Origin of the sequence: Mycobacterium gordonae (genome assembly GCF_001417955.2) — a bacterium.
GTDB lineage: Bacteria > Actinomycetota > Actinomycetes > Mycobacteriales > Mycobacteriaceae > Mycobacterium > Mycobacterium gordonae_B.
Genome location: NZ_LKTM01000002.1, coordinates 1 through 57,671, shown reverse-complemented (window position 1 = coordinate 57,671; position 57,671 = coordinate 1). Strand labels below are relative to the sequence as shown.

The following is a 57,671-nucleotide window of genomic DNA, read 5'->3' as shown; positions in this document are numbered from 1 at the left end:
CCGCCGCGCAGGATCGGCGATGCCATCAGGAACCACCGCATGGCGTCGGACCCGTCGCGGTCGAACACCTCGGTCACATCCGGGTAATTGCGCAGTGACTTGCTCATCTTCTGCCCGTCCGAACCCAGCACGATCCCGTGGGCTACACAGGTTTTGAACGACGGCCGGTCGAACAACGCGGTGGCCAGCACATGCAACGTGTAGAACCAGCCGCGGGTCTGCCCGATGTACTCGACGATGAAGTCACCCGGGTAGTGGCCGTCGACCTGCTTGTCAGGGTCGTCGCTCTGCACCCCGTCGAACCACTCCTTGTTCTCGAACGGGTAGTGCACCTGCGCATACGGCATCGAGCCGGAATCGAACCACACGTCGAGCACGTCGGAGATCCGGCGCATGGTGCTGTTGCCGGTGGGGTCGTCGGGGTTGGGGCGGGTGAGTTCGTCGATGTAGGGCCGGTGCAGATTCTCCGGCCGCACCCCGAAGTCGCGTTCCAGCTCGTCGAGGCTGCCGTATACGTCGATGCGGGGGTAGGCCGGGTCGTCGGACTTCCACACCGGGATCGGGGTGCCCCAGTAGCGGTTTCGTGAGATGGACCAGTCGCGGGCACCCTGCAGCCACTTGCCGAACTGTCCGTCCTTGACGTGCTCGGGATACCAGGTGATCTGCTGGTTGAGTTCCACCATCCGGTCGCGGAACTGGGTCACCCGCACGAACCACGACGACACCGCGCGGTAGATCAACGGGTTGCGGCAGCGCCAGCAGTGCGGGTACGGGTGCTCGTAGGTCTCGTGTCGCAGCAACACCGCTCCGTTGGCCGCGGCGGGACCGGTTCCGTTCTTCAGGTCGCGGATGATCTGCGGGTTGGCCTCAAAGACGTGCTGGCCCTGATAGTCCGGGACCGTCGCGTCGAAGCGGCCCTTGGCGTCGACTGGGGTGACCGGCACGATGCCGACGGGGTCGGTGGTCGCCATGTCGTCCTCGCCGTAGGCCGGCGCCATGTGCACCAGGCCGGTGCCGTCCTCGGTGGTGACGAAATCGGCGGAGAGCACCTGAAAAGCCTTGGGCGAGTCCATGAAGTACGCAAACGGTGGCAGGTAGCGGGCGCCGAGCAGATCCGCGCCCCGGTAGGTGCCGAGCACTTCGGGCTCTTCCCCGAGTTCGCGGGCATATGCGGCCAGCCGGGCCTCGGCCAGCACGAATCGCCGTTCGCCCACCCGTACCTGGACGTAGGTGACGTCGGGATTGACCGCGACCGCGAGGTTCGACGGCAGGGTCCACGGCGTCGTCGTCCAGATGAGAAGGAAGGCACCAGCCAGTCCATTTTCCGACTCGCCGCCCACCACCGGGAAGCCGACGGTGAGGGCCGGGTCCTGGCGGCTCTGATAGACGTCGTCGTCCATCCGCAGTTCGTGATTGGACAACGGGGTCTCGTCGCGCCAGCAGTACGGCAACACCCGGTAGCCCTCGTAGGCCAGGCCTTTGTCCCACAGCTGTTTGAACGCCCAGATCACCGACTCCATATAGCTGGGATCGAGTGTCTTGTAGTCGTTGTCGAAGTCCACCCAGCGCGCCTGACGGGTGACGTACTGCTGCCATTCGTCGGTGTAGCGCAGCACCGAGGCACGGCAGGCGTCGTTGAAGGCGGCGATCCCCATCGAGTCGATCTGCGACTTGTCGGTGATGCCCAGCTGCCGCTCGACTTCCAGCTCGGCGGGCAAACCGTGTGTGTCCCAACCGAATCGGCGCTCCACCTTGTCGCCGCGCATGGTGCGGTAGCGCGGCACGATGTCCTTGACATAGCCGGTCAACAGGTGCCCGTAGTGCGGCAGGCCGTTGGCGAACGGGGGGCCGTCGTAGAAGACGTACTCGCGGGCGCCGTCCCGGCGCGCGATGCTGGCCCGGAAGGTGTCGTCGCGGAACCAGTAGTCGAGCACTTCGAGCTCGAGCGCCGGGAAGTCGGGCGCCCCGCTGGCCAGCTTCGGATAGGCGGTGCGGTCGGCTTCGAGTTCAGCTTCGTCGCTCACGTGGTTAGTCTCCGGTGCCTCGATGAGTTCAGGCACGGGGACGACGGTTGCGCTGGTGCGCGAGCGCCGCGGTACCACCCCGCTTGTCACGCTCCCGCGTGACCACTCGAAAGGCTGTGACGGGCCTGCCCGTTCGGTTCTACTAGGCCGGATGGCTGTTCTTCCGAAAGCTCCCCGGTGATGGCCGGATCGACGCTGGTGTGGTGATTCTAGATTGATGCTGCTGTGTTGATTCTAGAGGACTCCGAGGGGTTGGCCCGCCGCAGGACGCACCTGCGGTCGGCTAACCCCTCGGAGTCCCGGGTAGCGCAATGTCCATGGGTTACGCCTGAACCTCGAGAACACCGATGCGCCACAGCGCGGCGTACATGTGCCGCAGCGGGATGTTGAGCAGGCGTGCGGCGCCGGCCACCAGCGGGTCGCCTCCGGCTGCGAGCACCTCTTCGGCGCGGCGGGCCTTCTTCGGCGCCGGCGCGGCCGGGACGTCACGCACCACATGCAGCTTGGGCGCAGCGGTAACGGTAACGACTTCGTCAAACAGGGCAGCGGTCATGATCGCCTCCTAACAGGATCAAACGTTGACAGGTGGACCTTCAAAGATTCTTGGGAAGTCCCGTCCCGCAACGGTTCCGATAGGAGCGTGGTTGACGGCTCAGCCGAGAACGTCGCACCGGAGACCGGTCAGGGACGAAACATCGCCCGGATATCGACCCGGACTGCCACTGGAACTCATGCGTTCCTCACCTCCTCTCGGTTCACGACCCACGCGAATATCCGCGTGATCTATCGCGCGCACAAAGGAGAACAGATAGCCGACGCTCCGCCGGAAATCCGCACCCCTCTCGTCAGAGCTTTGGCACTACCCGACGTGTCCGGTAAACCGGAAGCCACCTGGGCTCAACCCTTAAGCCGGGAGGAGCTGTCCTGACCCGGGGCGTCTTTCGACGTTCGGGGTCAGTGGCCTGTGTTCGTGTAGCCGCCTCACCTAACGAGGTGCTTGCCTGACCGATAATGCACGACTCGCGAGCCTCGGTCAACGCGGCACCCCAGGGTTTCGCGATCTTTATGCTTTCACTACGGGCGCCCACAGCGTTCCCTCAGCAATAACGGTCCTGAACTGAGAAAACAGCACCTGCCCGGAGGCGATCTCCAGGTTACGTTTCGTTATGAGTTCGCTATGTCACATCGGTCAGGCGGGTGATGGTGTCGATGTATTCCTCGACCATGTCGAGCACCACCGCGCGCGTCGGCCGGACCCGGTCCAGCGAGCCGACCACCTGGCCGACGAAGTAGGTCGCCAGATCCCGGGCTTTCGCGCCTGGGTGGGCGGCGGCTTGGTTGATCCGCACCTGGGAGTCGGTGATCAGGGCCGTCTGCAGCGGCATCCCCAACGGGTCCGGGGTGTCGGGCCGTTCCCACTCCTCGGTCCAGGCGGTGCGCAGCATGCGGGCCGGCTTTCCGGTCATCGACCGGGATCGCACCGTGTCCGACGATTTCGCGGCCAGGAATTTGTCCTTCACCACCGGCGCGGTCTCGGCTTCCTCGGTGGTCAGCCACACCGAGCCGCACCACACTCCTTCGGCGCCCAGCGCCAGCGCGGCCGCGATCTGCCGGCCGCGGGCGATGCCGCCTGCCGCCAGCACGGGCGTCGGCGCCACGGCATCCACCACTTCGGGAACCAGCACCATGGTCGACACCTCGCCGGTGTGCCCGCCCGCCTCGGTGCCCTGCGCGACGATCAGGTCCACCCCCGCCGCCGCGTGCCGCCGCGCGTGCTCGGTGGTACCGGCCAGCGCGGCCACCAGTACGTCGTGGCTGTGCGCCCGCTCGACCAGGTCGTGCGGCGGCGGCCCGAGCGCGCTGGCGATCAACCGGATGTTGTGGTTGAAGGCGACTTCGAGCAGCGGTTCATAGCCCTTGGGAGAGATGTTGAGCCCTCCCCTGATGACCTCTTCCTGCTCGGCATGCGGCGCGACGCCGTAACGCGTCAGGATGTCGTCGACGAACGCCCGATGCTCGGCGGGCAACAGATCCTGGGCCTGTCGTGAGTTGACGCCGCCCGTGTCGGCCCCGACGTACTTCGGCGGCAGCAGCAGATCCACTCCATACGGCTTGCCGTGCGTCTGCTCCTCGATCCAGGTGAGCTCACTCTCCAGCCGCTTCGGACTGTGGGCGGTCGCGCCGAGTACCCCGAACCCGCCCGCGTTGGTCACCGCGGCCACCACGTCGCGGCAATGACTGAAGGCGCAGATCGGAAACTCGACGCCGAGCATCTCGGCAACTCTGGTTCGCATGCCGCCGACGCTACGCCCTACCGATCAGCCGACGAGGGCGCCCGGCCATCGGGCGGCCAGGCGGCCACCCCGTCCTCCAGCGGAACCTCCAGGCTCTGCAGAATCGACGCGACCATCCGCCACGCGCCGATGACGGTGACCAGCTCGATGAGAACCGTTTTGTCACCACCCAATTCGCGTTCGCAGGCCGCCCAGCTCGCGGCGCTTACCGCGCCGTCGCGCACGACGTCGTCGGTGGCCGCCAGCACGGCTCGCTCGGTGGGCCCGAACCCGTTGTGGCTCTGCCAATCCCGCACACCCAACAGATCCTCGGCAGACACGCCGAGGCGCGAGGCCACCCGCCAGTGCTGGGTCCACTCGTAGTTGCACTCGGTCAGCCACCCGATGCGCATGATCGCCAACTCACGCAGTCTGCGGTCGAGGGTGCCGTGCCAGAGCATGGTGGCGAGCAGGTCGTTGAACACCCGGGCCAACTGCGGATGGTTCAGCAGCGTCTGGAAAATGCTGAGCTCGGCCATGTAGTCCGGCACGCCGGCTTCATCAGCGGCGGCCTTGGCCTCATCGACAGGCAGCAGCGGTATCCGGGCGGGCTTGCTCATGGGGTCGGTCAGGCGTCCAGCCGCGCGAACGCCTTGTCCTCGTACATTTGCACCGACTGCTGCCGGCGGATCTTGCCGCTGGTGGTGATCGGGATCGACCCGGGCGACACCAGCACCAGGTCGGCGACGTTCAGCCCGTGCGAGTCGAAGATCGCGGCGGTGATGTCGCGCTTGAGCACCCCGAGGCGCTCCGCCAGGTCTTCCGCCGACTCCTCGCTCTTCTGTTTGATCTCGACGATGGCGGCCAGTTTCTCGACGCCGTCCTGCGGAACCGCGATCGCCGCGCACCGGCCGGCGCTGATCTCCTGGATGGTCGCTTCGATGTCGTCGGGAGAATGGTTGCGGCCGTAGACGATCAGCAGGTCCTTGATCCGGCCCATGATGAAAAGCTCACCGCCGGAAAGAAATCCGGAATCTCCGGTGCGCAGCCATGGACCCGCCGGCGTACCTTCCGACGGGTTGACGATTGTCGCCCCGAACGTGTTGGCCGTCGTCTCCGGTTTCTCCCAGTAACCGGAGGCGACGTTGCCGCCCAGCACCCAGATCTCGCCGACCGTACCCTCCGGGCACTCGGTACGGGTGTCGCCGTCGACGATCCGGACAAGTTGCGACGTCGGCACGCCGTAGCTGACAAGCGGTGTGCCGCTTCCCTTTTCAACCCGTACCGCCTGGCCGTCCGGCAGCTTCTCGGAATCGAAATCCACGATCTCGGGTGGGTCGCCGACCTTGCGGGTGGCGATGTACACCGTCGCTTCGGCCATGCCGTAGGCCGGCCGCAACGCTTTGGCGGCAAAGCCGAACCGGGCGAACCGGTCGGCGAATCGCTTGAGAGTCGCCGGCTGGACCCGCTCACTGCCGTTGAGGACGCTGTGCACGCCGCTCAGATCGAACCCGGCCAGATCCTCGTCGGAGGTCTTGCGGACGGCGATGTCGAACGCGAAATTCGGTCCGGCCGAGATGGTGGTCCCGTAGCGGGCCATCAGCTGCGGCCAGCGGGCCGGACGCTGCAGGAACGCCACCGGACTGGTCAGCACCGTGCGCCGGCCGGCCAGGATCGGCATGATCGCCCCGAGCAGCAGACCCATGTCGTGGTAGAGCGGCAGCCAGGACACCACGTCCAGGTCGGCGGGCGGCACACCGCCCTCGTTGACGAAGAAGTCGGCCATGACCTGTTCGAAATTGGCGAACACGTTGGCGTTGGAGACCGTGACGCCGGCGGGTGTGCGCGTCGAGCCGGACGTGTACTGCAGGTACGAAGTTCGCGACCCCTCGTCGGCGGCACTGCCCGGGCGGGAGGACTTCGGCCGGGAATCGAGGTCCAGCAGATCGACTTCGAGGATCGCCGGCGGATTTTTACCCGCCTGCGGCTCGACACACTCCTTGACGTTGCCGACGGCGGCCGAGGTGGTCAGGATCACCGACGGTGCGGTATCGGCCAGCACGGAAATGGTCCGCTCGTCGTGGGCGCCGCCGTAGGGCACCGACAGCGGGACACCGATGAAACCGGCCTGCAGCGCGCCCAGGAATCCGACGACGTATTCGAGCCCCTGGGGCGCGAGGATCAGCGCCCGGTCACCGGGCGCACCGTTCTGCTTGAGCTGCTCGGCGATGTTGAGCGTGCGGCGGTGCAACTGCGCCCAGGTCAGCGTCTCTTCGACGCCTTCCCACTCCTGGTCGTAGTTGATGTAGGTGAGCGCCGGGCCGTTGGGATTCAGGCTGGCGCGTTCGCGCAGCACAGCGGGGATAGAAGAGCCAACCACGGGATCGCACACTACCCGCCGGAACACGCCCCACGTGGTCCGTATCGCTGAAGTCGAATCACCCCTCGGGCCGATCTCGTTGCTGAATGAGCTCGTACCTCGACTTTCGCCGGTCATCTCCGGCCGTATCGAACCGGGCGCGGGTCTGCGTGCGGGTCAACACGTTCCACGAGGAAACGACGGCGCCCGGCTCATTCCCGGGCGACCCGATCGTCTGCGGGTCGGTCGCCGGTCACACGGCTCGCGGCGCCGCCCGCAACCGCAGCCGCCGGCCGCCCGGTCCGAGTGCCGAGCCGTCGGCACACCGATGGCTGTTCACCATCTCCGGGCAGGGAAGGCCACACCGAAGGCCGCCCGGCCCGGCTCCGGTTGCGCGAGCGTCCCATTCTCCGGTTCGAGCACCCTAAGCTGGCCTTTTGCCGCCGTTTGCCACGCCCGTCCGACAGCCACGACGCGGTGTGATTGACGTCACCTTGATCGAAAATTTTTGTACGTTCGCACGATTTTTCTACATGCGGCGAAGCGACCCGATACGCTTCTGATCGCGCCTGACTACGACGTAGGCGCCGGAGTGTGGGGGTCGGCGAGTGCGTCCGCTGCTGCGGGTTGGGGCGGCACGGAGCGGAGTTCGACACGAACTTGCCGAAGATGGCTTGAAGCGCGGGCTAAGGAGATGACGTACCACCGTGGAAAAAGCACGCGTTACGCCGGTTGCGGTCATTGGTCTGGCGTGCCGCCTGCCGGGTGGCATCAACTCACCTGAACAGCTCTGGCAGGCGTTGCTGCGCGGCGAGGACTTCGTCACCGAGGTACCGCTGGACCGCTGGGACATCGACGAGTACTACGACCCCGAACCCGGCGTGCCCGGGCGGTCCCACTGCAAGTGGGGCGCATTCATGGACAACCTCGGCGACTTCGACCCCGAATTCTTCGGCATCTCGGAACGGGAAGCCATCGCCATGGACCCCCAGCACCGACTGCTGCTGGAGACCTCCTGGGAGGCCATGGAACACGCCGGCCTGACCCCTACTCAGATGGCCGACTCGCTGACCGGTGTCTTCGTCGGTTTCACCCACGCCGACTACCAGTTCGTGCAGGCCGAGACCGGCGCCCTGGAAGGTCCGTACGGCAACACCGGCACCAACTCCTGCATGGCGTCGGGCCGGGTCTCCTACGCGCTGGGACTGCGCGGGCCTGCGGTCACCGTCGACACCGCCTGCTCGTCGGGATTGTTCGCCGCGCATCTGGCCGCCCGCAGCCTGAGCGAAGGTGAGAGTGACCTGGCTTTCGCCGGGGGCGTCTACGCGATGCTCGAACCCCGCCGCTTCGCCTCGGGTTCGGCCAACGGCATGCTCTCGCGCAGCGGCCGCTGCCACGCCTTCGACGTCGAGGCCGACGGGTTCGTCTCCGGTGAGGGCGCCGTCGTACTGCTGCTCAAGAGGCTGCCGGACGCGCAGCGCGACGGCGACCGGATCCTGGCCGTCATTCGCGGAACGGCAGCCAACCAGGACGGTCACACCGTCAATATCGTGACCCCCTCGGCCGACGCGCAGGAGGCCGTGTACCGGGCGGCGCTGGCGGCGGGCGGCGTCGACCCCGCCACCGTCGGCATGGTCGAGGCCCACGGCCCCGGCACCCCGGTGGGCGATCCGCTCGAATACGCCAGCCTGGCGGCGGTCTACGGCATCGACGGGCCCTGCGCGGTCGGGTCGGTGAAGACCAACTTCGGCCACACCCAGTCGACCGCCGGAGCACTGGGGCTGCTGAAAGCCATTCTGGCCGTGCAGCACGGCGTGGTGCCGCAGAACCTGCACTTCCAGACCATGCCCGACCAGATGGCCGAGATTGACACCAATCTCTTTATCCCGCAAGAAGTTACGCCGTGGCCGATCAGTGACACCGAAAAGCCCCGGCGGGCCGCGGTGTCCTCGTACGGCATGTCGGGCACGAACGTGCACGCCATCGTGGAACAGGCGCCGGCGCAGGCCCCTGTTGCCCAGACCGTGTCACCGGACGGCAGCACGGGACTTGAAGGCACGCTCGTCTTCCCGGTGTCGGCGAGTTCGGAGGAGGCGCTGCGCGAAACCGCGGGGCGGCTTGCCGACTGGATCGACTCGCAGCCGGATGTCGCGCTGGAAGACCTGGCCTACACCCTGGCGCGCCGCCGCGGTCACCGCACCGTGCGGACGGCTCTGCTGGCCGACACCGCCACGGAGCTGTCCGAGGCGCTGCGCGAGCTCGCCGGGGGCGAGCTGCCCCTTCCGCCTGCGGTCAGCCAGGATGACCGCAGGCCGGTGTGGGTGTTTTCCGGGCAGGGTTCGCAGTGGGCCGAGATGGGCAAGGACCTGTTGGCGACCGAGCCGGTGTTCGCCGACACGATCGCCGAGATCGAGCCGCTGATCGCCGCGGAGTCCGGCTTCTCGGTCACCGAGGCGATGACCGCCCCCGAGAAGGTCACCGGCATCGACCGCGTGCAGCCCACCCTGTTCGCCATGCAGGTCGCCCTGGCCGCCACCATGAAGCACTACGGCGTCACCCCCGGCGCGGTGATCGGGCACTCTCTCGGGGAGTCGGCGGCCTCCGTCGTCGCCGGCGCCCTGTCGCTGGAAGACGGCGTCAAGGTGATCTGCCGGCGCTCCAAGCTGATGACCCGCATCTCCGGCGCCGGCGCCATGGCATCGGTGGAACTTCCCGCCCAGCAAGTATTTTCGGAGTTGCTGGGCAGCGGCATCACGGATGTGACCGTCGCCGTCGTCGCCTCACCACAGTCCACCGTGATCGGCGGCGCCACCGACGCGGTGCGCGAGTTGATCGCGGCGTGGGAGGAGCGCGACGTGATGGCCCGCGAGGTGGCCGTCGACGTGGCCTCCCACTCCCCCCAGGTCGACCCGATCCTCGACGACCTGACCGAGGCCCTGGAAGAGATCAGCGCCCAGGAATTCGAGGTCCCCTACTACTCGTCGACCTCCTTCGACCCCCGCGAAGAGCCCTATTTCGACGCTTACTACTGGGCCGACAACCTGCGCCACACCGTGCGCTTCGCCGCCGCCGTCCAGGCCGCCCTCGAAGACGGCTTCCGGGTCTTCACCGAGCTGTCCCCGCACCCGCTGCTCACCCACGCCGTCGACCAGACCGCCCGCGGTATCGACATGACCGCCGCCGCCCTGGCATCCGTGCGCCGCGAGCAGCCCCTGCCGCACGGCCTGCGCGGCCTCATCGGCGACCTGTACGCCGCGGGCGCCGCGGTGGACTTCGCCGTGCTCTACCCGGGCGGCAACCTGGTGGAGACACCGCTGCCGGCGTGGACCCATCGCCGGCTGTTGCTCGAGGAGAGCACCGACCGGCTCGCGCACGCCAACACTGTGGCCGTGCATCCGCTGCTGGGCGCGCACGTGCGACTGCCCGAGGAGCCGGAGCGCCACGTCTGGCAGGGGGATGTCGGCACCGAAGCGCAGCCGTGGCTGGGCGACCACCAAATCCACCGTGCCGCAGCACTTCCCGGCGCGGCCTATTGCGAGATGGCGCTGGCCGCCGCCCGCACCGTCTTCGGTGACGACGCCGAAGTCCGCGACATCCGGTTCGAGAAGCTGCTGCTTCTCGACGAGGTGAGTCCCGTCGGGGCCACCGCGACGGTCGAGGCGCCCGGTGTCGTCCCGTTCCTGGTGGAGACCATGGAGAACGGAGCGAACGGCGAACGCTCCCGGCGCGCCTCGGCGATGCTGCATGCCGCAGACACCGACTCGGCACCGCCGGCCCCGCACGACATCGAGGCTCTGCTGGCATCGCACACCAACCCGGCCGACGGCGACGACCTTCGCCACGAGTTCGACAGTCGGGGGATCCAGTACGGTCCGGCATTCAGCGGCCTGACCGCGGCGCACGTCACCGAGGAAGCCGGTGACACCGTGCTGGCCGAGGTCGCCGTGCCCAGTTCGATCCGCGCGCAACAGGGCGCCTACGGGGTGCATCCCGCGCTGCTGGACGCCTGCTTCCAATCGGTGGCCGCGCACCCCGGCGTCGGCAACGCCGGAGTTGGTGGTCTGCTGCTGCCGCTGGGGGTCAGCCGGCTGCGCGCCTACGCTTCGGCCCGGCATGCCCGGTACTGCCTGACGACGGTGACCCCGGACGCGACCGGGGTGACCGCCGACATCGACATCCTCGACGAGCACGGCACTGTGCTGGTGGCGGTCCGCGGCCTGCAGATGGGCACCGGTGCATCGCCGGGCAGCGAACGCGACCGCGTACTGGCCGAGCGACTGCTGACCATCGAATGGCAACAGCGCGACTTGTCGGACAAGGCCGTGACCGAGCCCGGCAACTGGCTGCTCGTCAGCACGTCTGACGCCGCCGACATGATGGCGACTCAGCTGACCGACACGCTGAAGATGCACGATTCGGACAGCACGACGATCTCCTGGCTGCTGCATGACGATCACCAGGCCCAGGCCGCGGTGCTGCGCGAACAGCTCAGCGCCAACGCCTTCAGCGGCGTGGTCGTCCTCACCGCACCGAAGAGCGCGGACACGGAGGGCGGGAGCCCGGTCGATCGGGGCAGAGAGTACGTCGAGCACGTCGTGCGCATCGCGCGCGAACTGCCCGACATCGAGGGCCAGACCGCCCGCCTGTACGTCGTGACCCGCAACGCCCAGACGGTGCTGGCCGACGACTGCCCCAACCTGGAACAGGGCGGGCTGCGCGGCCTGCTGAGGGTGATCAGCGCCGAACACCCCCACCTCAAGGTCACCTACATCGACGTCGACGAACACACCGGCGCCGAGCAGGTGACCCGTCAACTGCTCCTCACCGAGTCCGAAGAAGACGAGACCGCCTGGCGCAACGACGAGTGGTACACCGCGCGCCTGAGCCCCACCCCACTCGGGCCCGACGAGCGTCAGACCACCGTGGTGGAACACGAGCACCAGGGCATGCGCCTGCAGATCCGTAATCCCGGCGATCTGCAGACGCTGGAGTTCGCCGCCTTCCAACGCGTCGCACCCGGTCCCGGCGAGGTCGAGGTCGCCGTCGGTGCGTCCAGCATCAACTTCGCCGATGTCCTCGTCACATTCGGCCGTTACCAGACCGCTGACGGACAGCAGCCTCAGCTGGGCACCGACTTCGCCGGGGTGGTGACGGCGGTGGGACCCGACGTCACCGACCTCAAAGTCGGCGACCGCGTCGGCGGCCTGTCGGCCAGCGGCTGCTGGGCAACCTTCGTCACCTGCGACGCACGCCTGGCCACCCCGATCCCCGACGCGCTGACCGACGCCCAGGCCGCCGCGATCACCACCGCCTCGGCCACGGCCTGGTACGGCCTGCAGGATCTGGCCCGCATCAGGGCCGGCGACAAGGTGCTGATCCATTCCGCGACCGGCGGAGTGGGCCAGGCCGCGATCGCGATCGCGCGTGCCGCCGGCGCCCAGATCTACGCCACCGCGGGCAGCGAGTCACGTCGGGAACTGCTGCGCGGCATGGGAATCGAGCACGTCTACGACTCCCGCAGCGTCGAGTTCGCCGAGCAGATCCGCAACGACACCGACGGCTACGGGGTGGACATCGTCCTCAACTCGGTGTTCGGCGCCGCCCAGTTGGCGGGGATCAAGCTCTTGGCTCGCGGCGGGCAGTTCGTCGAGATCGGCAAACGGGACATCTACGGTGACACCAAGCTCGGCCTCTACCCGTTCCGGCAGAACCTGTCGTTCCACGGTCTTGACCTGGGATTGCTGTCGGCCACCGACCCGGGAGCGGTTCGCGAGCTGTTGACCACGGTGTACAACGCGAGCGCCGAGGGCGTGCTGCCGATACCCGAGAGCACCAGTTACCCGCTGGCCGATGCGGCCACCGCGATCCGGGTGATGGGCGCGGCCGAGCACACCGGCAAGCTGATCCTCGAGGTGCCGCACGCCGGTCGCAGCAGCGTGGTGCTGCCACCTGAGCAATCACGGGCGTTCCGCAGCGACGGCGCCTACATCATCACCGGCGGTTTGGGTGGTCTCGGCCTGTTCCTCGCGGAGAAGATGGCTGCGGCCGGCGCCGGTCGCATCGTGCTCAGCTCACGCTCGGCCCCCAGCGAAAAGGCCTCGGAGACAATCGAATTGATCCGTTCGATCGGGTCCGACGTGGTCGTTGAGTGTGGCGACATCGCCGAGGCGGGCACCGCACCGCGACTGGTGTCCGCTGCGACCGCCACCGGTCTGCCGTTACGCGGGATCCTGCACGGGGCCGCGGTCGTCGAGGACGCCACCCTGCCGAATATCACCGACGAGCTCATCCAGCGCGACTGGGCACCGAAGGTGGACGGCGCCTGGCACCTGCACGAAGCGACCCAGGGACACGAACTCGACTGGTTCTGCTCCTTCTCCTCAGCGGCGGCGCTGGTGGGCTCGCCCGGTCAGGGCGCATACGCGGCCGCCAACAGCTGGCTGGACGCCTTCACCCACTGGCGGCGGGCGCAGGGTCTGCCAGCGACGTCGATCGCCTGGGGCGCATGGGAAGAGGTCGGTCGCGCCACGACGTTCGCCGAGCAGTCCGGTGAAGGCGAGGCCATCGGTGCCGACGAAGGCGCGTACGCGTTCGAGGCGTTGCTGCGTCACAACCGGGCATACACCGGTTATGCCCCGGTGATCGGCTCGCCCTGGCTCAGCGCCTTTGCTCAGCGCAGCCCGTTCGCCGAGTTGTTCAAATCCTCGAAGGGTCGCTCGGGCACCAACAAGCTCGTCGCGAAGCTCATGGAGCTTCCTGTCGAGGAGTGGCCCGGCCAGCTGCGGCGCGTGATATCCGAGGGTGTCAGCCTGATCCTGCGACGTGCCGTCGACCCGGACTGGGCGCTGTCGGAATACGGACTCGATTCGCTGGGCAACCTCGAGTTGCGCACCCACATCCAGACGGAGACCGGAGTACGGCTGACGTCCAACGAGATCACCACGGTTCGCGACCTGGCTGACCGGATTTCCGAAAGGCTCGCTGCCGCTCAGGATGTTCCGGCGTCCGCCTGACGGCCGACGGAAAACGGCTGATTGAGGAAATCACCCAGCTACCTAAATCGGCGCACCCGTCGAGGGTCCTTCACCATCACGGGGCAGGGAAAGGCGCAGCGGACCGCGCGGCGGCCGATCACCGCCCAACTAGCCCCCATGCGGCCATTGCAGGGCCATGGCCTGCTGTTTTACCGTTGCACTACGCCACAATGCGGTGCGGCGAGCTGATGTGATTGATGTCACCTCGGCTGATTATTTTTGTACGTTCGCACGATTTTTCTACATGCGACGAATCAATTGGTTACGCTTCTGAGCGCGCCCAACTATGTCGTTGGCGCCGAAATCTGGGGGTCGGTGTACGCGTCCATCGCTGCGGGCTGGGGCAGCGCGGACCGAAGTTCGACGAGAACATGCCGAAGAGGGTTCGAAGCGCGGGCTAAGGAGATGACGTACGACCGTGGAAAAGACACGCGTGCCCGTTGCGGTCATTGGTCTGGCGTGCCGGTTGCCGGGGGGCATCAATTCACCTGAACAGCTCTGGCAGGCGTTGCTGCGGGGCGAAGATTTCGTTACTGAGGTGCCGCTGGACCGCTGGGATGTCGACGAGTATTACGACCCCGAGCCTGGCGTGCCCGGTCGCTCCCACTGCAAGTGGGGCGCCTTCGTGGACAACATCGGCGACTTCGACCCCGAGTTCTTCGCGATCGCGGAGAAAGAAGCAGTGGCGATGGACCCCCAGCACCGCATGCTGCTGGAAACGTCCTGGGAAGCCATGGAACACGCCGGCCTCACCCCGGCGCAGCTGGCCGACACGCCCACTGGGGTGTTCATCGGCCTCAACCACGGCGACTACCAGTTCGTACAGGCCGAGACCGGCACCCTCGAAGGCCCGTACGGCAACACCGGCACCAACTCCTGCATGGCGTCGGGCCGGGTCTCCTACGCCCTGAGCCTGCGCGGGCCGTCGGTCACCGTCGACACCGCGTGCTCCTCGGGTTTGTTCGCCGCGCACCTTGCCTTCCGCAGCATCCAGGACGGCGAGAGCGACCTGGCTTTCACCGGCGGCGTGTACGCGATGCTCGAGCCGCGGCGCTTCGCCTCGGGTTCGGCCAACGGCATGCTCTCGCGCTCCGGCCGCTGCCACGCCTTCGACGTCGAGGCCGACGGGTTCGTCTCCGGCGAGGGCGCGGTCGTGCTGCTGCTCAAGCGGCTTGACCACGCGCAGCGCGATGGCGACCGGATCCTGGCCGTCATGCGCGGCACCGCGGCCAACCAGGACGGCCACACCGTCAACATCGTGACCCCGTCCGTCGACGCCCAAGAGGCCGTGTATCGCACCGCGCTGGACGCCGCCGACGTGGACCCCGACACCGTCGGCATGGTCGAAGCCCACGGCACCGGTACGCCGGTCGGCGACCCGGTCGAATTCGAGAGCCTGGCCGCGGTCTACGGCAATAACGGCCCGTGCGCCCTCGGGTCGGTGAAGACCAACTTCGGCCACACCCAGTCCACCGCCGGCGCGCTGGGGCTGATGAAGGCGGTGCTGGCCGTGCAGCACGGCGTGGTTCCGCAGAACCTGCACTTCAACACCATGCCGGACAAGATCGCCGCGATCGAGAGCAATCTTTTTGTGCCACAAGAGGTTACGCCGTGGCCGATCAGCGACGAGAACCAGCCGCGGCGCGCGGCGGTGTCGTCGTACGGCATGTCGGGCACCAACGTGCACGCCATTGTGGAACAAGCGCCCGCACCGGCCGGCCAAACCGTGTTGCCCGACGGCAGTACCGGGCTGGAAGGCGCCCTGCTCTTCCCGGTCTCGGCCAGTTCCGAGGAGGCGTTGCGTACGACCGCCGGCAGGCTCGCCGACTGGGTGGACGCCCAGGAAGATCTGGACATCTCCGACCTGGCCTACACGCTTGCCCGCCGTCGCAGTCACCGCCCGGTGCGCACCGCTGTGCTGGCCGCGACGGCCGACGAGCTGGGCGACGCGTTGCGCGCGGTGGCCGACGGTGAGACGCCGTACCCGCCCGCAGCCGGCCAGGACAAGCTGGGACCCGTCTGGGTGTTCTCGGGGCAGGGTTCGCAGTGGGCCGAGATGGGCAAGGACCTGTTGGCCACCGAGCCGGTGTTCGCCGACACGATCGCCGAGATCGAGCCGCTGATCGCCGCGGAGTCCGGCTTCTCGGTCACCGAGGCGATGACCGCCCCCGAGAAGGTCACCGGCATCGACCGCGTGCAGCCCACCCTGTTCGCCATGCAGGTCGCCCTGGCCGCCACCATGAAGCACTACGGCGTCACCCCCGGCGCGGTGATCGGGCACTCTCTCGGGGAGTCGGCGGCCTCCGTCGTCGCCGGCGCCCTGTCGCTGGAAGACGGCGTCAAGGTGATCTGCCGGCGCTCCAAGCTGATGACCCGCATCTCCGGCGCCGGCGCCATGGCATCGGTGGAACTTCCCGCCCAGCAAGTATTTTCGGAGTTGCTGGGCAGCGGCATCACGGATGTGACCGTCGCCGTCGTCGCCTCACCACAGTCCACCGTGATCGGCGGCGCCACCGACGCGGTGCGCGAGTTGATCGCGGCGTGGGAGGAGCGCGACGTGATGGCCCGCGAGGTGGCCGTCGACGTGGCCTCCCACTCCCCCCAGGTCGACCCGATCCTCGACGACCTGACCGAGGCCCTGGAAGAGATCAGCGCCCAGGAATTCGAGGTCCCCTACTACTCGTCGACCTCCTTCGACCCCCGCGAAGAGCCCTATTTCGACGCTTACTACTGGGCCGACAACCTGCGCCACACCGTGCGCTTCGCCGCCGCCGTCCAGGCCGCCCTCGAAGACGGCTTCCGGGTCTTCACCGAGCTGTCCCCGCACCCGCTGCTCACCCACGCCGTCGACCAGACCGCCCGCGGTATCGACATGACCGCCGCCGCCCTGGCATCCGTGCGCCGCGAGCAGCCCCTGCCGCACGGCCTGCGCGGCCTCATCGGCGACCTGTACGCCGCGGGCGCCGCGGTGGACTTCGCCGTGCTCTACCCGGGCGGGCGCCTGCTGGACGCGACGCTGCCGGCGTGGACCCATCGCCGGCTGATGCTGCTGGAAAGCACCGACCGCCTCGCGCACACCCACGCCCTCGCCGTGCATCCGCTGCTGGGCGCGCACGTGCGACTGCCCGAAGAGCCGGAGCGCCACGTCTGGCAGAGCGACATCGGCACCGAGGCTCTCCCCTGGCTCGCCGACCACCAGATTCACGGTGCCGCCGCGCTGCCCGGCGCCGCGTACTGCGAGATGGCGCTGACCGCGGCCCGCACTGTCCTGGGTGAGGCCGCCGAGGTCCGCGACGTGAAGTTCGAGCAGATGCTGCTGCTGGACGAGGAAACCTACGTCGGCGCCACCGCCACGGTCGAGGCGCCCGGGTTGGTCCCGTTCACGGTGGAGACCACCCAGGGCGGGGAGCGCTCGCGCCGGGCGTCGGCCGTGCTGCACGCCCTGAACGACGAAGAAGCCGCAGACCAGCCGGCACCGCGCGACATCGAGGCCCTGCTGGCCGCCCACCAGGTCGCGATCGCGGGTGACGATCTCCGGCTCGAGGCCGACCTGCGCGGCATCCAGTTCGGACCGGCTTTCGGTGGCCTGGCCGAGGCCTACACCGCCGAAACCGAAGAGACCGTGCTGGCCGAGGTTGGACTGCCCGGCTCGATCCGCTCACAGCAGGGCGGTTACGGGATTCACCCGGCGCTGTTGGACGCATGCTTCCAGTCCGTCGCCGCGCACCCGAGCGTCCGCACCGTCGGTAACGGCGGCCTGCTCCTGCCGTTGGGCGTCAGCCGGATCCGCTCGTACGGTCCAGCCCGCAACGCCCACTACTGCCTGACCACGGTGACCCCGGACGGCACCGGGGTGACCGCGGACATCGACGTCCTCGACGAACACGGCACCGTGCTGCTGGCGGTGCGCGGCCTGCAGATGGGCACCGGCGTCTCCCAGAACGGCGAACGCGACCGCGTCCTGGGCGAGCGACTGCTGACCATCGAATGGCAGCAGCACGAACTGCCCGAGAAGACGGTGACCGAGCCCGGCAACTGGCTGCTGATCAGCACCGCGGACACCACCGACATGGTGGCCACCCAGCTGACCGACGCCCTGAAGATGCACGACGCGCAGAGCACCACGATGTCCTGGCCGCTGCATGGTGACCACGACGCCGCGGCCGCGCGGCTGCGCGCTCAATTCGAATCCGGCGGCTTCTCAGGTTTAGTCGTGCTCACCGAACGGCAAAGCGGTACGGATGAGGATTCGATCGTCCGCGGCCAGGAGTACGTCAAGCTGGCGGTTCGCATCGCCCGCGAACTTCCCGAACTGGTAGGCCAATCGCCTCGGCTGTACGTGGTGACCCGCAACGCCCAGACGGTGCTGGCCGACGACTCCCCCAACCTCGAGCAGGGTGGGCTGCGCGGCCTGCTGCGGGTGATCGGTGCCGAGCACCCGAACCTGAAGGTCAGCTACATCGACCTACCGAACGAGCTTGGCGACCAGAGCGCCGAAAATGTGGCGCGCCAACTGTTGCTGGCCAGCGACGAAGACGAGACCGCCTGGCGCGACGACCAGTGGTACACCGCACGCCTGTACCCGACTCCGCTGCGGCCCGAAGAACGCCGCAACACCGTCATCGACCACCAGGAGGGGGGCATGCGGCTGCAGGTCCGTGTCCCCGGTGATCTGCAGACCATGGAGTTCACCGCCTTCGACCGGGTGCCTCCGGGCCCGAACGAGATCGAGGTCGCGGTCAGCGCGGCCAGCATCAACTTCGCCGACGTGCTGGCGGCCTACGGGCGTTGCCCGACCTTCGACGGCAAGCAGCCGCCACTCGGCCTCGATTTCGCGGGCGTGGTGACCGCGGTCGGTTCCGGCGTCACCGACCACAAGGTCGGCGACCACGTGGGCGGTCTGTCCCCGGACGGCTGCTGGTCAACTTTCGTCACGTGTGACGCTGGCCTGGCCGCCACATTGCCCGCCGGGCTGACCGACGCCCAGGCCGCGGCTGTCACCACCGCCTCGGCCACCGCCTGGTACGGCCTCGAGGAGCTGGCCCGGATCCGCTCCGGCGACAAGGTGCTCATCCACTCCGGCACCGGTGGGGTGGGCCAGGCCGCCATCGCGATCGCGCGCGCCGCCGGCGCCGAGATCTTCGCCACCGCCGGGAGCGAGCAGCGGCGGCAGATTCTGCGCGACATGGGTATCGAGCACGTCTATGACTCCCGCAGCACCGAGTTCGCCGACCAGATCCGCCGTGACACCGACGGCTACGGCGTCGACATCGTGCTGAACTCGGTGACCGGAGCGGCGCAACTGGCCGGGATCCGGCTGCTGGCCATGGGCGGACGGTTCGTCGAGATCGGCAAGCTGGACATCTACCAGGACACCAAAGTGGGCCTGTTCCCGTTCCGGCAGAATCTCGCCTTTTTCGGTGTCGACCTGGCATTGATGTCCCGGACGCACCCCGCGCAGGTCCGGGGACTGCTCGAGAAGGTTTACGAAAAGACCGCAAGCGGCGTGCTGCCGATGCCCGAGGCCACCCACTACCCGTTGGCCGAGGCGGCGACCGCGGTCCGGATCATGGGTGCGGCCGAGCACACCGGCAAGTTGATCCTCGACGTCCCGCACGCGGGCCGCAGCAGCGTCGTGCTTCCGCCCGAGCAGGCCCAGGTGTTCCGCGGCGACAGCTCATACATCATCACCGGTGGCCTCGGGGGTCTGGGACTATTCCTGGCCGAGAAGATCGCCGGCGCGGGGGCAGGCCGCATCGTGCTCACTTCGCGCTCGCAGCCCAGCCAGAAGGCGCTGGAGACCATCGAGATGATCCGCTCCATCGGCGCCGATGTCGTCGTGGAATGCGGCGACATCGCCGAACCCGGCACCGCACAGCGGCTGGTGTCCGCCGCCACCGCCACCGGCCTGCCGCTGCGCGGCGTGCTGCACGGAGCCGCGGTGGTCGAGGACGCGACGTTGCCCAATATCACCGAGGAACTCATCGAGCGCGACTGGGCACCCAAGGTGCGCGGCGCGTGGCATCTGCACGAAGCGACGCAGGGACACGAACTCGACTGGTTCTGCTCCTTCTCCTCTGCGGCAGCGCTGGCCGGTTCACCGGGGCAGGGAGCATATGCCGCGGCCAACAGCTGGCTGGACGCCTTCACCCTGTGGCGGCGCGCTCAGGGGCTACCGGCCACCTCGATCGCCTGGGGAGCCTGGGCCGAGATCGGCCGCGGCACTGACTTCGCCGAGACCTCGGGCGACGCGATCGAGCCGGAGGAAGGCGCCTACGCCTTCGAGGCACTGTTGCGGCACAACCGGCCGTACACCGGCTACGCCCCGGTCATCGGGTCGGCCTGGCTCACCGCCTTCGCCCAGCGCACTCCGTTCGCTGAGGCGTTCAAGTCCGCCGGCAAGGGCCGGTCGGGCGGCAGCAAGTTTTTGGCCGAACTCGCCGAGCTGGACCGCGAGGAATGGCCGGCCCGGCTGCGCCGGATGATCTCCGAGCAAGTGGGCCTGATTCTGCGCCGGTCTGTCGACGTCGACCGGCCGATTTCCGAGTTCGGCATGGACTCGCTGGGCAACCTGGAACTGCGCACCCATATCGAGTCAGAGGTGAAGATCCGCGTCACGACAACCGACATCACGACCGTTCGGGGCTTGGCAGATCACCTTTACGAGCAATTGACGTCAAAAGGCGACGCAGCAACACCTGTATGAGGTAGAAAAGACCAAGCGCCGCTGCTTGGCAGTCGGCAGAAATCGAGGAGGAAGCGTGATCATAGGCGGGGGATCAGCAGACGTCACTCTCGGCGTAGGAATCGTCTACGACTGGGAGCCCGGCCCAGGTTCGGTTGTCACCTGGCAGCCAACGCCGGCATCACGTGCGAAAGCCGCAAAAGCGCCGGTGGTAGATGTGCCGCCCAGTTCCATGCAGGCCGGCCATTTGCGCGGTTATGTGGAATTCGGTGAACGTGGCCTCGATTACTCCCGGCTCGTAATGGGCTCCTGGGAGATTCCGGGCAAGTGCGATATCCGGACCATGACGCACGTCATCAATGCGCACGCGCGGCGGCACGAAACGTACCGCAGCTGGTTCGAATACAATGGCCCCAAGGACATTGTTCGGCACAAGATTCAGAACCCGCGCGACATTCAACTGGCTCCGGTCCAGCATGGCGAAATGACCCAGGCGGAATGGCGCGAACTGGTTGTCTCCACGCCGCCGCCGCTGGAATGGGACTGCTTCCGCTTCGGTCTGATTCAGCACGAGAACCACTGCTCGCTGTTTGCGATCGTCGACCACCTGCATTGCGACCCGGCCGTGGTTTCCTCGCTCTACGTCGAAATCCTGACCAACTACCGCGCATTGCTCGAGGGCAAACCGCCGCTGGTCATGCCGGAGCCGGGCAGCCACGACAATTTCTGCCTTCGCGAGGCGAAGATCTCGGCCGAAGCGACTCTGGACACTCCCGAGGTCCGCAAATGGATCGACTTCGCCGAGAACAACGGAGGCGGCCTGCCGGAGTTCCCGTTGCCGCTGGGTGAGCAGTCGCACGCTTGCGGTGGCGACATCATGATCGAGAAGTTGATGACTCCGCAGCAAACGGCAAAGTTCGAGGCGACCTGCATGGCGGCGAACGCCCGCTTCAGCGGTGGCCTGTTCGGCTGCGTCGCATTGGCGCACTACGAATTGACCGGCCAGGAAACGTACAACGGCATGACTCCGGTCGACAAGCGGAATTCCCCCGAGGAGTACCTGTCGATGGGCTGGTTCACCGGTGCGGTGCCTTTCACCGTCGCCATCGACCCGAATTCCTTCGAAGAGACCGCTCGCTCCACTCAGGCCTCATTCGACGACAACATGGACATGGCGAACGTGCCGTACGAGCGTGTTCTGGAATTGGCGCCCTGGCTCAAGCGGAATTCATCGCAGTTCTTCATGACGAACTACATGGACGCCGGCCTGCCGCCCCTTTCCGCCGTGGTCGCCACCGCTTTGAAGGGTGCAAATGCGACGGCTTACAACGACGGCCGTAACCCCGCTTATCTGTACTTCTCGGTGATCCGGCTTTTCGACGAGGTTTCCATCATGGTGAACTTCCCGAACAACCCGGTCGCTCGCGAATCGGTGACTCGTTACCTCGAGGTTCTCAAGTCGGTGTTCGCGCGCGCCTGCGAGGGTCAGTACGCAAAGGCCGCTGTTCAGCTGGCGCAATAAGCCCTTTGTTTTGCGGCCCCGTCCTTCGGAGTGATCCGAATGGCGGGGCCGCAAAACGAAAAGGGTGTGGAACAAGAACCGCATTCGAGCGCCAGAAATAAGCCGAATTGCACGCACAAAAATAGAAATGCCGCGAGCTTCAAGAGAAACCTCAGCAACAATCCCGTAGTAGCGCCGCGCCTGCTGGCAGGCTGCGGTACTGAGAATCGAAGTGTATGCCGCCGCGGGGAGGCGCGTGGGCGGTTTCGCAAAATCCGCTCAACTCCGCCCGCCTCCACCAGCCTGATCGGCGTCTGTGTCACGCCCGCGCAACTACCCGGTAGCTACGTTTTCCGGACGGGTGCATACAGCGGTTCCTCCTTACGAACAGAGGTGTGGCGTCGGAGCCGACCTCCGTGAAGTCAAGGCCCGAGGACCCGCTTCGACCGTCGGCGCGGGCGCTCGCGCGCGAAGCGCCGAACCACACTCCGGGACGGCCCTGAGGCGCGCCAGATCGCGGATCTTACGCTGTTGAGCAGCGATTTTGAGCCGCCAGGCAGCGTTGCGGGACGCTGTCGGACACGCCCTCGCCACGCACCCGGCCCGCTGATTCGAGCGCCTTGCCCGACTCGGCCGCGGTGGCCGAGCGGCTCCCGGCGCCCGCGTGAAGATACGCACAATTCTTGTACGTCTGCACGATTTTTCCACATCGACCGAGCAAACCGGATACGCTGCGATCACCTCACGAATGTGAGGTTGGCTTCGGCGCGGGGGCAGGGCTTGGTCGACGGGTTCGCTCGCTCGCGCAGCGCAGCGGCGCCCCGCAAAGCGAATGAGATTCGAGCTGATCGCTGGGAAAAGCTGAACCGAAGCCCGGTGGTACGCGCGGGGTATGGAGAGGTGAAAGACGTGGACAGGACGGGTGTCACTCCGGTTGCCGTCATCGGTATGGCGTGCAGACTGCCGGGAGGCATCGACTCCCCGGAACGGTTGTGGGAAGCGTTGCTACGCGGCGACGACTTCGTCACCGAGGTTCCCTCCCACCGCTGGGACGTCGAGGAGTTCTACGACCCGGAGCCCGGCGTCCCGGGCCGGACGGTCTGTAAATGGGGCGCTTTCCTGGACGACGTCGCCGACTTCGACCCGGAGTTCTTCGGCATCACCGAGCGCGAAGCGACCGAGATGGACCCGCAGCACCGCCTGCTGCTGCAGACGTCCTGGGAGGCGATGGAACACGCCGGCCTCACCCGCGATGCGCTGACCGCCGTCCAGACCGGCGTTTTCGTCGGCCTGATGCACGACGACTACCTGTTCATGCATGCCGATGCCGACACCCTGAGCGGCCCTTACGGCTACATGGGCAACAGTTTCGCGATGGGGTCCGGCCGGGTCTCCTACGCAATGGGCCTCAGCGGTCCGGCGATGACCGTTGACACCGCGTGCTCGTCAGGCCTGTCGGCCATTCACCTGGCATGCCAGAGCCTGCACGACGGCGAGAGTGACATCGCGCTGGCCGGCGGCGCTTCGGTGACGCTGGAGCCCCGCAAGGCCGCGTCGGGTTCGGCCATCGGAATGTTGTCCGCCACCGGGCACTGCCACGCGTTCGACGTGAACGCCGACGGCTTCGTATCGGGCGAGGGCGCGGTCATGCTGCTGCTCAAGCGCCTCGAGGATGCCCAGCGCGACGGTGACCGGATCCTGGCGGTGATCCGCGGCACCGCGGCCAACCAGGACGGCCGCACCGTCAACATCGTGACGCCGTCGCTGCCCGCGCAGGTCGCGGCGTACCGCGCGGCGCTGGCCGCCGGCGACGTCGACCCGACCACCATCGGCATGGTCGAAGCACACGGCACCGGCACCCCGATCGGCGACCCCATCGAATACGCCAGCCTCGCCGAGGTCTACGGCACCACCCGACCGTGCGCCCTGGCGTCGGTGAAGACCAACTTCGGGCACACCCAGTCGGCGGCCGGCGCGCTGGGCATGATGAAAGCGGTGCTGGCGGTGCAGCACGGCGTGATCCCGCAGAACCTGCATTTCACCAAGCTGCCCGAGAAGTTCGCCGAGATCGAAACCAATCTTTTTGTCCCACAGGACAATACGCCTTGGCCCGGTGGCGATGACGCGGCACCGCGCCGGGCCGCTGTGTCGTCGTACGGATTCTCGGGCACCAACGTGCACGCCGTGATCGAACAGGCACCGGAGCCGCAGTCGCCCAAGACCGTCGAGCCGGACGGCGCCACCGCCCTGCAGGGCGCACTGATCTTCCCGATCTCGGCGAGCTCCGAAGACGGACTGCACCAGACGGCGACCCGGCTGGCCGACTGGGTGGACGCCCAGGAGGAGCTGGACATCCGGGACCTGGCCTACACGCTGGCCCGCCGGCGTACCCCGCGCGCGGTACGCGCCACCGTCCTGGCCGACAGCCGTGCGCAGCTGGTCGAAGGACTGCGTGAGGTCGCCAGGGGCGAGGTGCCCTACCCACCGGCCACCGGGCAGGACGACAAGGGCCCGGTCTGGGTGTTCTCCGGGCAGGGATCGCAGTGGGCCGAGATGGGCAAGGACCTGCTGGCCACCGAGCCGGTGTTCGCCGCCAAGGTCGCCGAGATCGAACCGCTGATCGCCGCGGAGTCCGGCTTCTCGGTCACCGAGGCGATGACCGCCCCCGAGAAGGTCACCGGAATCGACCGCGTGCAACCCACGATCTTCGCCATGCAGGTGGCGCTGGCCGCGGCGATGAAGTCCTACGGCGCCAACCCCGGTGCGGTCATCGGGCACTCGCTGGGCGAGTCCGCCGCCTCCGTCGTCGCCGGCGCGTTGTCGCTGGAAGACGGTGTCAAGGTGATCTGCCGGCGCTCCAAGTTGATGACCCGCATCTCCGGCGCGGGCGCCATGGCATCGGTGGAATTGCCCGCCGAGGAAGTAATCACCCAGCTGGTGGCGCGCGGTGTCAGCGACGTCGTAGTGGCGGTGGTGGCCTCGCCGCAGTCCACCGTGATCGGCGGCGACACCCAGTCCGTACGCGACCTGGTCGCCACCTGGGAAGAACGCGGCGTGATGGCCCGCGAAGTGGCCGTGGACGTCGCCTCGCATTCGCCGCAGGTCGACCCGATCCTCGACGAGCTCTATGAGGTGCTGGCCGACATCGAGCCGCTGGAGCCGGAGGTGGCCTACTACTCGGCCACCTCGTTCGACCCGCGCGAGGAACCGTACTGCGACGCCGGCTACTGGGCCGACAACCTGCGCCACACCGTGCGCTTCGCCGCCGCGGTCCAGGCCGCGCTGGAGGATGACTTCCGGGTGTTCACCGAGTTGTCCCCGCACCCGCTGCTGACGAACGCCGTGGACCAGACCGCACGCAGCCTGGACAAGGCGGCCGCCGCGCTGGCGAGCATGCGCCGCGAGCAGCCACTGCCGCATGGCCTGCGTGGGCTGCTGGGCGACCTGTATGCCGCGGGCGCCGCCCTCGATTGGGCCGTGCTCTACCCCGATGGACGCCTGCTGGACGCGCCGCTGCCCACCTGGAGTCAGCGGTCGCTGTTCCTGGCCACCAGCGGTCTGGACTCGGTGGCGCGCCGCAGCGCGCTGGTGCCCGCGCATCCCCTGATGGGCGTGCACGTGCGGCTTCCCGAGGAACCGGAGCGCCACGTGTGGCAGGGCGAGGTCGGCACCGACGCGCTGCCCTGGCTGGGTGACCACCAGATCCGTAACGCCGACGTGCTGCCCGGCGCCGCCTACTGCGAGATGGCGCTGGTCGCGGCCCGCACCGTCCTCGGCGAGGCGGCGGAGGTGCGCGACCTGCGCTTCGAGCAGTCGCTGCCGCTGGACAAGCAGACGCCGGTCGGCATCACCGCGACATTCCAGGGCCCCGACGTCGTCGACTTCACCGTGGAGAGCAACCGCGAAGGGCGCTACGAGCGGCAGGCCACCGCGGTGCTGCACGCGGCCGACCCGGCGGACCAGCCATCCGCCCTGAACCTGAGCGAGCTGCTGGCAAACCACCCGCGTCCGGTGGACGGCGACGACATCCGCAAGTGGATGGACAGGCGCGGCCACCGGCTGGGACCGGCATTCGCAGGCCTCGGCGGAGCGCACATCGCCGAGAACGCCGGCAACACGGTACTGGCGGAGGTTTCGCTGCCGGGTCCGCTGCGCCCGCAGCAAGGCACCTACGGCCTGGTTCACCCGGCGCTGCTGGATGCCTGCTTCCAGGCGGTCGCCGCCCATCCCAGTGTCGGCAGCGCACTCAACGGTGGCCTGCTGCTGCCGTTGAGCATCCGCAGGCTGCGCGCCTACGGCTCGGCACGGCACGCGCGTTACTGCTACGCGACGGTGACCGCGTGCGGCGCCGGCGGCGTGGAAGCCGACCTGGACATCGTCGACGAGAACGGCACCGTGCTGATGACGGTGCGCGGCCTGCAGCTGGGCACCGGGGCTTCCCCGGACAGCGAGCGCGACCGGGTCCTGGGCGAGCGGCTGCTGACCGTCGAGTGGCAACCGCGCGAGCTACCCGACGCCACGGTCACCGAACCCGGCAACTGGCTGCTGGTCACCACCTCCGATGCCGCGGACCTGACGGCGACGGCGCTGACCGACGCGCTGAAGGTGCACGACGCGCAGGCGACCACGCTGTTCTGGCCGTTCGGCGGCGACCACGCCGCGCACGCCGAGCAGCTGCGCACGCAACTGCAGGAGGGCGCGTTCCACGGGGTGGTGCTGGTCACCGCGCCGCAGCAGAACGCCGTCAACGAGTCCGGCGACCGGGGCGGGCAGTACGTCGAGCACGTGGTGCGCATCGCCCGGGAGCTGCCGGACCTGCTGGGCTCGCCGCCGCGGCTATATGCATTGACGCGCAATGCCCAGACGGTGCTGCCCGAGGATCAGGCCAACCTCGAGCAGGGCGGCCTGCGTGGCCTGCTGCGGGTGATCAGCTCGGAGAACCCGCAGTTGAAGGTCAGTTACATAGACCTGCCGAACGACCTTGGCGAACAGGGTGCCGACCAGGTGGCGCGGCAGTTGCTGCAGAACACCGCCGAGGACGAGACCGCGTGGCGCAACGACGAGTGGTACACCGCGCGGATGCTGCCCACTCCCCTGCAGCCCGAGGAGCGCCGGTCCACTGTCGTCGATCACGCCGACGCCGGCATGCGCCTGCAGATCCGCACTCCCGGGGACCTGGAGACGCTCGAGTTCGCCGCGTTCGACCGGGTGCCGCCGGGGCCGACCGAGATCGAGGTTGCGGTCAGCGCGTCCAGCATCAACTTCGCCGACGTGCTGGCCACCTTCGGCCGCTACCAGACCTTCGACGGTCGAATCCCCGACCTGGGTCTCGACTTCGGCGGCGTGGTGACTGCGGTCGGCTCTGAGGTCACCGACCTCAAGGTCGGCGACCATGTCGCCGGGTTGTCCACCAACGGGTGCTGGGCGACCTTCGTCACGTGCGACGCTCGCCTGGCGGCAGCCGTGCCGCACGGCGTGACCGACGCCGAGGCGGCCGCGGCGACCACCGCGTACGCCACCGCCTGGTACGGCCTGACGGACCTGGCCCGGATCCGGTCCGGGGACAAGGTGCTGATCCACTCGGCCACGGGTGGAGTCGGCCAGGCAGCCATCGCCATCGCACGCACGGCCGGGGCGCAGATCTTCGCCACGGCAGGCAGCCCGGAGCGCCGGGAGAAGTTGCGCGCCATGGGAATCGAGCATGTCTACGACTCCCGCGACACCGAGTTCGCCGAACAGATCCGCCACGACACCGACGGCTACGGCGTGGACATCGTGCTCAACTCGCTGACCGGCGCCGCTCAGCAGGCCGGGATCAAGCTGCTCGCCCTCGGCGGACGCTTCATCGAGATCGGCAAGCGTGACATCTACTCCAACACCCGGCTGGAGTTGTTCCCCTTCCGGCAGAACCTCGCGTTCCACGGTGTCGACCTGGCCCTGATGGCCGAGAGCCACCCGGCGCAGGTGCACGAGCTGCTGAGCACCGTCTATCAGCAGATCGCCGACGGCGTGCTGCCGACGCCGGAAGTCACCCACTACCCGATGGCCGACGCGGCCACCGCGATCCGGGTGATGAGCGCGGCCGAGCACACCGGCAAGCTGGTGCTCGACGTCCCGCACGTCGGGCGCAGCAGCGTGGTGATGCCGCCCGAGCAGGCGCCGGTCTTCCGGGGCGACGGTTCCTACATCATCACCGGCGGTCTCGGCGGTCTCGGCCTGTTCCTGGCAGAGAAGATGGCCAGCGCCGGCGCCGGCCGGATCGTCCTGACCTCACGCTCCCAGCCCAACCAAAAGGCTTTGGAGACAATCGAGTTGGTCCGGTCGATCGGATCCGACGTGGTAGTGGAGTGCGGCGACATCGCCGAAGCCGGTACGGCGGAGAAGCTGGTGGCCACCGCCACGGCAACGGGTCTGCCGCTGCGCGGGGTGTTGCACGCCGCCGCCGTGGTCGAAGACGCCACATTGCCGAACATCACCGAGGAACTCATCCGCCGGGACTGGGCGCCCAAGGTGCACGGTGCGTGGAACCTGCATGAAGCCCTGCAAGAGATGGAAGCGGATCAGCCGCTGGACTGGTTCTGCTCGTTCTCCTCGGCGGCAGCCTTGGTCGGGTCACCCGGTCAGGGCGCGTATGCGGCGGCCAACAGCTGGCTGGACGCCTTCACCCACTGGCGGCGGGCCCAGGGCCTGCCGGCCACCTCGATCGCCTGGGGACCGTGGGGTGAGATCGGCCGCGCCACCTCGTTCGCCGAGGCGGCCGGCGACGCCATCCAGCCGGAGGAGGGCGCCTATGCATTCGAGGCGCTGCTGCGGCACAACCGCGCCTACACCGGCTACGCCCCCATCATCGGATCGCCGTGGCTGAACGCGTTCGCGCAGCACAGTCCGTTCGCGGAGGCGTTCAAGGCAACGGTGAAGCACGGCGGGAACAGCAAGTTCCTCAGCGAGTTGGACAAGCTGCCGCAGGAGGAGTGGCCGGCTCGGTTGCGGCGCATGGTCTCCGAGCAGATCGGACTGATTCTGCGCCGGACCATCGACGTCGACAAGATGCTGACCGAGTACGGCCTGGATTCGCTGAGCAGCCAGGAGCTGCGCACCCGCATCGAGTCCGAGACGGGTGTGCGCATCACCGCCACCAACATCAACACCACGGTGCGCAGCCTGGCCGACCTGCTGTACGAGGAGCTGGCGGGGGAAGCAGTCGCATCGGCGTGAAGTTCGTACTGGCAGTCCACGGGACCCGGGGCGACGTCGAACCCTGCGCCGCCGTCGGCATGGAGTTACAGCGGCGCGGCCACGACGTGCGAATGGCGGTGCCACCCAACCTGATCGGGTTCGTCGAAGCGGCGGGCCTGAGCGGCGTGGCGTACGGGCCGGACTCCGGGATCCAGATCAACCAGGTCGCGGCATTCGTCCGTAACCTCACCAAGGCGCAGAACCCGCTCAACCTGGCGCAGGCCGGCAAGGAGCTGTTCGTCGAGGGCTGGGCGGAGATGGGTGCGACGCTGGCCGAGCTGGCCGAGGGTGCCGACCTACTGATGACGGGGCAGACCTATCACGGCGTCGTCGCGAATGTCGCTGAGTACCATGACATTCCGCTGGCGGCGCTGCATCACTTCCCGATGCACGTCAACGGGCAGGTCGGCATCCCGTCGCTACCGCTGCCCGGCCCGGTGGTGCGCACCGTCGCCAAGGCGTCCTGGCGGCTGTACTCGTACACCACCGGTGACGCCGATCGCACCCAGCGCCGCGAGCTGGGCCTGTCCCCCACCTCGGTCCCGGCGCTGCAGCGGATCGTGGGTCGCGGCGCACCCGAGATCCAGGCCTACGACCCCGCACTGTTCCCCGGGATCGCGCAGGAGTGGAAAGTGCGGCGGCCCTTCGTCGGTGCGCTGTCGATGCGGTTGCACACCGAGCCCAACGCGGAATTGGACGACTGGATCGCAGCGGGTAGTCCCCCGATCTATTTCGGATTCGGCAGCACCCCGGTGCAGTCGCCCGCCGAGACGGTCGAGATGATCGCCGACGTATGCGCCGAGTTGGGCGAACGCGCGCTGGTGTACGCCCCCGTCGGCGCGACGCTCGCCGTCCAGCCTGAGCACGTCAAACTTGTTGGGCTGGTCGACTATTCGACGGTGCTGCCGCGGTGCCGCGCGGTGGTGCACCACGGCGGGGCCGGCACCACCGCCGCCGGCCTGCGCGCCGGGATGCCCACGTTCATCCTGTGGGACGTCGCCGATCAACCGATCTGGGCGGCCGCGGTGCAACGCGTGAAGGTCGGTACCGCAAAGCGTTTCGCGCACGTCAACCGCAAGTCGCTGTTGCGCGGTGTGAAGACCATCCTGCAGCCGGATTACGCCGCCCGCGCCCGCGAGATATCAACGCGGATGAGCGATCCCGCCGATGCCGTCGCCACGGCCGCCGATCTGCTGGAAGAGGCGGTACGCGTCAGCGCTTAGCAGCTGGTGGTGCAGTTGAGCGGAAAAGACTTGTACCACTTACGCCGGTGCGCCGCGCCCATCTCCCGCAAGATGCCCATCGCGGCAGGCCAGCCGTGAGTCCGGCTCAAACCGCGGATCATCGATGCGCTCGCGCCGTACTGGTAGCGGCGGCCGCCGAAATGAGTGTTGGCCGTCTTGCGCCCGAAGTGGTTGATGTACGCCATTTCGGTTGTGTACAGACCGAATCCAGCCTTACGTGCCCGCAGTGCCAGGTCGAGATCGAGCCCCCACCCGTAACGGCCGAACGTGGTCAGATCCATGCCGCCCACGGCATCCCAACACTGACGAGACATCACCAGGGCGGTACCTTCGATCGCGGGAACCACACGATACAGCGGTCGCGGCGTGTAGCTCTCGGCGTCCGGCTTCTCATCGGTAACCGAGTACGGAAATCCCAGATCGAACATCGGCCCCACGATTCCCACATCGGCCGGGAGCCGCGGGTCGAGCAGAGCGTCAACGAATCCCTTGGAGATGCGGGTGTCGTTGTTGAGCGTCATAGCGTGGGAGTAGCCCTCGGAGAAGGCAATTCGAAATCCCAGTTCGCTGCCGCCGGCCCAGCCCAGGTTTTCACCGGGAACGTTGACACGTTCATTGCCGATCTTGGGATAGTCGCCGCGGTTGTCGACGATCAGGTAGTCGGCGCCCTCCCGTTCCAAGTCGGCTACGAGTGCATGCGTGTACTCGTGCTGACCGAATACCGGCACCGTAATCAGTAGGGACACAGGCGAAGCCTACACCGGCAGCCACATCCCCGAGGGGCGTTCCGAAGGCCTAATGACCGCGCCGGAAGCTGTTTTCCAGCAGGTCTGCGACCGCGGAAACACTGGCGGCGGGCTTGGTCATCCGGGCTGAAAGGTCACGCGCCCGGGCGGCGAAATCCGGAGCGAGAACCTTCTTCAGGTCGGACGCCAGCGAATCCACTGTGCTGCTCGAGAAGCGCCTGCCCCAGCCGACTTTCAACTGTTTGATCTGAGCCGACCAGATCGGTTGATCGGAGGTGACCCACAGAACCAGGGTCGGCACTCCGGCCCGCAGACCTGCAGCGGTGGTACCGGCGCCACCGTGATGGACGACCGCGCGGCAGGTGGGGAACACGGCGGCGTGACTGACCGCACTCACCACCTTGACGTGATCCGGCAACTGCAACCCCGCAGCCTGGTCGCGGGGTCCCGAACAGATCAAGGCCCGCTCCCCTAGGCGTGCGCAGGCCCCGCTGATCAGGACCAGGCGGTCGGTGAGCGATCCAACGGGCATGCTGCCGAATCCGAAGTAAATGGGCGGGGTGCCGGCCGCTATCCACGACGCGACCTCGTCGTCCACCGCGGTGGGCCGTTCCATGGTGAGAGCACCGACGAACGGTCGCCGCTCGTCCCACTCGGCCGCCAACCCCGGAAAGCAGAGTTCGTCGTAAGCCTGGATCTCCAGCACGCCACGTTCGGCCATCCGGTGCGGGGCCGGGCGGGATGCTTTCGGCAGGCCCAGGTCCAGACGCTGCGCGTTCTCGACACCTTTGGTCATCCGCCAGTACAGCTGGTCAAGCGTCTTCATGGTGTTGCGCACCACCGGGGCGGGAAAGCGCGCCGGGAATGCGACCTGACCGTTGGGCCGCATCGGAAAGAAATGCAGCGCGGTCAGCGGAATGTCATAGCGCTCAGCGACATTGGCGACGACCTCTTGGTAGATCTGGCCGGTCAACAGCACGTCGGCGCCGGCCGCCACGGGCGCCAGCGTCGCGGCCAGCTCCGCCCAGCCCCTGGTGACGGGCGCCATGGCCTCGCGCGCCAGTTTGACGGGGTTCTGGAACCGCCACCCGTTGTGCAGAAACTGCTCGTCCAACTCCTGCTGAGAGTCACGGAGCCCGTAGGCGACCGCCGCCAGCCCGGCCGACTCGACGAAGTCGATCAGGTTCGGCGGCACCGCCAGCAGCACGTCGTGGCCGCGTCGTTGCAGTTCCAGCCCCACCGCGGCACACGGCTCGATATCGCCGCGGGTGCCGTAGCTGGCGACGACGGCCTTCATCGTCGAAGCATCCCTCGAAGCATCCGTGCGGGACCGTCAATCCTTCACGAAGTGGTAGATGCGATAGGTGAAGCCGCCGTCCTTGCGCAGGTCCCGGTCCATCAGGCCGGCGGCATAGCGGGTCACCGCGCCCACGAATGCCGGCGCCCGGTTGCCGACCTGCTCCTGCGTCCGCCGGGTGATCGCGGCCAGCCCGCGCTTTGCCTCCGCTTCGATGTCGCGTTCGGAGACCTTGCGCAGCGGCGCCGCAGCCAGCACCGCCTCCCATCCCGCGATGTGGGGGATGCGGCGCGAATCGGTGTACAGGAAGTGCCCGCCCGGGCGAAGGACCCGCACGACTTCCTCGAGGAACTTCGGGAAATCGGGATACTGATGCGAGGCCTCGACATTGAGCAGCACGTCGAACGATTCATCGGGGAACGGCAGGTTCATCGCGTCGCCCTGGACGAAGTCCAGCCCCGGCAGCCTGTGCCTCTTCTGGCACAGCTCGATGCTGGCCGGGTTCAAGTCCAGGCCGGTGTAAGACGCCGGGCCCAGCGTGCGCACGATGTAGGACGCTCCGCCGCCCGCACCGCAGCTGACTTCGAGCACCTTCTTGCCGGTGAGATCGATCTGACTGGCGGTCTGGTGGTACAGCTGAATGCCGTACCGGTTCTGTTCGTCGGCGTCCGACAGGGGCAGACCCAGCGGCGGGTCCTCCTCGTAGCCGAAGTTGAAGAAGACCACATCATTGCCCACCTGGCGGGTGCCTAACGGCAGGAAGTACTTCGTGGTGAGTTTGGCAACGATGGGGTTGGATTGCAGGCGGTATCTGAGAGCCACCGGGAGAGTGTCGCATGACTCGCGCGCGCTGCGGGCCGAAAGCGCCAAGCTGGACACCCGTCAGATAAGCACATCCGTCCAACTTTCGGCCGGCGGAGCTATCCCGCAGGGTGGCTTGATTCCGCTCAGTGACGCGTTTCACAGCCACTCCCGATTGCTCAAATAATGGCGCTGGTCAGGTTCTTTCAGGCACAGCCAGGCAGTGGCGTGCGCCCGCGGACGCGAAGCCACGGAAATTTCGGAATATTTCGTTCCCCCACCTGACCAGCGCTCCTCCCTGTACGGTGATTACGTGGCGCGGCAGGTGAAATCGCACGACGAAGCCAAGGTCGGGGGGATCTTCGACCGCGTTGGCGACTTCGTCGTCAAGCAACCGTGGCTGGTGATCGGCTCCTGGATCGCGGTGGCCGTGGTTCTCGTGCTGACCTTCCCGCCCCTTCAGGTCCAGGCCGCCAAGCACGAGCCGAAGCAACTTCCGGACAACGCGCCGACCATGATCGCCCAGCACGAGATGGCCAAGGCCTTCAGCGGCGGCGCCAGCGTCGGCGGCAAGGGCGGCTCCCTGCTGCTGGTCATCCTGACCGACGAGAAGGGTTTGAGCGCCGCCGACGAAGAGACCTATCACAAGCTGATCGACAACCTGCAGGCCGATACGGCGGACAAGATGCAGGTGCAGGATTTCCTGGGCACGCCGAAGGCGCGGGAAGTCTTCGAGAGCAAAGACAAGAAGGCCTGGAACCTCCCGATCCAATTGCCCGGTGACGCAACGTCTCCCGAGAGCCAGCAGGCGCTGCGGAACATCACCGCGATCGCGAAGAAGACGGTTGCGGGAACATCGCTGAACGCCTACATGAGCGGACCGGTCGCCACCGTCGCCGACGTGCAGAAGATCGGCGAAGAGGACGTCCAGATCATCGAGACGGGAACGATCATCAGCGTTCTCGTCATCTTGATCATCGTGTACCGAAACCTGGTCACGATGATGATGCCACTGGCCACCATCGGGGTGTCCATCGTCGGTGCACAGGGTCTGTTGTCCGCGTTGGCCGAAATGGGCTTCGTGGTCAACATGCAGAGCATCGTGTTCATGAGCGCCGTCATGATCGGCGCCGGGACGGACTATGCCGTCTTCCTGATCAGCCGATATCACGACTTCGTGAGACAAGGTGAAGCCTCGGACGTCGCCGTGAAAAAGGCGCTGATGTCCATCGGCAAGGTGATCGCCGCCTCGGCGGCCACCGTCGCCGTCACCTTCCTCGCGATGATCTTCACCAAGCTGGAGGTGTTCTCGGCCGTCGGGCCGGCGATCTCCATCTCCATCGTCGTGACGCTGATCGCGGCGACTACCTTCCTGCCGGCGGTCCTGGTGATCGTCGGCCGGCGCGGCTGGATCAAGCCGCGCCGCGACCTGACCACTCGGTTCTGGCGCATTTCGGGATCCCGCATCGTCCGGCGTCCCGTGATTCACCTGGTCGGCAGCCTGGTCATCCTGCTCGCACTGGCCGGCAGCACGAGCCTGATCCGGTTCAACTACGACGACCTCAAGACGGTCCCGCAGGACATGGACAGCGTCCGGGGCTTCAACGCACTGAATCGTCACTTCCCGATGAACTCGATGAGCCCGATGGTTCTGTTCGTCCAGTCGAAGAGCGATCTGCGCACTCCGGCAGCCCTGGCCGACCTGGAAATGATGTCGCGCCGGATCGCCGACCTGCCCGACATCGTCATGGTGCGCGGCCTCACCCGGCCCAACGGGGAACCGCTGAAAGAGACCAAGGTGTCGTTCCAGGCCGGTGAGGTCGGCAGCAAGCTCAACGAGGCGTCCTCGGCCATCTCCGAACACGGAGGAGAGCTGGACCATCTGGTCGGCGGCTCCCGGCAACTGGCCGACGCCCTGGCCCAGATTCGGAGCCAGGTCAACGAAGCCGTCGCCAGCTCGGCCGGGCTGGTCAGCATGCTGCAGAACATGCTGCAGCTGATGGGTGGGGACAAGACCATCCAGCAGCTCGACCAGGCGTCCGGCGCTGTCAGCCGTATGCGGGCGCTCGGCAACAACTTGAGCGGGACCGTCAGCGATGCCCAAACCACGGCGGTGTGGGCCGCCCCCATGGTGACGGCCCTCAATGAAAGCCCGTCCTGCAACGCCGACCCCGCTTGTGTGCGATCGCGCGGACAACTGGCGGCCATCGTCGAGTCCGGCAACAACGGCCTGCTCCGCTCGATCCAAGCGTTCGCGGTCACGTTGCAACAGACCGATCAGTACCAGACGCTGGCGCAGACGGTAGGCAAACTCGACGACCAACTGAAGCAGATCGTCAACACCATGAAGATGGTGAAAGGTCTGCCCAATACGCTGTCGCAACTGCAGCAGGGGGCCGGGGCACTGGCCGACGGCAGCGGCGCCGTGGCGGACGGCGTCCAGGCACTGGTCGATCAGGTCAAGAAGATGGGTGGCGGCCTCAACGAGGCTTCCGACTTCCTGCTGGGAATGCGCCGCGACGCGGAACGACCGAACATGGCCGGGTTCAATATTCCACCGCAGATCCTGAGCCGTGACGACTTCAAACAAGGCGCCCAGGCGTTTCTGTCGCCGGACGGTCACGCGGCCCAGTACCTGGTGCAGAGCGGTCTCAACGGTTTCACCGTCGAGGGCATGAATCAGATCCGAAAGATCGTGCAGACCGCCAACTCCGCGTTACCGAACACCGAATTGTCGGACGCCAAGATCGCCCTGATCGGCATGCCGACTGTGATGGCCGATACCCGCGACTACTACAACAGCGACATCCGGTTCATCGTCATCGCGACGATCATCATCGTGTTCCTGATTCTGGTAGCACTGCTACGGGCCGTCATCGCGCCGCTGTATCTGATTGCATCCGTGTTGGTTTCGTACCTGTCGGCCCTCGGCCTGGGCGTCATCGTCTTCCAGTTGATCTTGGGTAAGGACCTGCACTGGAGCCTGCCAGGACTGTCGTTCATCCTGTTGGTCGCCGTCGGCGCCGACTACAACATGTTGCTGATCTCGCGAATCAGAGATGAGTCACCGCACGGCGTGCGGGTCGGCGTCATCCGCACCGTGGGCTCGACGGGTGGTGTGATCACCTCGGCGGGGTTGATTTTCGCAGCGTCCATGTTCGGCCTACTGGCCGCCAGTGTGACTACGATGGCTCAGGCCGGCTTCACCATCGGTATCGGCATCGTCATCGACACGTTCCTGGTGCGCACCATCACCGTTCCCGCGCTGGCGGCGATGATCGGCCAGAAGAACTGGTGGCCCTCACAGATGGGCCGGACCAACAAGAATCGCAAGAAGAGCAAGTTCGAACAGCAGGCCGACGTGTGGCTGGCCCGCACCAAGCGGTTCGTCACGGGCAAGGCGCCCGCTCCGCCGCCCCGACCCAAAGTGGTTCGCGTGCCGAAACCCAGGCCGGTGGGCAGCACCATCGACCTGCTGCCGGCCCACTCACTACCACTGTTCGGCCTCAGTACCGTGCCCGACTACGACCTGTCGAAGTGCGCATCGCAGACCAAACGCAAGCGCAGGGCGAAAGAGATGCGCCTGGGCAAGCAACAGGTCGATCAACTGCTGACCCATTCATTGCCGCTGTTCGGTCTCGCAGATATGCCGGGTTACGAAGAGCTGCAACAAGAGTCGAACGGTGACCGCCGGGTCGATGCGGTGCGGCCGAAGCCGGATACCCCGGTCATCACCTGAGCCCGCTCCTCGCCATCTAGCTACCTGACGCAGCCATCGAAGCTGGGTAGCTGGTCGCCGACCTCCGGCGGATTGCAGTAGCGCACTACGTAGTTCGTCTCACCGCGCGCGAGTGACGATTCTCTGGCGCAGCGCCGCGAGTTTCCGCGGCCGAACCGGGGAGACGGACGATGGTTACTCATCCGCCGAGCAAATCCGCCCAGTGGGCAACCTTGCCGGCTGTTCGAACCCCGGCGGCGCAGCAACGCAGGGTCTTCTCGGTGGTCATGGGTTGGACTACGGCATGGGCGTTGTTGCATCTGTACGTGGTGGCCGTTGGCTTTTCGAATGCCATCTTCTGGCTGACGTATTACGTCCCAAACTATGAGTTCGGCTTCGTACGCCGCGGGCTGGGCGGTGAAATCATTTCCTGGCTGCCTGACTCGTGTTACTTTCCGGCCGCCTATACGCTGCTTTGGGCGTCGACGGTCGTGTGGTTGACGGTCGTGGCTGTATTCATGCGGCGGGCGACGTCTGCGGGCGTCGGATGCGCGCGGCGCACGATGTTAGCTCTGGCGATACCGGTACTGCCCTTTGCGCTGTCCTACGCACTGTATTCTCCCCACCCGGAACTGTTCGGCATGTCCGCGCTGCTGGCTTACATCCTGGGCCTCACCAGGTGCCAAACTCTGCGTGCCACAGCGTATCTCAGCGCGACGTACGGAAGCGTCACGGCCGTTCTGGCACTGCTGCACGAAGCGATTCCCCTACAAATGGCGCTGGGCGCGGTGCTGGCGATAGTGGTGCTTCCGAAGGAAACAACACGTGCCGCCAAGCGCCTCTGCGCCGCTCTGGCGGTGGGACCCGGACTTCTCTCCACGCTCGCGGTAGCCGCCTTCGGGCACCGTGATGTCGCTGCCAAACTGTGCGGTCAACTCCCCCACGGAAACATTGACAACCCATGGGCGGTCACCAAAACGCCTGGCGCGGCGGTCGATTACCTGCTCGGCCGAATCGAAAGCCAGACGGACTTTCACGACTGGGTTTGCGAGAACGCGCTGCCGATTCTTGATGCCGACACGAACGCCGCGATGGGGTTGGTGGCCGGCTACGGCGTCGCGCGGTTACTCGGTTCGTTCCTGCTCGGACTGATCTTCTTCCTGGGCACGATGTGGATCGTCCGATACTTGTCGGCCGTTCCGATCCGAGTTCTCCTCAGCACCCTGAAGAGCAATCCCATACTGGTGGCGGTGGCGGCAGCTCTGTTCGTACCGATATTCGCCACGGGTGTGGATTGGACCCGTTGGTGGATCATCGTTTCCGCCGACGTCGAACTCGTATACATCGCCTACGCGATCACCCGTCCGGAAATCGAGCGGGCAACGTCACACCGGACCGTCACCGTGTTCATGTGGGTGGTCATGGCGTTGGCGGTACTTCCGCTCGGCGCCGCCAATAACGTTGGCGTGTAAGAGCTAAGCGTCCAACCGAACGAACTCGCCCCGGCGGTAGAGTTCCCCGCACTGCGCGCGGCGGGGTTTGCCACTGGTGGTGATCGGAATCGAACCCTGGGCAACCAGCACGATGTCGGACGCACTCAGGCCGTGAGCCTTCGAAATCGCCGACGTGACTTCACGTTTGATGAAGCTGAAACGCTCCGCCGCCTCCTCTGGCGATTCGTCCTTCTGCTTGAGTTCGATGATGGTGACGAGTTTCTCGACGCCGTCCTGCGGAACCGCGATCGCCACGCACCTACCCGGACTGACCGTCTGGATGGTCGCCTCGATGTCGTCGGGCGAGTGGTTGCGCCCGTACACGATCAGCAGGTCCTTGATGCGACCGAGAATGAAGAGCTCGCCCTCGGAGTAGAACCCGGAGTCCCCGGTGCGCAGCCACGGACCCTCCGGTGTGCCGGGGGTGGGGTTGACGATCGACGCGTCGAAGGTGGCCGCCGTCGTCTCGGGGTTCTGCCAGTACCCGGACGCGACGTTGCCGCCATGTACCCAGAGTTCGCCGACGGTCCCTTCCGGGCACTCGATTCCGGTGTCGGGATCGACGATGCGGACTTCCTGGGTGTCCACCACGCCGTAGCTGACAAGCGGTGTGCTGCTTTCGCTTTCGCCTTCGATGCGTTCGGCGTGGCCGTCCGGCAACTTCGTGGCGTCGAAGTTGACGATCTTCGGCGGCTGCCCCGCCTGCCGGGTGGCGACGTACACCGTGGTTTCGGCCATGCCGTAGGACGGACGGATGACCTTGGGGTCGAGTCCGAACGGAGCGAACCGGTCGACGAACCGCTTCAGCGTGACGGGCTGCACCCGCTCACTGCCGTTCAGAATGGCGTGGATGCCGCTGAGGTCCAGGCCTTCGAGGTCCTCGTCCTTGGTCTTGCGCGATGCCAGATCGAACGCGAAGTTCGGCGCGGCGGTGAAACCCAGCGTGTTGTTGCCGAGCATCTGCATCCACCGGGCCGGCCGCTGCAGGAATCCGATGGGGCTGGTCAGCTTCGCCGGCATGCCCGTCAGGATGGGCATGATCAGTCCCAGGATGAAGCCCATGTCGTGGTAGAACGGCAGCCACGACACCACGGTCGATCCCGGCGGCGCGAGTTTGCCGTAGACGCCGTAGTAGGCGGTCATGATCTGCTCGAAGTTCGCCATCAGGTTCTTGTTCGACACCATCACCCCGGCCGGGGTGCGGGTGGAGCCGGAGGTGTACTGCAGGTAGATCGTCTCCGGCTGGTCATACCGGGCGCGGCCGGCCGCGCCCGGCCGACCGTCCAGCTGCAGCTTGTCGAGTTCGATGATCTCGGTCTTGACGTCGCCCGGCTGCTCCCGGACGTACTCCGCCACGTTGTCGACGATCGACGACGCCGTGAACACCACGGCCGGCGAGGTGTCGGCCAGCACCGACGCCGTGCGTTCGTCGTGGGCGCCGCCCATTGGAACCGAAAGCGGTACGGCGATGACCCCGGCGTGTAGCGACGCCAGGAAACTCACGATGTAGTCCAGGCTCTGCGGCGCCAGAATCAGCGCGCGGTCCCCGGTCGTCGCGTGCTCGCGGATCAGCGCGGCGAGGTTGAGCATGCGCACATACAGCTGTGACCAGGTCAGGGTCAGCTCGACGCCGTCCCAGGAATGGTCGTAGTCGATATAGGTCAGCGCAATGTCGTTGGGCTGCAGACTCGCACGCTCGCGCACGACATTGGGAAGTGAGGATTCAACCACGGACATCAGACTACCTTTGCCGAGGACCCAGCTTTGGAAAACGGGATTCCAAACGGGGTGGATAATTGCCCCATCGTGGACAACCGACTCGCGCACATGGATCAGGTGTCGTTCCTGGGTGTGCGGGCGCTCGGGTACGGGACGCTTGCCCAGGTTGTCTGGTTGTACCAGCGCCAGATCGATATCGACGGGCTGCGCCGTTTTCACCACAACCTCGGCCATGGGTTGCTGGGCCGTCGAATTGAACGCTCCCCCTTGCCTTTCGCCCGCGACCGATGGGTGGTGTCGCTGGGCCCGGAACTGGAGATTGCCGGGACGCCACGTCCCCGGGCCGAGGTGAACGCGTGGGCATACGAGCGCGCCTGCCGGCCCATCGACCCCGAATTCGGGCCCGGCTGGCACCTGGGTGTGCTGCCATTGGAGAACGAGGGAGCGGCCATCAGCCTGGTTGCGTCACACACGCTGGTGGACGGACTGGGGTTGGTGGAGGTGATCGCCGACGCGGCCAAGGGCCGGATTCGGGACTTGGGCTATCCCCCGCCCGGCTCGCGCACCCGTCGGCAGGCGGTGCTCGAGGACGCGCGGCTCACGCTCGCATCTGCGCCGGAGCTGGCCAAGGCGCTGGCGGCCGGACTGCGACTGGCGCGGCAGGGCCGAAAAGAGTTCACATCGTCGATCGCGGGAGCTCCGCCCGCCCCACGGACGGCGCGCGCCGACCTCCCCGTCGTGGTGCCCACCCTGGTGGCCTACGTCGATCTCGCGCATTGGGATGCCTGCGCGGCGCGGCTCGGGGGCACCAGCAACTCGCTGTTCGCGGGATTCGCCGCCAAACTCGGCGCGCGCATGGGCCGGCACGCCGCCGACGGGACCGTGGCCCTGGCGTTCCCGGTGGGCCAGCGCGTGGCAGACGACACCCGCGGCAACGCCATGACCTTCGCCAATATCGCCGTCGACCCCGCTGACGCGGCGTCGGATCTGACGGAGATACGCGGGAAGCTCAAACAGGCGCTCACCGAACGGGCCGCGCACGCCTACGAGCTGCTGGCGCCGCTGCCGCTGGCCGCCCTGACGCCGCCGTGGGCGGCGCGGAAGCTGGTAGGGGTCGGCTTGGGTTCGGCTGCCCTGCCGGTCGGTTGTTCCAACCTGGGTCCACTGGATCCCGCGGTGATCCGACCGGACGGCTCCGACGCCGACTTCGCATACGGACGACTCATCGAGCCCGGCATCAGCAAGCGCGCGTTGGACGGCATGGGCGGCCAGCTTTTCGTCGCGTCCGGGCGGATCCCCGGCAGGGTGTTCGTCAGCGTGGTCGCTTATCGGCCCGGCGGCCGGAACTCTCCAGAAGCGTTGCGCGAGCTGGTATCCGAGACGTTCGCCGAGTTCGGGCTGACCGCCGAAATCGACGGCTGAGCCGGCCGGATCGTCGAATCCCGCAGCTCACGGGCGAGGCGGAACTCACGGAAGGGCGCCATGGCCAGCGTCTTCACGTGCTGGCGACGCTGCGGGCCCAGGATGGCGACCTCGATCAACAGAGCCAACCAGGCGGGGATCCACCACAGGGCCGCGGCGATCCGAATACGGTTGGGCGACATCGGATCCAAAATCATCCAGGTGAGTACGTGCTGGCGGTCCAGCAGGTTGCGCCGGGTCGCCATGACTCGCGTCGTCGCCGTCGCCGTGGTGTGGTTGCGCACCGAAAGCTCCTGCGGGACAAAACGCACTGCCGACCGCAGCATCAGGCGCATCCAGAAGTCGACATCGACCAGCTGAAAGATATCGGCACGGAACCCGCCGGCATCCAGCGCCAGCTGACGACGGAACATCACACAGGTCGGTTCGCCGATCCAGTTGTCCTTGGCACCGCGGGCCACCATCTGGGTGACCAACGACGATCCCTGGTTGTACTCATCGAGTTTGCGAAAGTGGGTGTGGATCCGGCCGTAACGCCGCGCCCAGTCGGCGTCGTCGGTCTCGATCTGCCGCGGCGCGAACGCCACGCCCACCGCGGGATCGTCGAAGCAGGCGGCAAGGGTCTTGAGGGCACCCGGCAGCAGCCAGTCGTCGCCGTGCACAAACTGGATCAGGTCACCGCGCGCGACTTCCAGGCACTTGTTGTGATTTCCGTTGAGTCCCAGCCGGGGCGAGTTGCGCACCAGCCGGTCCTGGGGCCGCAGCATGGCCGCAGCGATGGCGGCGCAATCGTCGGTGGAGTCGTCGTCGACCACGACGATCTCGAAGTCGACGCCGTCCTGGTCGAGAATGCTGCGTAATGCGCGGGTGATGGTGGCGCTGTTGTTGTACATCGGGATGCACACCGAAACACGAGGCACGGCAGCTGATTGGTCAGCGTGGTCGGGTTGCACCGTTTTTCAATCTCGATGCGGCGTAGCGCACCTGGCAGCAGCTCAGAGAGCCGCCACGCCCTGGAACAGAGTGAGGCAACCGACTCCGAAGAGGATCGTCACCGTCATCTGGCGGCGGTACGTGCGCACCCAGGTCTGAATCCGCATCATCACCTGCTCGGTACGTTGCGGCAGCGCCAGGTAGGCAACCAAGGGAATCTCGATGACCATGAGCACCAGCAGCACGAACACCAGGAACGCCCCAAACTGCGTCCCGATCTCGGCTCCCGAGGCCATGATGAAGGTCAACGCGATCACGCTCTCCATGGGCGGAACCGATGTCGCGATCCCGACCAGGAATGCGGGCCACACCACGTCGCAGTTCAGCATCCCCTGAACGCGGGCACCCGCCCGGGCGAAGAGTCCCGGCGGACGCTGCTCGAGCACCATCGTCGGCAGTCCGCCGCTACCCACCGCTACCGGGATCCCGGCCTGTGCACGGGACTGCGCCAGCATGCGGATGGCGAGCATCAGCATGATGACCCCGATGGTGACCTGAAGGCGCCCACCCGACAGCACCACTGTGGTTTCGCGGAAGTCGTTGGCCATGGCGACTGCGGTCTGTATGGCGACCACGGCAACTTCGCGGACGAAAACGAGCACCGCCACGGCGACGGCGACGGCGGCAACCATCCCGCCGGCCCAGAAGACGAAGAGGTTGAGCATGGGACGCTTGCGCGACATCATCACGACAGCAAAACCCAGCCGTGCAGGATCTATCGCCATCCCGAGGCCCATCAACAACACCATCGACCACATCACCGAGGACGTTACTAAAACACGACGCCGCTCGTGGCGTTACTGAGAAATTACTGAAATATGTCCTCTGAGCAGCAACGTTTGCCGCATCGGGCGTGTTGCGGCCGACAGCGCCTCGAACAGGCGGGCGAACCGGCGCACCCGCCGTCGGCTTTGAGGTTGTTTGCGCACGCACAGGTGTTCGGTTGCGGCCCCGGGCCACCCGACGCTGGCTATACTCCGCGAGCGTGTGCTGTACGTCCGGCGTCCCGAAGGCGGCGGTGCCGACCCAACGGATCCCTGCCGCAGCGCACGAAGGAGGCTCGCGGTGACCGAACCGGCGGTCGACGCGCCCAAAGTCAGCATCGTCACCACCACCCACAACCAGGAAACCTACGTTCGTCAGGCGTTCGACAGCTTCATCGCCCAGCAGACGGACTTCCCGGTGGAAATCGTCGTCGCCGACGACGCCTCCACCGACAGCACACCGTCGATCATCCGCGAGTACACAAGCCGGTACCCGAACATGTTCCGCCCGATCTACCGGCCGGAGAACTTGGGCCTCAACAAGAATCTGGTCGGCGCACTGTCGGAGTCTCGCGGCGAATACATCGCGTTGTGCGAGGGCGACGACTACTGGATCGACCCGCTGAAGCTGCGCAAGCAGGTGGCGTTTCTCGACCGGCATCCGGAGACCACCGTGTGTTTCCACCCCGTGCGGGTGGTCTGGGAGGACGGCTACGCCAAAGACTCGATATTTCCCCCGGTCCACGTGCGGGGCAACCTGAGCGTCGACGGGCTGATCCTGATGAACTTCATCCAGACCAATTCGGTGATGTACCGCCGCCTGCCGCGTTACGACGACATCCCCGCCGACGTGATGCCGCTGGACTGGCACCTGCACGTCCGGCACGCCGCCCGGGGCGAGATCGCCATGCTGCCCGACACCATGTCCGTCTATCGCCGGCATGCCGAAGGTATGTGGCACAACCAGGTCATGGACCCGGCCAAATTCTGGCTGACCCAGGGTCCGGGGCATGCTGCGACGTTCGACGCGATGCTCGATGTGTTCGCCGGCGACCCCGCGCGCGAGGAGCTGATCGCGTTCATGGCGGACTGGATCCTGCGCCATATCGCGGAGATCCCGGGCCCCGAGGGTGAGGCCGCGCTGCAAAACACCATCGCAGCGCACCCTAGATTTGCCATGCTGGCACTACAGCACCGCTGGGCGACCCCGGCGAGGCGGCTTAAGATCCAGTGGCGCAAGCTCGCCGCCGCTACGCCCAGCCGGAAGGGGCTCGTGGATATTTGGCCATCCCGCCTGCGGCACTCAGCCGGTCCCGCTGATAGCTGACAAGGCACGAGACGACGACGGAAGGATCTGGCAACAGATGGTGGCAGGAAAATCGGACGCAGCGGTGCAATTCACCGCTCACAACGTCCGCCTGGACGACGGCACCTACACGATTCCCGGGGCAGCGCAGTCGGTGGACGAGTATTCGTGGTTCAAGTCGTCGCGCGGCATCCTGGACACGGTGTTTCCCGGAGACAAGAGTGAGCGACGCCTGGCCGATATCGGGTGCCTTGAAGGCGGATACGCAACTGAGTTCGCGCGCTTGGGTTTTCAGGTACTGGGAATTGAGGTTCGTGAGCTGAACATCGCGGCTTGCAACCACATCAAGTCGAAGACCGATCTGCCGAATCTGCAGTTCGTTCAGGACAATGCGCTGAACATCGCGGATCACGGGGTTTTCGACGCGGTGTTCTGCTGCGGTCTGTACTACCACCTCGAGAATCCCAAGGCCTACCTGGAAACCCTGTCGGCGGTGACCAACAAGCTGCTGATTCTGCAGACGCACTTCTCGCTCATCAACCGCAGTGACAAGTTGCTTCGGCTGCCCACTACGGCGCGGCAGTTCACCGACCGGGTGCTGAGGAGGCCCGAGCCGGTGAAATTCATGCTCTCAGCCCCCACCGAGCACGAGGGCCTGCCCGGCAGGTGGTTCACCGAGTTTTCTGACGACCGCTCGTTCGGTAAGCGGGAAACGGCGAAGTGGGCGTCCTGGGACAACCGCCGATCGTTCTGGATCCAACGTGAATATCTGCTGCAGGCGATGAAGGACGTCGGATTCGACCTGGTGTTGGAGGAGTACGCGAACCTGGAGCCGAGCATCGCCGAGTCTCTGCTCGGAGGTTCCTACGCCGCGAATCTGCGGGGCACGTTCATTGGTATCAAGACCGGTTGATCCACGGATCACCGCACCAGCATCAGGAGAGAATTCGGTGACTTCGGCTCCGACCGTCTCGGTGATAACGATCTCCTTCAAGGACCTCGAAGGGTTGAAACGCACGGTGGAAAGCGTGCGGGCGCAGCGTTACGAAGGACTCATCGAGCACATCGTCATCGACGGCGGGTCCGGCGACGAGGTCCGCGACTATCTGTCCGGGGTCCGGCCCGCCTTCGAATACTGGCAGTCCGAGCCCGACGGCGGCCGGTACGACGCGATGAATCAGGGCATTGCGCACGCCTCCGGTGACCTGTTGTGGTTCCTGCACTCCGCGGATCGCTTTTCCGAACCTGACGTGATTTCCCGGGCGGTGCAGGCGCTTTCGGGCAAGGTGGCGGCACGCGATCAGTGGGGCTTCGGAATGGATCGCCTGATCGGCATGGACCGGGTGCGTGGTCCTATCCCGTTCAGCCTGCGGAAGTTTCTGGCCGGCAAGCAGGTCGTTCCGCACCAGGCGTCGTTCTTCGGGTCTGCGCTGGTGGACAAGATCGGAGGCTACGACCTCGATTTCGGGATCGCGGCCGACCAGGAATTCATACTGCGCGCAGCGCTGCAGCGAGAGCCGGTCACCATTGAGCGGGTGTTCTGCGAATTCGACACCACCGGAGTGGGATCGCACCGGGAACCGAGTGACGTTTTCGGGGACCTGCGGCGCATGGGTGACCTGCACGGCCGCTATCCCTATGGGGGCAGGCGGATATCGCGCGCCTACCTGCGTGGCCGGGAACTTTACGCTTACAACAGTCGATTCTGGGAAGGCGTGTTCGGACGGCTGTCAGCGAATAAGGAGCCGCCTGGTTAATCGCTGCCGCGGAAGAAGATTCCGTCGGCCTGCAGCATGCGCCCGTTACGGGGGTCGGTGAAACCAGGTAGCAACGCGGCAAGGGTGAAGCCCAGCGAATCTACGAGCTCCAGCGCTTCCCGAATCAGCATGCCGCCCTCATAGAGTGGCTGGAAAGACAGTTCGAGCTGCAGACCGACGCAGCGGTCTTTCACCGTCGACTCGGCCCCGTCGAGGACCTGCTTCTCGAAGCCTTGCACGTCAATTTTGAGGAACGCGACATCGTTCGGCCGCAGCACTTCGGAGACCACGGAGTCCAGTCGGTGTATCGGAACCTCTTCGGTGCCAACGTAATTTGCCGGCGGAAAGGCGTCCTGGTGGCGCTGCAACATGGGCAGAGCCGAACTGCTGGCACCCTCGTTGCCTGCGACATTGATGGAAATGGTTCCGTCGGTGTCACCGAGTGCGCAGTGCCGGGTGTCCCACTGCGGATCCGTCGAGGCGTTGCGTTGCAAGGTCGCATACGGCCCGGACAGCGGCTCGAAAGAGACAATGCGTCCGGTGTAGCCGTTCTCGCGCAGACCGGTGGCGTACTGGCCCGAGTTTGCTCCGACGTCGAGCACCACGGCGACCTGATGTGCTTGCAACTGACGCAGGAAATTGCGCTCCCAGTCCAGTTCCGGGAAATAGTGGGAGACCTCGATCCCCCTGCGACGGAGCGTGTTTCGCAGGATGCGCTCTAGCCTGTTCACTGCCGGACCGTCTCGGCGTGCTCCCGATACCAGGCCACGGTAGCCTCAATCCCCTCCCGCAGCCCGACTTTCGGCTGCCATCCCGCCTCCCGCAACATCGAGACGTCAAGCAGCTTGCGCGGCGTTCCATCCGGTTTGGTGCTGTCCCAGCGGGTTTCGCCGGTGTAACCCACCGAGTCCGCGACCATCGCTGCGATCTCGGCGATGGTGTGGTCGATGCCGGTACCGACGTTGACCTGGGTGGGCCCGTCGAAGTGCTCCAGCAGATGCAGACACGCACCGGCCATGTCGTCGACGTGCAGCAGTTCGCGCCGCGGGGTCCCGGTGCCCCAGTTGGTCACTTCCGGCGCTCCGCCGGCTTTGGCTTCTTCGTATCTGCGGATGAGCGCCGGCAGTAGGTGAGAGCCGGACGGCGAGAAGTTGTCGCCAGGCCCGTAGAGGTTGGTGGGCATCGCCGAAATCCAGGGCAGGTCGTGCTGCCGGCGCACCGCCTGAACCTGGAGGATCCCCGCGATCTTGGCGATGGCGTAGGCGTCGTTGGTCGGCTCCAGCGGACCGGTGAGCAGCGCGCTCTCCGGGATCGGCTGCGGGCTCAGTTTCGGGTAGATGCACGACGATCCGAGGAACAGTAGCCGCGGGACCCGAGCCGCGACCGAGGCGTCGAGCAGATTGACCTGAATCTGCAGGTTTTCCGAGAGGAAGTCAGCGGGATAAGTGTTATTCGCCATGATGCCGCCGACCCGGGCTGCCGCGTCGATGACGACCTGCGGGCGCGCGTCAAGCAGGAAATCGAAGGTAGCCGCACGGTCCGTCAGGTCCAGTTCAGTGCGCGACCGCAGCAGAAGATTGGTGAAGCCCTCGTCTTGGAATCGGCGCAGCAGGGCCGACCCCACCAGGCCGCGGTGGCCCGCAATGTAAACCGGCGCCGAGCGGTCCAGTTCGCCGATGGCGCGCGTCATGCGCGACCCGCAAGCATCGGCTTGTCGATCCACGGCTTGCCTTCGCACTCCAGCGCCGCGATGTCCGCATCGACCATGATCCGGGCCAACTCGCCGGTGTGCACCGAAGCGCGCCAGCCCAGCGAATCTGCAGCCTTGCTGGCGTCACCGATCAACGAGTCCACCTCGGTGGGCCGCAGATACCGTTCGTCGAACTTGACGTACTCCTGCCAGTCCAGGCCGGCGTGCGCGAAAGCGGCTTCGGCGAAATCGCGCACCGTGTAACCGCGCCCGGTCGCCAGCACGTAGTCGTCTGGCTCGGGCGCCTGCAGCATCCGCCACATCCCTTCGACATATTCGGGCGCGTAGCCCCAGTCACGGATCGCGTCGAGATTTCCCATGTAGAGATCGGATTGGACGCCGGCCTTGATACGCGCCACCGCCCTGGTGATCTTGCGGGTCACGAATGTCTCACCGCGTCGCGGGGATTCGTGGTTGAACAGGATGCCGTTGACGGCGAACAACCCATACGCCTCGCGGTAATTCCTTGTCGCCCAATAGGAGTAGACCTTGGCCGCGCCGTACGGCGACCTCGGGTAGAACGGGGTCAGCTCGTTCTGCGGTGGCGGCGTGGCACCGAACATCTCCGATGACGACGCCTGGTAGAAGCGGCACTGCACGCGCGAGAGCCGAACGGCCTCCAGCAGTCGCATGGATCCCATGCCAGTGGTGTCGCCGGTGTGCACGGGTTCGTCGAAGCTCACGCGCACATGTGACTGTGCCGCAAGGTTGTACACCTCGTCCGGTTCGATCGTGCTCAGCAACGTGACCAGGCGGGTTCCGTCGATGAGGTCGCCGTAGTGCAGGAACAGCTTGGCGTCCGGCTGGTGCGGATCAACGTAGAGGTGATCGATCCGGGACGTGTTGAACGTCGAGGCACGACGAATGAGGCCGTGCACCTCGTATCCCTTGCTCAGCAGCAGCTCGGCGAGATACGAGCCGTCCTGACCAGTGATTCCGGTGATGAGCGCCCGTTTCATCCGATTGCCTTTTCTGTCGGTGCATGCGTGTCGTCGCATGTCCGGCGTTTCGTCATCGAGGCCGTCTCACTTCTCCGTTGGCTGCTGCGGCACGGCGCCGCTGTGGATTCATAGTAAATGTCGGGGGCGGGCGGCCGTGGAGCGATGAAGAATTGAAAGCCAGACTGCCCGTTGGCTGACCTGACGGCCACCGCTCCTGCTACCGTGTCGCGCAGAACTGGGGAGGAGCATCCAGATGAATCGACCCCTCGGGGTGCTGCGTGGTGCGGCAACCGCGACCCGGGAGCGGATCTCGGCGGTCACCTCCCAGTCCGAGCGGACGCTGCTGCTCGGCACGATCCTGCTGGGGTCGGCACTCTCGGCGGTGACGGCCTACGTCCTTGTCCAGTGCTACGCGGTCGACGTGGTGTCCACGCTTCTGCTGGTCCCCCAAGACTGCTGGCTTGATTGGGGCATGAATGTCGGCCGGCACTGCTTCAGCGACTACGCGATGATCGCGACCGTCGGGGTGCGCGCCAATCCCGCCGAGTACCCGGTCCTGCTGCCCCCCAGTTACCTGCCCGGCCCCATCGGGACATGGGCTCCGGCACGTTTGCCCTATACGTTGTTCGCGTTTCCCGCACACCTGCTGGGGGTGCCGCGCCTGGGGCTGATCAGTTATCTGATCGCAATGACGGCCGCGCTGATCTCTCCTGCCATCTGGGCCGCTCGCGGAACCCAGGGTTTAGAACGTGTGGTGGTGTTCGTCGCGCTGGCTGTCGCAGCCGTACCCGCGTGGGGAATCATCGACCGCGGCAACTCGACAGGGTTCGTCGTGCCGATCGCGCTGGTCTTCTTCGTCGCGCTGTCCCGCCGCCGGTGGGGCCTGGTCGCGTTCATGGTGGTGCTGGCCGTACTCCTCAAGCCTCAATTCGCCGTGCTGGCGATGGTGTTCTTCGCCGCACGGCAATGGCGCTGGGGCGTTATCACCTTCGCGGGCATTGCGCTGTCCAACATCGCCGCCTTCATGTTGTGGCCGAAGGGCTTCCCAGGAACGATCCCGCAGTCCCTGCACGACCTGATGAAGTTCAACAACACCAACGGCGGACTCCAGGACACGCGCAACGTTGCCTTCGCCAGGGGATTACTGCTGATCCCAGACAACATCAAGGCCGCCCAAACCGGCGGCAAGATCCCGGAAGACTTCCTCGCAGGCCCGCGAACCCTGATTGGCTTTGCAATCCTGGTCATCGTCGTCGTCAGCGTGCTGGCCCTTGGCCGGCGCATCCCACCGGTCATGGCGGGCATTGTGTTGCTTGCCACGGCCACGCTCGCACCGTCATACGCCGCCTTCTACTACCTGGTGTTTGCTCTGCCGATCGCCGCGCTCCTGGTCCGCGACCCCAACGGAGCGCCGGGTGCCGGCATATTCGACAGAATCGCGGTCGGTGGCGTGCGCCGGCGCGCGGTTGGCGTCACCCTGACTCTGGCGACCGCGCTGAGCATCGTGAACATCGCCGTCCCGGGCCGGCCTTTTGAAGCAGATATTTACGGTCAAATGGGTGCCAGGGGCGTCATCGGACACACGCTGCTCGTCCCGACGACCGTCGTGTACGCGTCGTTGTTCTGGCTGCTCGCGTGCGCTGTCATCCTCGCCTCGTACGCGCGGCGGCCGGCGGACCCGAGCGAGGGCGACGATCTTCAAGCCCAGGAAAGCGGGGCTGATGCCCCTGCCCCCGCAGAGGCCATTACGACGGAATCCGCACCTGCAGAAGCCGCCGGCGGGGGCAGCAAGACGCCTCCCACCAGCTAATTGCTGCCGGCAACCGATCCTCGACCGGGCGCGCGCGCCAGTGCGCCCAGATGGATGGCGATTCCTACCAGCGGACCGCACAACAGCGCGATGATGGTGCGCGTCTCAAGGCCCACCGGCAGCAGCAGCAACAACGTCGAGGCCACCGTTGCGCTAAGCCAGCCCAGCAGGTAAGCCCCGTGCAGAGCGGCTGCGACCGCGCCGGCACCGGTCAGCGACAGTACGGCGATCGCGACGGCCGCCGCCGTTAACCAGGCCAGCAGCGCCCCGCTCGCCCGGTAATCAGGGCCGAATCCGATCCGCAGTAACCACGGGCCGGCGAATCCTGCGGCCAGCACCCCGACCGCGCCGAGCGCCCCGATGACCAGTGCCGGTCCGATCAGTGCTCGGAGACGTTCGGTGCGCTCGTCGACGAAATGAGCGATCAGGTTGCCTTGCATCGCGCTCAGCGGGATCAACAGCGGCGCACGGGTCAAGGTGACTGCCAGGATTAGCACTCCGCCCGTGGCTCCCAGCTCCTGCGAGGTCGCCTTGAGCAGCACTGGAAAGCCCATCACCAGGATCGCGCTGGCGCCCGCCGCCGCTACCGAATGAGCGGCGCCGCGCAGAAATCCGGCAACCCCACCGGGCGTCAGTTCACGCGCCGCCGAGCGCGTCGTCGGCGAAACAGCCAGCATGACCAGCCAGGCCACCGCACCGGCGGCTGCGGCCCACAAGTACCCGCCCAACCCCCAGCCCGTGACCACCGCGGCCGCGGCAACCGCTACCCGGATGATGGGGTCGGTCATCATCAGCAAACCGTAGTGCGTGAACCGACTTGATCCTGCCAGGGCTCCTAGCAGTGCCGACTGCACGCAGAATCCGGCGAGTCCGATACTAAGCAAACCCACTGAGAGCCAGCGCTCGTCGCTGAAGACTTGGCGGCTCCACAGCGGCGAGCTCGCAGCGATCATGACGCAGGCCGCGACACCGATCATGCCGGCGATTCGGACCGGGCGAACACTCTGGTCCGCGGCCACCTGCGTCTGGCGCGCCGCGCGGACCTCGCGGGTGGTTTCTTGAAGGAGGCCGTTGGCCGCACCGGTGGCCATTCCGAGCGCCCCCCAGAACACGCCGAATACCGAAAAACCGGCCGGCGGCAGGTCCCGAGCTGCCAGATAGATAACGCCGTAGCTGCAGAGAGCCGTCACCGCGGTCGCGGCGCCGACCCACACGACGTTTCCTCGCGCGATCGGCGCCGCGGTGGGCGCGGTGTCACCGAGCTCAGTCACGGGACCGGCAGTTCAGCTGCGCCATCTCATAACTTCTTCGTCAACCGCACATCCATGACCGGCTGCAACGTCGCAGGAATCAGACCCGCCAGACGGTGCAGTCGCATCCCGGCGGCAATGCGGATACCGTTGACCATCCAATCCGGGCGTCGACTGGCGAATTGCTCGTCCATCAGCGCACGTTCCAGCATCGAAACCATCGTGCCCCGGTCGAAATCAAAGGTCAGCCGCGGGTCTCGCCGCGCAAACCGCGCGACCTTCGGCACGGTGATCCAGTTGAGCGAGCGCCACACTCCGTCCGGATCCTCCATCCGCGAACTGTCCTGGATGCGCCGGCGCATCACCCGGGCCGTCAACTGTTTGGTGAGCACTGTCGGCATGTTGAAGTGTGGTTCGTATGGGAAGACGTAATTCGGGCACATGAAGTGATACGAAGCACCCGGCTTCAGCACGTCCGATACACGCGCAATCGCCTCCTCCGGCAGGTCGATATGCTCCATCACATTCAACGAAAAGGCAAAGTCGAATTGCCTATCGGAGACGAAGTCTTCGGCCTTGCACGGGGCGATCGTCGGCTTGATGTCAGCCAATTCGAGCACAATATCGCCGAGCCGCTTGAACTCATTGAATCCCTCGCCGGTCGGCTCGATCGCCGTGATATCAAAACCTTCGGCCGCCAGCTGGCAACTGAGCAGGAAGACTCCGCCACCCACTTCCAGGAGCGCTGGTTGTCCGGATAATCGAGCAAGATCTGCGTTTAACCATTGGCGGGCGAACTTCGCTTCGGCCGCCATCGTGTCGAACAGCGGTAGCAACTCGCGAGCGTGCGAATCGAGATAAGTCCTGATACGACAGAGAAATTCGTCCATGCGCGCGATTGCGCCATTCAGCTCACTAGTCAACACATACACCCTTCGCGGCATCGATCACTCCAGCTTCACGGGCCGGCACACCCCAATAGCGATGCAGGTCGCGCGTCGGCTCCCGGACCAGCGTCTGGGCGCCGATCAATGCCTCGTTACCGATAACGATATGCTGCAGAATCGTTGAAGAAAACCCGATGAAATTCGCATCCCCCAGCCGCGCATGCCCGCCAAAAGTAACGTTAGCCGCAATGAAGTTGTGGTTGCCGATCACCGTGTCGTGACAAATCGTGGTGTTGGACCAGATGATGTTATTCGTACCGATACGCACACCCGGCTCGATAACCACGCCAGGGAAAACGAGGTTACTCTCGCCCAGCCGTGCACTCTTAGCCACATAGCTGGCCGGGCTCACCAAATTAATGCAGTGGTACCCCGCTTTGGTCACCTGCTCATACACCATTCGGCGACGGCGCATGACGCGATAGCCCAACGCGATGAAACAATCGGTATCTGCGGGTGTGAAACGCGCTTGCATCTCCGGCCATTCAATCACCGGCACGCCGTGGAACCACTCTTGCGTTCGGTATCCTTCGTCCACCACGAAAGCGGTCACCTCGCGACCGTGTTCCTCGGTCGCGTAATAGCGCACCATCCCGGCCAGCTCGGTAGCGCCGAAGATCACCAGATTGCGCATGCCTAACCCTGGTTGGGTTTGTACAAGCGCTGCTCTTCGGGCAGGTAGAACTCATCCAGCGAGGTCGGCATACGAACATTCATGCCCAGCAGTCGTTTGCCATTCTCCCCGAGCGAATCAATTATCGATTGCGGAACCAAGCGCGGGAAGTCGAAGCGCTGCCGCATGTACGAGCGGCAGGCGTTGATGGTCAGGCTGTGGCGGGTGCGGGTGGTCGTATTGCGCCCGGCCGCGTGCACCAGCCGTCCGTGGAAAATCACCATGTCGCCGGCTTTGCACAGTGCCCGACTGGCATTGGCGTAGAACGCCTCCTCCTCCGGCAGCGACTCGAACCGGTGCGATCCCTTCCAGTAATAGGTGGCACCGTTCTCCTCGGTGAAGTCATCGAGCGCGATGATGACACCCATGTTCGTGCTGTAGCCCGGAATGTGGCGCGGCGAGTCGACGTGTACGCGGCTGCCGTAGTTACCTTGCTGAGGCACCAGCGAGGAGGATTGGTACGCGTACACGATGCAGGTCTCACTCAGCACCGCTGCCAGGTACTCGTTCATCGCCGGGTTATCCAGCAATGCCGCCATGCGCTCACCGCGCACCATGCAGTTATGCACCATGCCCCGGTCGAACACATCTGGGTAGTCGACCGCATCCTCGGCGATCGCCGCCTCGAGTTCTGCGCGCAGCAGTGCCACTTCCGCCGGGGTGACTACCTGCGGCACCACCGCCAGTCCGTCGCGCTCGAACGTTTCCAGAATCGCTTGATCTACCATTTCTCGCCTATTTAGTGAAGATGAAGTTGAGGTATTTATAGAGCGGTGACGCGACCGGCAGGATGCTCGACAGGTATTCGTGAATCTGCTCGGCGCGTTCGAACGACTGTTCGTGCATGACCTTCCCCTGCCCGAGGAACCAGTCGTAGTCGATACGGCAGGCGCTGAAGCCGATATCCAGCGCCAAGTCATACATTTCCTTTGCTTCGAAGCCTTTCTTCAGGGCTTTGATCGGTTCAGCTTTGTCGAGCATCGTGCCGTCTACTCCGAAGTTCTCGGCGTAGTAGTCACCGTTATGCAGCGCGCCCTTGATCTCTCGCGTGACTATCGGCGAAATACCCATCACGGCTTTTCGTTCGGCCACATCCATGGCAGCGATGAAGTCGCGGTTGGGGTTCAGGCCGGAGAAGAATATCCCACCCGGTTTGAGGACCCGATAGACCTCCTTCAGGAAATCCCCGGCGTCGAAGAGGTGGTCCATGAACGAGTACGCGGTCGCAAAATCGAAGTGGCTGTCCGGGAACGGCGTCTGCTCGGCCATCGCTTCGTGCAGAAAGACGTTTCCGGAGCTCAGGTCGACCTCCTTCATCATCGCCTGCGTGATATCCACCCCGTGGACTTCACCGAACCGATCCTTCATCAGATCGATCATGAAGCCGGTTCCACAACCGAAGTCGACGACCCTGCTTGCCGCCGAGTCCATTTCTCCGGTCAGCGAGACCACCAAGGCACGCACCTTGGCGATATTCTCGGGCCGAAAATGCGGACTCTTCTGGTACTCCCCCGCCTCGACCAGCATGGAATGGACATACTTATTAGCTTCGAGCGTGTCTTTCTTGACTGACTGGCTCATGCGTGATCCTCACAATAAACGGTTTTGACGATGCTGGTGGGTCGTTGTTTGACTTCACTATATATCTTGGCGATATAGATGCCGACGACACCAAGCGAGAATATGGTCACACCGCCGATGAAGAAAAGAATGGCGACAAGCGATGCCCAGCCCACCACCGAGTAGCCGAAAAGCAACTTCTGAATGATGACGTACAAAATGACGAACGTCGCGGTGATGACGAACAGTATCCCAGTGTAGAAAACCATCAGCAGCGGCTTGGCGCTGAAGGATGTGACGGCATCCACCACCATGGTCAGCTTACGTCGCAATGTGTAAGTCGAATTGCCGTCAAAGGTTTTTTCGGCCGGCAGGTAGTGCTGGTTGTACCCGGCATGCGCCCAGATGCCGGGGATGAATAGTTCGCGCTCCTGGTAGGAGACCAGGCTCTCGACATACCTGCGCCTCATCAGGCGCGAGACCAACTCCCGATTCGAGATTTTGATGTAGGAGAGGAAATTGAACAGGTCGTAGAACCACGAGCTGGCCAGCCGGCGGGTGAGACCGCCCTGCTTCCTCGTCTGCGACTCCCCGATGACCACATCCGCCTCGGGATGCTCGACCAGGTAGTCCCAGAATGGCGTCAGGTTCTCCGGGCACTCCTCCAGATCCACGTCGATCAGGAAGACAAATTCGCCGCGGGCACGCTCCAACCCCGTCATCATCGCGCGGTGATGGCCGAAATTGCGCGAGAGGTCGACGATGACGATGTGGTGATCGCGGGCCAGCAGCTTTTTCGCTACCTCCAGTGAGTCGTCCGGCGAGCCGTCGTTGACGAAGACCAGTTCGTAGTCGTCGGTGATCGCACTCGCCGCCGCCGTCACCCGGCGGTGAAATTCTTCTATGTACCGCGACGATTGATAAAGCGTCGTGACGATCGAAAGTTTCATGCGAGCACACGCCTCGGGCAGGAAATCTTGTCTCCGGCATAGGCCAGCGGGCCGCCGCGTCCGTCATGCCCCGAATCATCGAACACTTGCCTGGCAGTCATGGTCGTTGCATCACCGTGCCGCGACGGTCGCTATAGAAGTCGAGCACGGCCTGGCCCACCTCGTCGACCTCCCGATCCGTGAGGTCGAAATACATTGGCAGCCTTACCAATCGAGCGCTGAGTTCCTCCGTCATCGGCAACTTGGCCGGCGGTATGCCCAGCGTTTTTGCGAATGGCGAAGAGTGCAGCGGCACGTAGTGGAACACCGCAAGGATGCCGGCGGAACGCAGATGCGCGATCAGTGCGGTGCGCTCTTCGATGTCGGCGGTCAACATGTAGAACATGTGGTAGTTGGTGGTGCAATCGTCGGGCACCACCGGGAGTCCGATCAGACCCTGCTCTACAAGCGGGGCCAGCAGGGCGGCGTAGCGGTGGAAGATCTCGCCACGGCGCCGGGTGATCTTGTCCATGTTCTCGATCTGGCCAACCAAGAAGGCGGCGAGCATATCTGAGGGCAGATATGAAGAGCCCACGTCGACCCACGTGTACTTATCAGTCTGGCCGCGCAAGAACTGACTGCGGTTGGTTCCCTTCTCGCGCAGAATTTCTGCGCGTTGTTCCATCGCCGGATCGTTGATGACCAGAGCGCCGCCCTCGCCGCACGAGAGGTTCTTGGTTTCGTGAAAGCTGTAACACCCCAGGTGACCGATCGTGCCCAGCCACCGATCTTTGTAGCGGGCGAAAACCCCTTGTGCCGCATCCTCGACGACCAGCAGACCGTGGCGTTCCGCGATGTCCATGATGACATCCATCTCGCAGGCCACACCGGCGTAGTGGACGGGGAATATGGCCCGGGTGCGCGGAGTGATCGCCTGCTCGATGAGCCGCTCGTCGATATTGAGCGTGTCCGGGCGGACATCCACGAACACGGGCTTGGCGCCTCGCAGGACGAAGGCGTTCGCGGTGGAGACGAAGGTGTAGGACGGCACGATCACCTCGTCACCGGGCTGCAAGTCACAGAGCAGAGCGGCGAGTTCGAGCGCCGAGGTGCACGACGTCGTCAGCAACACCCGTTTGGCGCCGAAGCTGTTTTCCAACATGGCCTGGGCACGTTTGGTGAACGGTCCGTCCCCGCTGGCGTGCTGCCCGGCGACGGCCTGGCCGACATAAATGAGCTCCGAGCCGACGATCGAGGGCTTGTTGAACGGGATGCGTATGGTCATCGGGCAATCCTCTTCGCATCCCGCCTGCTGCCCGCAGACGCAATCGTGTGCACCCCAGAAACCAGAAACGCTAGCACGGGCCTTGACCCCGGATGGTGGACACGGGATTTGTGTTACGCAGCTTCGGGCAGCGTAGTGGTTGTGTGATTCTTTT

The 57,671-nt window shown here is 65.8% G+C and carries 32 protein-coding genes, 1 pseudogene and 1 riboswitch (1 of these 34 running past the window's edge); of the genes and pseudogenes, 12 read left to right on the top strand and 21 right to left on the bottom strand.

The window, feature by feature from the left end:
• The 5 genes from ileS to AO501_RS02305 all read right to left on the bottom strand — a co-directional run.
• Positions 1-2,024: the 5' portion of an isoleucine--tRNA ligase gene (ileS, locus tag AO501_RS02325; RefSeq protein WP_055576244.1), read on the bottom strand. 1,168 nt of this gene lie to the left of the window's left edge; only the first 2,024 of its 3,192 coding nucleotides appear in the window; the start codon lies at positions 2,022-2,024; the stop codon falls past the left edge of the window.
• Positions 2,025-2,346: 322 nt separating this feature from the next.
• A complete protein-coding gene (locus AO501_RS02320; protein ID WP_055576192.1) occupies positions 2,347-2,577 on the bottom strand; it encodes an Rv1535 family protein in 231 nt (76 codons plus the stop codon).
• Positions 2,578-2,854: 277 nt separating this feature from the next.
• A riboswitch (M-box (ykoK) riboswitch) is annotated at positions 2,855-3,024 on the bottom strand.
• A 175-nt stretch (positions 3,025-3,199) separates the two neighbouring features.
• A complete protein-coding gene (locus AO501_RS02315) occupies positions 3,200-4,318 on the bottom strand; it encodes an NAD(P)H-dependent flavin oxidoreductase (protein WP_055576191.1) in 1,119 nt (372 codons plus the stop codon).
• A gap of 17 nt (positions 4,319-4,335) precedes the next feature.
• A complete protein-coding gene (locus AO501_RS02310) occupies positions 4,336-4,917 on the bottom strand; it encodes a carboxymuconolactone decarboxylase family protein (RefSeq protein WP_055576190.1) in 582 nt (193 codons plus the stop codon).
• Between the two features lie 8 nt (positions 4,918-4,925).
• The gene (locus AO501_RS02305; RefSeq protein ID WP_055576243.1) at positions 4,926-6,677 is read right to left on the bottom strand and encodes an AMP-binding protein; all 1,752 of its coding nucleotides are present in this window, start codon (positions 6,675-6,677) and stop codon (positions 4,926-4,928) included.
• A 686-nt stretch (positions 6,678-7,363) separates the two neighbouring features.
• Here AO501_RS02305 and pks2 (AO501_RS02300) point away from each other — a divergent pair.
• From pks2 (AO501_RS02300) to AO501_RS02280, 5 genes are all read left to right on the top strand, one after another.
• On the top strand, positions 7,364-13,669 hold the full coding sequence (gene pks2 / locus AO501_RS02300; protein ID WP_055576189.1) for a sulfolipid-1 biosynthesis phthioceranic/hydroxyphthioceranic acid synthase: 6,306 nt from the start codon (positions 7,364-7,366) through the stop codon (positions 13,667-13,669).
• Between the two features lie 439 nt (positions 13,670-14,108).
• A complete protein-coding gene (pks2, locus tag AO501_RS02295; RefSeq protein WP_082658334.1) occupies positions 14,109-20,396 on the top strand; it encodes a sulfolipid-1 biosynthesis phthioceranic/hydroxyphthioceranic acid synthase in 6,288 nt (2,095 codons plus the stop codon).
• A 55-nt stretch (positions 20,397-20,451) separates the two neighbouring features.
• Complete coding sequence (locus tag AO501_RS02290) at positions 20,452-21,897, top strand: condensation domain-containing protein (RefSeq protein ID WP_063892789.1); 1,446 nt, start codon at positions 20,452-20,454, stop codon at positions 21,895-21,897.
• Positions 21,898-22,776: 879 nt separating this feature from the next.
• A complete protein-coding gene (gene pks2, locus AO501_RS02285) occupies positions 22,777-29,091 on the top strand; it encodes a sulfolipid-1 biosynthesis phthioceranic/hydroxyphthioceranic acid synthase (protein WP_269435161.1) in 6,315 nt (2,104 codons plus the stop codon).
• A complete protein-coding gene (locus AO501_RS02280; RefSeq protein WP_055576187.1) occupies positions 29,088-30,335 on the top strand; it encodes a glycosyltransferase in 1,248 nt (415 codons plus the stop codon). Before pks2 (AO501_RS02285) ends, AO501_RS02280 begins: the two co-directional genes overlap by 4 nt.
• Here AO501_RS02280 and AO501_RS02275 read toward each other — a convergent pair.
• Genes AO501_RS02275 through AO501_RS02265 form a run of 3 tightly spaced genes read right to left on the bottom strand, consistent with a single transcriptional unit; the run spans position 30,332 to position 33,278 of the window.
• A complete protein-coding gene (locus tag AO501_RS02275; RefSeq protein ID WP_055576186.1) occupies positions 30,332-31,102 on the bottom strand; it encodes a hypothetical protein in 771 nt (256 codons plus the stop codon). The two genes, AO501_RS02280 and AO501_RS02275, sit on opposite strands and share 4 nt — an antisense overlap.
• A 49-nt stretch (positions 31,103-31,151) precedes the next feature.
• Positions 31,152-32,399 carry a glycosyltransferase gene (locus AO501_RS02270; protein WP_055576185.1) on the bottom strand — a complete coding sequence of 416 codons (1,248 nt, stop codon included), beginning with the start codon at positions 32,397-32,399 and terminating at the stop codon, positions 31,152-31,154.
• 36 nt (positions 32,400-32,435) lie between these two features.
• Positions 32,436-33,278, bottom strand: a complete 843-nt coding sequence (locus AO501_RS02265; RefSeq protein WP_231752305.1) for a phthiotriol/phenolphthiotriol dimycocerosates methyltransferase — start codon at positions 33,276-33,278, stop codon at positions 32,436-32,438.
• A gap of 247 nt (positions 33,279-33,525) precedes the next feature.
• Here AO501_RS02265 and AO501_RS02260 point away from each other — a divergent pair, with 247 nt between their 5' ends.
• Positions 33,526-36,939, top strand: coding sequence for an RND family transporter (locus tag AO501_RS02260; protein WP_156452271.1), 3,414 nt, complete (start codon positions 33,526-33,528; stop codon positions 36,937-36,939).
• Positions 36,940-37,109: 170 nt separating this feature from the next.
• A complete protein-coding gene (locus tag AO501_RS02255; RefSeq protein WP_231752304.1) occupies positions 37,110-38,390 on the top strand; it encodes a hypothetical protein in 1,281 nt (426 codons plus the stop codon).
• Positions 38,391-38,393: 3 nt separating this feature from the next.
• On the opposite strand, the gene AO501_RS02250 is transcribed toward AO501_RS02255, so the two are convergent.
• Positions 38,394-40,148 (bottom strand): AMP-binding protein, encoded by a 1,755-nt coding sequence (locus tag AO501_RS02250; RefSeq protein WP_055576183.1) that lies wholly within the window; start codon positions 40,146-40,148, stop codon positions 38,394-38,396.
• A 69-nt stretch (positions 40,149-40,217) separates the two neighbouring features.
• Between AO501_RS02250 and AO501_RS02245 the strand changes: the two genes are divergently transcribed.
• Complete coding sequence (locus AO501_RS02245; protein ID WP_306237235.1) at positions 40,218-41,552, top strand: hypothetical protein; 1,335 nt, start codon at positions 40,218-40,220, stop codon at positions 41,550-41,552.
• A gap of 29 nt (positions 41,553-41,581) precedes the next feature.
• Here AO501_RS02245 and AO501_RS02240 read toward each other — a convergent pair.
• Both AO501_RS02240 and AO501_RS02235 read right to left on the bottom strand, forming a co-directional pair.
• Positions 41,582-42,505 (bottom strand): annotated as a pseudogene (locus AO501_RS02240) (glycosyltransferase family 2 protein); the annotation flags it as partial.
• Positions 42,506-42,547: 42 nt separating this feature from the next.
• Positions 42,548-43,303, bottom strand: a complete 756-nt coding sequence (locus tag AO501_RS02235) for a GAP family protein (protein ID WP_055576182.1) — start codon at positions 43,301-43,303, stop codon at positions 42,548-42,550.
• Positions 43,304-43,610: 307 nt separating this feature from the next.
• Between AO501_RS02235 and AO501_RS02230 the strand changes: the two genes are divergently transcribed.
• The 3 genes from AO501_RS02230 to AO501_RS02220 are packed head-to-tail and all read left to right on the top strand — an operon-like array spanning position 43,611 to position 46,372.
• Positions 43,611-44,636: a glycosyltransferase gene (locus tag AO501_RS02230; RefSeq protein ID WP_055576181.1), complete on the top strand. Its 1,026-nt coding sequence runs from the start codon at positions 43,611-43,613 to the stop codon at positions 44,634-44,636.
• A gap of 37 nt (positions 44,637-44,673) precedes the next feature.
• Positions 44,674-45,528 (top strand): class I SAM-dependent methyltransferase, encoded by an 855-nt coding sequence (locus tag AO501_RS02225; protein WP_055576180.1) that lies wholly within the window; start codon positions 44,674-44,676, stop codon positions 45,526-45,528.
• A gap of 37 nt (positions 45,529-45,565) precedes the next feature.
• Positions 45,566-46,372, top strand: a complete 807-nt coding sequence (locus AO501_RS02220; protein WP_055576179.1) for a glycosyltransferase family 2 protein — start codon at positions 45,566-45,568, stop codon at positions 46,370-46,372.
• Here the strand turns inward: AO501_RS02220 and AO501_RS02215 are convergent.
• The 3 genes from AO501_RS02215 to gmd are packed head-to-tail and all read right to left on the bottom strand — an operon-like array spanning position 46,369 to position 49,081.
• The gene (locus AO501_RS02215; protein WP_055576178.1) at positions 46,369-47,103 is read right to left on the bottom strand and encodes an FkbM family methyltransferase; all 735 of its coding nucleotides are present in this window, start codon (positions 47,101-47,103) and stop codon (positions 46,369-46,371) included. The two genes, AO501_RS02220 and AO501_RS02215, sit on opposite strands and share 4 nt — an antisense overlap.
• Complete coding sequence (locus AO501_RS02210) at positions 47,100-48,062, bottom strand: GDP-L-fucose synthase family protein (protein ID WP_055576177.1); 963 nt, start codon at positions 48,060-48,062, stop codon at positions 47,100-47,102. Before AO501_RS02210 ends, AO501_RS02215 begins: the two co-directional genes overlap by 4 nt.
• Positions 48,059-49,081, bottom strand: a complete 1,023-nt coding sequence (gene gmd, locus AO501_RS02205; protein WP_055576176.1) for a GDP-mannose 4,6-dehydratase — start codon at positions 49,079-49,081, stop codon at positions 48,059-48,061. The genes AO501_RS02210 and gmd overlap by 4 nt, the downstream gene beginning before the upstream one ends.
• Before the next feature lie 235 nt (positions 49,082-49,316).
• Between gmd and AO501_RS02200 the strand changes: the two genes are divergently transcribed.
• The gene (locus AO501_RS02200) at positions 49,317-50,873 is read left to right on the top strand and encodes a glycosyltransferase 87 family protein (RefSeq protein ID WP_055576175.1); all 1,557 of its coding nucleotides are present in this window, start codon (positions 49,317-49,319) and stop codon (positions 50,871-50,873) included.
• Here AO501_RS02200 and AO501_RS02195 read toward each other — a convergent pair.
• The 7 genes from AO501_RS02195 to rffA form a co-directional block, all read right to left on the bottom strand.
• Positions 50,870-52,144 (bottom strand): hypothetical protein, encoded by a 1,275-nt coding sequence (locus AO501_RS02195; RefSeq protein WP_055576174.1) that lies wholly within the window; start codon positions 52,142-52,144, stop codon positions 50,870-50,872. The two genes, AO501_RS02200 and AO501_RS02195, sit on opposite strands and share 4 nt — an antisense overlap.
• Positions 52,145-52,170: 26 nt before the next feature.
• Positions 52,171-53,055 carry a class I SAM-dependent methyltransferase gene (locus AO501_RS02190; protein WP_055576173.1) on the bottom strand — a complete coding sequence of 295 codons (885 nt, stop codon included), beginning with the start codon at positions 53,053-53,055 and terminating at the stop codon, positions 52,171-52,173.
• Entirely contained in the window at positions 53,039-53,704 is a 666-nt protein-coding gene (locus AO501_RS02185; RefSeq protein ID WP_055576172.1) for an acetyltransferase, read from the bottom strand. The genes AO501_RS02190 and AO501_RS02185 overlap by 17 nt, the downstream gene beginning before the upstream one ends.
• Before the next feature lie 2 nt (positions 53,705-53,706).
• On the bottom strand, positions 53,707-54,471 hold the full coding sequence (locus AO501_RS02180) for a phytanoyl-CoA dioxygenase family protein (protein WP_055576171.1): 765 nt from the start codon (positions 54,469-54,471) through the stop codon (positions 53,707-53,709).
• 7 nt (positions 54,472-54,478) lie between these two features.
• Positions 54,479-55,324, bottom strand: a complete 846-nt coding sequence (locus tag AO501_RS02175) for a class I SAM-dependent methyltransferase (RefSeq protein ID WP_055576170.1) — start codon at positions 55,322-55,324, stop codon at positions 54,479-54,481.
• Positions 55,321-56,253, bottom strand: a complete 933-nt coding sequence (locus AO501_RS02170) for a glycosyltransferase family 2 protein (RefSeq protein WP_055576169.1) — start codon at positions 56,251-56,253, stop codon at positions 55,321-55,323. The genes AO501_RS02175 and AO501_RS02170 overlap by 4 nt, the downstream gene beginning before the upstream one ends.
• A gap of 97 nt (positions 56,254-56,350) precedes the next feature.
• Entirely contained in the window at positions 56,351-57,517 is a 1,167-nt protein-coding gene (gene rffA / locus AO501_RS02165) for a dTDP-4-amino-4,6-dideoxygalactose transaminase (protein WP_197419747.1), read from the bottom strand.
• Positions 57,518-57,671 lie beyond the last annotated feature (154 nt).

Bases quoted from the DNA above. Each gene is read 5' to 3' on its own strand.
- AO501_RS02320 (WP_055576192.1), bottom strand. From the start codon at position 2,577: ATGACCGCTGCCCTGTTTGACGAAGTCGTTACCGTTACCGCTGCGCCC.
- AO501_RS02315 (WP_055576191.1), bottom strand. From the start codon at position 4,318: ATGCGAACCAGAGTTGCCGAGATGCTCGGCGTCGAGTTTCCGATCTGC.
- AO501_RS02310 (WP_055576190.1), bottom strand. From the start codon at position 4,917: ATGAGCAAGCCCGCCCGGATACCGCTGCTGCCTGTCGATGAGGCCAAG.
- AO501_RS02270 (WP_055576185.1), bottom strand. From the start codon at position 32,399: ATGAAGGCCGTCGTCGCCAGCTACGGCACCCGCGGCGATATCGAGCCG.
- AO501_RS02255 (WP_231752304.1), top strand. From the start codon at position 37,110: ATGGTTACTCATCCGCCGAGCAAATCCGCCCAGTGGGCAACCTTGCCG.
- AO501_RS02250 (WP_055576183.1), bottom strand. From the start codon at position 40,148: ATGTCCGTGGTTGAATCCTCACTTCCCAATGTCGTGCGCGAGCGTGCG.
- AO501_RS02235 (WP_055576182.1), bottom strand. From the start codon at position 43,303: ATGTGGTCGATGGTGTTGTTGATGGGCCTCGGGATGGCGATAGATCCT.
- AO501_RS02225 (WP_055576180.1), top strand. From the start codon at position 44,674: ATGGTGGCAGGAAAATCGGACGCAGCGGTGCAATTCACCGCTCACAAC.
- AO501_RS02210 (WP_055576177.1), bottom strand. From the start codon at position 48,062: ATGACGCGCGCCATCGGCGAACTGGACCGCTCGGCGCCGGTTTACATT.
- gmd (WP_055576176.1), bottom strand. From the start codon at position 49,081: ATGAAACGGGCGCTCATCACCGGAATCACTGGTCAGGACGGCTCGTAT.
- AO501_RS02200 (WP_055576175.1), top strand. From the start codon at position 49,317: ATGAATCGACCCCTCGGGGTGCTGCGTGGTGCGGCAACCGCGACCCGG.
- AO501_RS02185 (WP_055576172.1), bottom strand. From the start codon at position 53,704: ATGCGCAATCTGGTGATCTTCGGCGCTACCGAGCTGGCCGGGATGGTG.
- AO501_RS02180 (WP_055576171.1), bottom strand. From the start codon at position 54,471: ATGGTAGATCAAGCGATTCTGGAAACGTTCGAGCGCGACGGACTGGCG.
- AO501_RS02175 (WP_055576170.1), bottom strand. From the start codon at position 55,324: ATGAGCCAGTCAGTCAAGAAAGACACGCTCGAAGCTAATAAGTATGTC.
- AO501_RS02170 (WP_055576169.1), bottom strand. From the start codon at position 56,253: ATGAAACTTTCGATCGTCACGACGCTTTATCAATCGTCGCGGTACATA.
- rffA (WP_197419747.1), bottom strand. From the start codon at position 57,517: ATGACCATACGCATCCCGTTCAACAAGCCCTCGATCGTCGGCTCGGAG.